Source organism: Alcanivorax sp. (assembly GCF_040118815.1).
Classification (GTDB): domain Bacteria; phylum Pseudomonadota; class Gammaproteobacteria; order Pseudomonadales; family Alcanivoracaceae; genus Alcanivorax.
This window is the reverse complement of the sequence record NZ_JBEDTC010000019.1, coordinates 1-57248: the sequence shown is the minus strand read 5'-3', so window position 1 is coordinate 57248 and position 57248 is coordinate 1. Positions and strand designations below refer to the sequence as shown.

52 protein-coding genes and 2 tRNA genes (1 of these 54 running past the window's edge) are annotated in these 57248 nt (G+C 58.9%); 32 read left to right on the top strand and 22 right to left on the bottom strand.

Annotated features, from left to right (window positions below; translation table 11 throughout):
• The 4 genes from dapB to greA form a co-directional block, all read left to right on the top strand.
• Window positions 1-52: the end of a 4-hydroxy-tetrahydrodipicolinate reductase gene (gene dapB / locus ABNH18_RS14180; protein WP_349383456.1), read on the top strand. The gene continues 776 nt to the left of window position 1, outside the view; 52 of the gene's 828 nt are visible here — the last part of the coding sequence; its start codon lies off the left edge, out of view; its stop codon occupies window positions 50-52.
• A gap of 196 nt (window positions 53-248) precedes the next feature.
• The gene (gene carA, locus ABNH18_RS14175) at window positions 249-1373 is read left to right on the top strand and encodes a glutamine-hydrolyzing carbamoyl-phosphate synthase small subunit (RefSeq protein WP_349383455.1); all 1125 of its coding nucleotides are present in this window, start codon (window positions 249-251) and stop codon (window positions 1371-1373) included.
• Between the two features lie 69 nt (window positions 1374-1442).
• Window positions 1443-4661, top strand: coding sequence for a carbamoyl-phosphate synthase large subunit (gene carB, locus ABNH18_RS14170; RefSeq protein WP_349383454.1), 3219 nt, complete (start codon window positions 1443-1445; stop codon window positions 4659-4661).
• An 88-nt stretch (window positions 4662-4749) separates the two neighbouring features.
• Window positions 4750-5226, top strand: coding sequence for a transcription elongation factor GreA (gene greA, locus ABNH18_RS14165; RefSeq protein ID WP_349383453.1), 477 nt, complete (start codon window positions 4750-4752; stop codon window positions 5224-5226).
• Between the two features lie 111 nt (window positions 5227-5337).
• Here greA and yhbY read toward each other — a convergent pair whose 3' ends face one another.
• The gene (gene yhbY / locus ABNH18_RS14160) at window positions 5338-5652 is read right to left on the bottom strand and encodes a ribosome assembly RNA-binding protein YhbY (protein ID WP_349383452.1); all 315 of its coding nucleotides are present in this window, start codon (window positions 5650-5652) and stop codon (window positions 5338-5340) included.
• 118 nt (window positions 5653-5770) lie between these two features.
• Between yhbY and rlmE the strand changes: the two genes are divergently transcribed.
• The 15 genes from rlmE (at window position 5771) to pnp (ending at window position 21262) form a co-directional block, all read left to right on the top strand.
• Window positions 5771-6397 (top strand): 23S rRNA (uridine(2552)-2'-O)-methyltransferase RlmE, encoded by a 627-nt coding sequence (gene rlmE, locus ABNH18_RS14155; protein ID WP_349383451.1) that lies wholly within the window; start codon window positions 5771-5773, stop codon window positions 6395-6397.
• Between the two features lie 134 nt (window positions 6398-6531).
• Window positions 6532-8439 carry an ATP-dependent zinc metalloprotease FtsH gene (ftsH, locus tag ABNH18_RS14150; RefSeq protein WP_349383450.1) on the top strand — a complete coding sequence of 636 codons (1908 nt, stop codon included), beginning with the start codon at window positions 6532-6534 and terminating at the stop codon, window positions 8437-8439.
• A 6-nt stretch (window positions 8440-8445) separates the two neighbouring features.
• Window positions 8446-9309, top strand: a complete 864-nt coding sequence (folP, locus tag ABNH18_RS14145) for a dihydropteroate synthase (RefSeq protein WP_349383655.1) — start codon at window positions 8446-8448, stop codon at window positions 9307-9309.
• Entirely contained in the window at window positions 9306-10640 is a 1335-nt protein-coding gene (glmM, locus tag ABNH18_RS14140) for a phosphoglucosamine mutase (RefSeq protein WP_349383449.1), read from the top strand. Before folP ends, glmM begins: the two co-directional genes overlap by 4 nt.
• Window positions 10641-10693: 53 nt before the next feature.
• On the top strand, window positions 10694-11437 hold the full coding sequence (gene tpiA / locus ABNH18_RS14135) for a triose-phosphate isomerase (protein ID WP_349383448.1): 744 nt from the start codon (window positions 10694-10696) through the stop codon (window positions 11435-11437).
• An 11-nt stretch (window positions 11438-11448) separates the two neighbouring features.
• A complete protein-coding gene (secG, locus tag ABNH18_RS14130) occupies window positions 11449-11892 on the top strand; it encodes a preprotein translocase subunit SecG (protein WP_349383447.1) in 444 nt (147 codons plus the stop codon).
• Between the two features lie 14 nt (window positions 11893-11906).
• A tRNA-Leu gene (locus ABNH18_RS14125) sits at window positions 11907-11992 on the top strand.
• A 212-nt stretch (window positions 11993-12204) separates the two neighbouring features.
• A tRNA-Met gene (locus tag ABNH18_RS14120) sits at window positions 12205-12281 on the top strand.
• Window positions 12282-12469: 188 nt separating this feature from the next.
• Window positions 12470-12925, top strand: a complete 456-nt coding sequence (gene rimP / locus ABNH18_RS14115) for a ribosome maturation factor RimP (protein WP_349383446.1) — start codon at window positions 12470-12472, stop codon at window positions 12923-12925.
• A gap of 40 nt (window positions 12926-12965) precedes the next feature.
• Window positions 12966-14474 carry a transcription termination factor NusA gene (gene nusA, locus ABNH18_RS14110; RefSeq protein ID WP_349383445.1) on the top strand — a complete coding sequence of 503 codons (1509 nt, stop codon included), beginning with the start codon at window positions 12966-12968 and terminating at the stop codon, window positions 14472-14474.
• Between the two features lie 62 nt (window positions 14475-14536).
• Window positions 14537-17239: a translation initiation factor IF-2 gene (gene infB, locus ABNH18_RS14105; protein WP_349383444.1), complete on the top strand. Its 2703-nt coding sequence runs from the start codon at window positions 14537-14539 to the stop codon at window positions 17237-17239.
• Between the two features lie 22 nt (window positions 17240-17261).
• Window positions 17262-17675, top strand: coding sequence for a 30S ribosome-binding factor RbfA (gene rbfA, locus ABNH18_RS14100; protein ID WP_349383443.1), 414 nt, complete (start codon window positions 17262-17264; stop codon window positions 17673-17675).
• 14 nt (window positions 17676-17689) lie between these two features.
• Window positions 17690-18616 (top strand): tRNA pseudouridine(55) synthase TruB, encoded by a 927-nt coding sequence (gene truB, locus ABNH18_RS14095; RefSeq protein WP_349383442.1) that lies wholly within the window; start codon window positions 17690-17692, stop codon window positions 18614-18616.
• A gap of 80 nt (window positions 18617-18696) precedes the next feature.
• Window positions 18697-18966, top strand: coding sequence for a 30S ribosomal protein S15 (gene rpsO, locus ABNH18_RS14090; RefSeq protein WP_007148581.1), 270 nt, complete (start codon window positions 18697-18699; stop codon window positions 18964-18966).
• A gap of 202 nt (window positions 18967-19168) precedes the next feature.
• On the top strand, window positions 19169-21262 hold the full coding sequence (gene pnp, locus ABNH18_RS14085; protein WP_349383441.1) for a polyribonucleotide nucleotidyltransferase: 2094 nt from the start codon (window positions 19169-19171) through the stop codon (window positions 21260-21262).
• Between the two features lie 124 nt (window positions 21263-21386).
• On the opposite strand, the gene acs is transcribed toward pnp, so the two are convergent.
• From acs to dksA, 12 genes are all read right to left on the bottom strand, one after another.
• Window positions 21387-23324, bottom strand: coding sequence for an acetate--CoA ligase (gene acs, locus ABNH18_RS14080; protein ID WP_349383440.1), 1938 nt, complete (start codon window positions 23322-23324; stop codon window positions 21387-21389).
• Between the two features lie 269 nt (window positions 23325-23593).
• On the bottom strand, window positions 23594-23974 hold the full coding sequence (gene panD / locus ABNH18_RS14075; protein ID WP_007151139.1) for an aspartate 1-decarboxylase: 381 nt from the start codon (window positions 23972-23974) through the stop codon (window positions 23594-23596).
• An 89-nt stretch (window positions 23975-24063) separates the two neighbouring features.
• Entirely contained in the window at window positions 24064-24921 is an 858-nt protein-coding gene (gene panC, locus ABNH18_RS14070) for a pantoate--beta-alanine ligase (RefSeq protein ID WP_349383439.1), read from the bottom strand.
• Window positions 24922-25099: 178 nt separating this feature from the next.
• A complete protein-coding gene (gene panB / locus ABNH18_RS14065; protein ID WP_349383438.1) occupies window positions 25100-25888 on the bottom strand; it encodes a 3-methyl-2-oxobutanoate hydroxymethyltransferase in 789 nt (262 codons plus the stop codon).
• A 178-nt stretch (window positions 25889-26066) separates the two neighbouring features.
• Window positions 26067-26768, bottom strand: coding sequence for a deoxynucleoside kinase (locus ABNH18_RS14060; protein ID WP_349383437.1), 702 nt, complete (start codon window positions 26766-26768; stop codon window positions 26067-26069).
• Window positions 26737-27255: a 2-amino-4-hydroxy-6-hydroxymethyldihydropteridine diphosphokinase gene (folK, locus tag ABNH18_RS14055; RefSeq protein ID WP_349383436.1), complete on the bottom strand. Its 519-nt coding sequence runs from the start codon at window positions 27253-27255 to the stop codon at window positions 26737-26739. Before folK ends, ABNH18_RS14060 begins: the two co-directional genes overlap by 32 nt.
• Window positions 27255-28667, bottom strand: a complete 1413-nt coding sequence (gene pcnB / locus ABNH18_RS14050) for a polynucleotide adenylyltransferase PcnB (protein ID WP_349383435.1) — start codon at window positions 28665-28667, stop codon at window positions 27255-27257. Before pcnB ends, folK begins: the two co-directional genes overlap by 1 nt.
• Window positions 28668-29278: 611 nt before the next feature.
• The gene (locus ABNH18_RS14045; RefSeq protein ID WP_349383434.1) at window positions 29279-30607 is read right to left on the bottom strand and encodes a sigma-54-dependent transcriptional regulator; all 1329 of its coding nucleotides are present in this window, start codon (window positions 30605-30607) and stop codon (window positions 29279-29281) included.
• A 36-nt stretch (window positions 30608-30643) separates the two neighbouring features.
• Window positions 30644-33586 (bottom strand): sensor histidine kinase, encoded by a 2943-nt coding sequence (locus tag ABNH18_RS14040; protein WP_349383654.1) that lies wholly within the window; start codon window positions 33584-33586, stop codon window positions 30644-30646.
• The gene (locus tag ABNH18_RS14035; RefSeq protein ID WP_007149317.1) at window positions 33576-33752 is read right to left on the bottom strand and encodes a hypothetical protein; all 177 of its coding nucleotides are present in this window, start codon (window positions 33750-33752) and stop codon (window positions 33576-33578) included. Before ABNH18_RS14035 ends, ABNH18_RS14040 begins: the two co-directional genes overlap by 11 nt.
• A gap of 127 nt (window positions 33753-33879) precedes the next feature.
• Entirely contained in the window at window positions 33880-34758 is an 879-nt protein-coding gene (gene gluQRS / locus ABNH18_RS14030; RefSeq protein ID WP_349383433.1) for a tRNA glutamyl-Q(34) synthetase GluQRS, read from the bottom strand.
• A 195-nt stretch (window positions 34759-34953) separates the two neighbouring features.
• Window positions 34954-35316 (bottom strand): RNA polymerase-binding protein DksA, encoded by a 363-nt coding sequence (gene dksA, locus ABNH18_RS14025; RefSeq protein ID WP_349383432.1) that lies wholly within the window; start codon window positions 35314-35316, stop codon window positions 34954-34956.
• A gap of 136 nt (window positions 35317-35452) precedes the next feature.
• On the opposite strand from dksA, the gene ABNH18_RS14020 reads away from it, so the two are divergent.
• From ABNH18_RS14020 to sfsA, 3 genes are all read left to right on the top strand, one after another.
• Window positions 35453-36196 (top strand): hypothetical protein, encoded by a 744-nt coding sequence (locus ABNH18_RS14020; protein WP_349383431.1) that lies wholly within the window; start codon window positions 35453-35455, stop codon window positions 36194-36196.
• 312 nt (window positions 36197-36508) lie between these two features.
• Window positions 36509-37678, top strand: a complete 1170-nt coding sequence (locus tag ABNH18_RS14015) for an aminotransferase class I/II-fold pyridoxal phosphate-dependent enzyme (RefSeq protein ID WP_349383430.1) — start codon at window positions 36509-36511, stop codon at window positions 37676-37678.
• The gene (gene sfsA / locus ABNH18_RS14010; RefSeq protein WP_349383429.1) at window positions 37675-38394 is read left to right on the top strand and encodes a DNA/RNA nuclease SfsA; all 720 of its coding nucleotides are present in this window, start codon (window positions 37675-37677) and stop codon (window positions 38392-38394) included. The genes ABNH18_RS14015 and sfsA overlap by 4 nt, the downstream gene beginning before the upstream one ends.
• Window positions 38395-38450: 56 nt before the next feature.
• Here sfsA and ABNH18_RS14005 read toward each other — a convergent pair whose 3' ends face one another.
• The 3 genes from ABNH18_RS14005 to ABNH18_RS13995 form a co-directional block, all read right to left on the bottom strand.
• Window positions 38451-39404, bottom strand: a complete 954-nt coding sequence (locus ABNH18_RS14005; RefSeq protein ID WP_349383428.1) for a serine/threonine protein kinase — start codon at window positions 39402-39404, stop codon at window positions 38451-38453.
• An 81-nt stretch (window positions 39405-39485) separates the two neighbouring features.
• Window positions 39486-39818: a Rieske (2Fe-2S) protein gene (locus ABNH18_RS14000; RefSeq protein ID WP_349383427.1), complete on the bottom strand. Its 333-nt coding sequence runs from the start codon at window positions 39816-39818 to the stop codon at window positions 39486-39488.
• 103 nt (window positions 39819-39921) lie between these two features.
• On the bottom strand, window positions 39922-40926 hold the full coding sequence (locus tag ABNH18_RS13995) for an adenosine kinase (RefSeq protein ID WP_349383426.1): 1005 nt from the start codon (window positions 40924-40926) through the stop codon (window positions 39922-39924).
• Between the two features lie 175 nt (window positions 40927-41101).
• Here ABNH18_RS13995 and mrcB point away from each other — a divergent pair, with 175 nt between their 5' ends.
• From mrcB to ybaK, 3 genes are all read left to right on the top strand, one after another.
• Window positions 41102-43441, top strand: a complete 2340-nt coding sequence (gene mrcB, locus ABNH18_RS13990) for a penicillin-binding protein 1B (protein WP_349383425.1) — start codon at window positions 41102-41104, stop codon at window positions 43439-43441.
• Between the two features lie 162 nt (window positions 43442-43603).
• Entirely contained in the window at window positions 43604-44065 is a 462-nt protein-coding gene (locus tag ABNH18_RS13985; protein ID WP_349383424.1) for a tetratricopeptide repeat protein, read from the top strand.
• Window positions 44062-44529, top strand: coding sequence for a Cys-tRNA(Pro) deacylase (gene ybaK / locus ABNH18_RS13980; RefSeq protein ID WP_349383423.1), 468 nt, complete (start codon window positions 44062-44064; stop codon window positions 44527-44529). The genes ABNH18_RS13985 and ybaK overlap by 4 nt, the downstream gene beginning before the upstream one ends.
• A gap of 121 nt (window positions 44530-44650) precedes the next feature.
• Here the strand turns inward: ybaK and hemL are convergent, their stop codons facing one another.
• The 4 genes from hemL to hemJ all read right to left on the bottom strand — a co-directional run bounded on the left by hemL (window position 44651) and on the right by hemJ (window position 47922).
• Entirely contained in the window at window positions 44651-45931 is a 1281-nt protein-coding gene (gene hemL, locus ABNH18_RS13975) for a glutamate-1-semialdehyde 2,1-aminomutase (protein ID WP_349383422.1), read from the bottom strand.
• A 30-nt stretch (window positions 45932-45961) separates the two neighbouring features.
• Window positions 45962-46639 carry a thiamine phosphate synthase gene (gene thiE / locus ABNH18_RS13970; protein ID WP_349383421.1) on the bottom strand — a complete coding sequence of 226 codons (678 nt, stop codon included), beginning with the start codon at window positions 46637-46639 and terminating at the stop codon, window positions 45962-45964.
• Window positions 46640-46646: 7 nt separating this feature from the next.
• Complete coding sequence (thiD, locus tag ABNH18_RS13965; protein ID WP_349383420.1) at window positions 46647-47408, bottom strand: bifunctional hydroxymethylpyrimidine kinase/phosphomethylpyrimidine kinase; 762 nt, start codon at window positions 47406-47408, stop codon at window positions 46647-46649.
• A gap of 70 nt (window positions 47409-47478) precedes the next feature.
• Complete coding sequence (gene hemJ / locus ABNH18_RS13960; protein ID WP_349383419.1) at window positions 47479-47922, bottom strand: protoporphyrinogen oxidase HemJ; 444 nt, start codon at window positions 47920-47922, stop codon at window positions 47479-47481.
• A gap of 114 nt (window positions 47923-48036) precedes the next feature.
• Between hemJ and ABNH18_RS13955 the strand changes: the two genes are divergently transcribed.
• The 6 genes from ABNH18_RS13955 to ABNH18_RS13930 all read left to right on the top strand — a co-directional run bounded on the left by ABNH18_RS13955 (window position 48037) and on the right by ABNH18_RS13930 (window position 53077).
• On the top strand, window positions 48037-49467 hold the full coding sequence (locus tag ABNH18_RS13955) for a chloride channel protein (RefSeq protein ID WP_349383418.1): 1431 nt from the start codon (window positions 48037-48039) through the stop codon (window positions 49465-49467).
• 120 nt (window positions 49468-49587) lie between these two features.
• Window positions 49588-50658: an N-acetyl-gamma-glutamyl-phosphate reductase gene (gene argC, locus ABNH18_RS13950; RefSeq protein ID WP_349383417.1), complete on the top strand. Its 1071-nt coding sequence runs from the start codon at window positions 49588-49590 to the stop codon at window positions 50656-50658.
• Window positions 50659-50660: 2 nt separating this feature from the next.
• Window positions 50661-51389, top strand: a complete 729-nt coding sequence (locus ABNH18_RS13945) for a DUF6776 family protein (protein ID WP_349383416.1) — start codon at window positions 50661-50663, stop codon at window positions 51387-51389.
• Between the two features lie 9 nt (window positions 51390-51398).
• Window positions 51399-51893: a bactofilin family protein gene (locus ABNH18_RS13940; RefSeq protein ID WP_349383415.1), complete on the top strand. Its 495-nt coding sequence runs from the start codon at window positions 51399-51401 to the stop codon at window positions 51891-51893.
• A 96-nt stretch (window positions 51894-51989) separates the two neighbouring features.
• The gene (gene erpA, locus ABNH18_RS13935) at window positions 51990-52328 is read left to right on the top strand and encodes an iron-sulfur cluster insertion protein ErpA (protein WP_502876788.1); all 339 of its coding nucleotides are present in this window, start codon (window positions 51990-51992) and stop codon (window positions 52326-52328) included.
• 245 nt (window positions 52329-52573) lie between these two features.
• On the top strand, window positions 52574-53077 hold the full coding sequence (locus ABNH18_RS13930) for a phosphatase PAP2 family protein (RefSeq protein ID WP_349383413.1): 504 nt from the start codon (window positions 52574-52576) through the stop codon (window positions 53075-53077).
• 101 nt (window positions 53078-53178) lie between these two features.
• Here the strand turns inward: ABNH18_RS13930 and ABNH18_RS13925 are convergent, their stop codons facing one another.
• Together ABNH18_RS13925 and ABNH18_RS13920 are read right to left on the bottom strand one after the other, a co-directional pair.
• Window positions 53179-54282 (bottom strand): anhydro-N-acetylmuramic acid kinase, encoded by a 1104-nt coding sequence (locus ABNH18_RS13925; RefSeq protein WP_349383412.1) that lies wholly within the window; start codon window positions 54280-54282, stop codon window positions 53179-53181.
• Window positions 54272-55597, bottom strand: coding sequence for a peptidoglycan DD-metalloendopeptidase family protein (locus tag ABNH18_RS13920; protein ID WP_349383411.1), 1326 nt, complete (start codon window positions 55595-55597; stop codon window positions 54272-54274). The genes ABNH18_RS13925 and ABNH18_RS13920 overlap by 11 nt, the downstream gene beginning before the upstream one ends.
• Window positions 55598-55751: 154 nt before the next feature.
• Between ABNH18_RS13920 and tyrS the strand changes: the two genes are divergently transcribed.
• Complete coding sequence (tyrS, locus tag ABNH18_RS13915) at window positions 55752-56951, top strand: tyrosine--tRNA ligase (RefSeq protein WP_349383653.1); 1200 nt, start codon at window positions 55752-55754, stop codon at window positions 56949-56951.
• Window positions 56952-57248: the final 297 nt, after the last annotated feature.

Sequence of the window (57248 nt, the reverse complement as noted above, 5' to 3'; positions counted from 1 at the left end):
GCAGGATGTGTTGGGTCTGGCCGGTGAAAGTGCCGGTTGGGGCAAGGCCTGAGCCTGCCACTGGTCTATCAACGGGATTGCTGCGTGACAGCGGGGCCACAAAGCCCTAAAATAGCGCGCAGCCCGTGATGGGCGTGCGGGGCGCCGAATGAAGAATTTAGAAAAAGCGAGGTGGAGGAATCCATCTCGCTTTTTTGCGAGCGCACCCGCCGCAGATCTCCCTATTCCCTATCAGCCTGGAGGTTGCGTTGACGGTTCCCGCCATTCTCGCTCTTGAAGACGGAAGCATCTTTCGGGGTGTTGCAATCGGTGCCACGGGTGAAACCGTGGGTGAGGTGGTGTTTAACACCGCCATGACTGGCTATCAGGAGATCCTGACGGATCCTTCCTATGCCCAGCAGATTGTAACCCTTACCTATCCGCATATCGGTAACACTGGCGTCACTGCCGAGGACGAAGAGTCCTCCCGAATCTGGGCCGCAGGCCTGGTGATTCGCGATCTGGCCATGACAGTGAGCAACTGGCGTAGTGAGCAGTCTCTTCCGGATTATCTGCGTGAAAACAATATTGTCGCCATTGCCGACATTGATACCCGTCGCCTGACGCGTATTCTTCGTGACAAGGGCGCCCAGAATGGCTGCATTCTGGCCGGCGAGAACATTGATGAAGCGCAAGCGCTGGCGGCAGCCAAAGGCTTTCCCGGCCTGAAAGGCATGGACCTGGCCAAGGAAGTCACCGTTGCCGAGAGCTACAGCTGGACGGAGTCCACCTGGGATCTGGTGAAGGGGCACACCGAGCAGACCGATACCCGTTTCCATGTGGTGGCCTACGACTACGGCGTGAAGCGCAACATTCTGCGCATGCTGGCCGAGCGTGGCTGCAAGCTCACCGTGGTGCCGGCGCAAACGCCCGCATCCGAGGTGCTGGCCATGAATCCGGATGGTGTATTTTTGTCCAACGGCCCGGGTGACCCGGAGCCTTGCGACTATGCCATTGCCGCGATTCAGGAAATTGTTGCCACCGGGTTGCCGGTGTTCGGTATCTGCCTGGGGCACCAGTTGCTGGCCCTGGCCAGTGGTGCCAAGTCCATGAAGATGGCGACCGGCCATCATGGTGCTAACCACCCGGTGAAAACCCTGGCGGATGACACGGTGATGATCACCAGCCAGAACCATGGTTTTGCGGTGGATATCGATACCTTGCCGGATAACCTGAAAGTGACTCATGTGTCGCTGTTTGATGGCACCTTGCAGGGCATCGAGCGCACTGACGTGCCGGCCTTCAGCTTTCAGGGTCACCCGGAAGCGAGCCCGGGGCCGCGCGATTGCGCGCCGCTGTTCGATCATTTTATCGAGCTCATGCAAGCAAAATAAGCGTCTGACGTCCGACGTTCGACGTCTGACGCGCTGGCAATTGAAATTAACGTCTGACGGTTAGTGACTATGCCGAAAAGAAGTGATTTAAAAAGCATCCTCATTATTGGCGCTGGCCCGATTGTGATCGGCCAGGCCTGTGAGTTTGATTACTCCGGTGCCCAGGCATGTAAGGCGCTGCGCGAAGAGGGTTACCGGGTCATCCTGGTGAACTCCAACCCGGCCACCATCATGACCGACCCGGCCATGGCGGACGCCACCTATATCGAGCCGATCACCTGGCAGACCGTGGCCAAGATCATCGAAAAGGAGCGCCCTGACGCGCTGCTGCCCACTATGGGTGGCCAGACCGCACTGAACTGTGCGCTGGATCTAGACCACAATGGCGTGCTGAAAGAGTTCGGCGTGGAGATGATCGGCGCCACCGAAGATGCCATCGACAAGGCGGAAGATCGCTCCCGCTTTGACAAGGCGATGAAAGCGATTGGCCTGGAGTGTCCGCGCTCTGCCATTGCCCACAACATGGAAGAGGCCAGTGCGGCCCTGGATGATCTAGGTTTCCCTTGCATCATTCGTCCCAGCTTTACCATGGGTGGCTCCGGCGGCGGTGTGGCGTATAACCGCGAAGAATTTGAAGAGATTTGCCAGCGTGGTCTGGACTTGTCGCCAACCAATGAACTGTTGATTGATGAGTCCTTACTGGGTTGGAAAGAGTACGAAATGGAAGTGGTCCGCGACAAAAAGGACAACTGCATTATCGTCTGTACCATTGAAAACTTTGATCCCATGGGTGTGCACACCGGGGATTCCATCACTGTGGCGCCGGCCCAGACGCTCACCGATAAAGAGCTGCAGATCATGCGCGACGCCTCACTGGCGGTGCTGCGTGAAATCGGCGTTGAAACCGGTGGTTCCAACGTGCAGTTCGGCATCAACCCGGACGACGGGCGCATGGTGGTGATCGAGATGAACCCGCGGGTGAGCCGTTCTTCCGCGTTGGCGTCCAAGGCCACCGGCTTTCCGATCGCCAAGGTGGCGGCCAAGCTGGCCGTGGGCTACACCCTGGACGAACTGCAGAACGAAATTACCGGCGGTAAGACCCCGGCGTCGTTCGAGCCGTCCATTGATTACGTGGTCACCAAAATCCCGCGCTTCAACTTCGAGAAGTTCGCCGAAGCGGATGCGGTGCTGACCACCCAGATGAAGTCCGTGGGCGAAGTGATGGCCATTGGCCGCAACTTCCAGGAATCGGTACAGAAAGCGCTGCGTGGCCTGGAAACCGAGTCTATTGGTTTCGATCCCCATGTTGATCCGGCGGCACCGGACGCCCGCGAGCAGGTAGCGCAGTTGCTGTCCACGCCGGGCCCGGAGCGTATCTGGATCGTTGGCGATGCGTTCCGTGTCGGCATGACCGTGGACGATGTGTTTGGCATCACCAAGATTGATCGCTGGTACCTGGTGCAGATCGAAGATCTGATCCGTGCCGAGCAGCAACTGGCTGATAGCACCTTCAGCAGCCTGACCCGCGACAGCCTCTATGCGCTCAAGCGCAAAGGTTTTTCCGATGCTCGCCTGGCGCAACTGCTGGGCGTGAAGGAAGCCGACGTGCGCGGCAAGCGTGAAGAGCTGGGTGTGCTGCCGATCTACAAGCGGGTAGATACCTGTGCGGCGGAATTCGCTACCGACACGGCCTACATGTACTCCAGCTACGACGAAGAGTGCGAATCCAACCCGACAGACCGTGACAAGATCATGGTCATCGGCGGTGGCCCCAACCGGATCGGTCAGGGCATCGAGTTCGATTACTGCTGTGTGCACGCGGCCTTTGCCATGAAGGAAGACGGTTACGAAGCCATCATGGTCAACTGTAACCCGGAGACCGTGTCCACCGATTACGATACCTCCGATCGCTTGTACTTCGAGCCGGTTACGCTGGAAGACGTGCTGGCCATCGTGGCGAAAGAAAAGCCCAAGGGTGTGATCGTTCAGTATGGCGGGCAGACCCCGCTGAAGCTGGCCCGTGCCCTGCAAGCCGCTGGCGTGCCGATTATCGGCACGCCGCCGGATGCCATCGATGAAGCGGAAGACCGTGAGCGTTTTCAGCAGATGGTTAACAAGCTTGGCCTGAAGCAGCCGCCTAACCGTACTGCTCGCTCCATGGAAGACGGTGTGCGTCTGGCGGAAGAAATTGGTTACCCGCTGGTGGTGCGTCCTTCCTATGTGTTGGGCGGCCGTGCCATGGAGATTGTTTACAGCGAAGCGGAACTGCGCAACTACATGATGAACGCGGTCTCCGTGTCCAACGATTCTCCAGTATTGCTGGATCGTTTCCTGGACGATGCCATCGAAGTGGACGTGGATGCGGTCTGTGACGGCACCGATGTGGTCATCGGCGGCATCATGCAGCATATCGAACAGGCCGGCGTGCACTCCGGTGATTCCGCCTGTTCCTTGCCGCCGTACTCGTTGGATGATGAGGTGCAGGATGTGATGCGCCAGCAAGCGGCCGACATGGCGCTGGAGCTGGGCGTGATTGGCTTGATGAATGTGCAGTTCGCCGTGAAGAGTGGTGAGGTGTATGTGCTGGAAGTGAATCCGCGTGCTGCCCGGACTGTGCCCTATGTGTCCAAGTGCATCGGGGTCTCCTTGGCCAAAGTGGCGGCTCGCTGCATGGCGGGTACGAGTCTCAAGGAACAAGGTTTCACCGAAGAGGTCAAACCGCAGCACTACTTTGTGAAAGAAGCGGTGTTCCCGTTTGCCAAGTTCCCGAAAGTCGATCCGATCCTGGGCCCGGAAATGAAGTCCACCGGGGAAGTCATGGGTGTCGGTGCGACCTTTGCGGAAGCCTTTGGCAAGGCGTCTTTGGGCGCGGGTGAAATGCTGCCGGAAACGGGTACAGCGTTTATCTCCGTGCGCGAAGTCGACAAGCCTGCGTCCGTGGAAGTGGCGCGTATGTTGAACGAGCGCGGCTTTAGTCTGGTTGCCACCAAAGGTACTGCCAAGGTACTGGAAGCGGCGGGCCTTGAGGTGAAGGTGGTGAACAAGGTGCTGGAGGGGCGTCCGCATATTGTGGACATGATCAAGAACGACCAGATCGCCCTGATCGTGAACACCACTGAGGGCAAGCAAGCGACCCGCGATTCCTTTGCGATTCGTCGTTCGGCGCTGCAGCACAAGGTGTTCTATACCACCACTATCGCCGCCGCCCACGCGGTGTGCCAGGCACTGGGTATCAGTGGTGAGCCCACTGTTCGTCGCTTGCAGGATCTGCATGCCGAAATGAAATAAATCGTCGTCGGGAGCGCTCGGAGCAGAGTGCTCCGGGCGGTTCCGTTAACAGGGTATTTTCCGCCTGTTAAAAGATGCGAGGATAACTATGCAACGTGTACCGATGACCGCCAAGGGTGCGAAAGCCCTGCGCGAGGAACTGGAAAAACTGAAAAAAGAAGATCGCCCGCGTATTTCTGCTGCGATTGCAGAAGCCCGTGAACACGGCGACCTGAAGGAAAATGCTGAATATCACGCTGCCCGTGAGCAACAGGGTTTTTGTGAAGGCCGTATTGGCGACATTGAGGGTAAGCTCTCCAATGCGCAGATTATCGATATTCAGGATATTGAAAACATCGGCAAGGTGATTTTCGGTGTGACCGTTACCATCATCGATGTGGATACGGACGAAACCAAGGTCTATCAGATTGTTGGCGACGACGAAGCGAACATCAAGCAGGGCAAGCTGAGTGTGAACTCACCGATTGCCCGCGGCCTGATCGGCCGTGAGGAAGGGGATGTGGTGCAGATCGACACCCCGGGCGGCACCCGCGAATATGAAGTCGACAAGGTAGAGCATATCTAGCCGCTTGCATGCGTCACGCTTGCACGCAGCACGCAAAAAAGGCGACGTTAAACGTCGCCTTTTTCATGTCTGTCGCGTGTTGCGTGTAGCCTGCCAGCGTGAGAGCGGCTCTTAAGCGTTCTGATACCGCAGGACATTGGACAGTTTTGCGCTGGGTTTCTGGGCCGGGCGGTAGAGCAGGGCGATGTTGCCGATGCGCTGGATTAGCTCGGCGCTGCCTTTCTCAGTGAGCGCTTGCACAATGGCGGCGCGGTCCTCGCGGGTTTCTGCGTTAACCTTCACCTTGATCAGCTCGTGATCTTCCAGGCGCAGGTTGAGTTCTTCCACGAAGTTGTCGCTGAGTCCCTTGTCGCCAAAGATCAGAACGGGTTTCAGGTGGTGACCAATACGGCGTAACCGTTTGATGTCCTGGGTAGATAGCGGCACGGTGTAGCTCCAGAAAGGGTTGCTGTGCGCGTATTCTACGGATTAGCCGGCGGAAAAGCAGCCATCGTGTGCGTGTGTTATTGCGAGAGAATACAGAGAATTCAGGAGAAAGTGGCTCATGGCGAAGTCCAGTCGTTCCAAGACCAGTAAGGCCTGGTTGAAAGAGCACTTCAATGATCCGTGGGTGGCCAAGGCCCAGGAGCAGGGTTACCGCTCCCGGGCCAGCTTCAAACTGTTGGAAATGCACGAAAAGGACCGTTTGTTCCGGCCGGGCATGAAGGTGTTGGATCTTGGTGCCGCGCCGGGGGGCTGGAGCCAGGTGGCAGGGCAGCTAATCGGCGGCAAGGGCACGGTCATTGCCAGTGATATTCTTGCCATGGATGCGCTGCCGGATGTGACCTTTATCGAAGGCGATTTTCGTGAAGAGGCGGTCTATGAGCAAATTCTTGCGGCGCTGGGGGATCAGCGGGCAGACCTTGTAATGTCTGACATGGCCCCCAATATGAGTGGTAACAGCGCGGTGGATCAGCCGCGAGCCATGTATCTGGCGGAGTTGGCGCTGGATATGGCTGAGCGAGTGTTGGAACCCGATGGCCTGTTTCTGGTCAAGGTATTCCAGGGGGAGGGGTTTGAAGACTACCGCAAAGCGTTGCAAAGTCGTTTCAAGCGCGTGGTCAGTCGCAAGCCGGCAGCCAGCCGGGCTCGCTCCACCGAGGTCTACCAGTTGGGCTTTGGCCTGAAATAGGCCGTGAAAAAGCCGTAAAATGGCTATATTCCTGTCCGAACCGGCATTACGTTGCTTCTGGCAAATGGTGTAAGGTGTAACGACGTTAGTGTGCGCGCGAGCGCCCGGATTAATCGAGGTCTCCCTTGAACGACATGACCAAGAATATTGTGCTGTGGCTGGTGATTGCCGGCGTTCTGTACGTGGTGGCATCCAGTCTCAGTACCCAGCCTGCAACCACCGATGTGCCTTACTCCACCTTTATTTCGCGGGTAGAGGACGGCAAGGTGCAGGAAGCGAAGATCGGCGAAAGCACGATTACCGGGACCTATTCGGATGGCGGCGAGTTCCGCACGGTGAAACCGCCGACGCTGGACACCAATCTGATGCCCACGTTGATCCAGAATGGTGTCAATGTGGTGGGCTTGGAGCCTCAGCGTCAGGGCTTCCTGACCCAGCTGTTCTTGTCGGTGCTGCCGATTTTGCTGATTTTGGCCATCTTTATCTTCTTTATGCGCCAGATGCAGGGCGGCGGTAAAGGCGGCGGCGGGCCGATGACATTCGGTAAGTCCAAGGCCAAGCTGCTGGGTGAGGATCAGATTAAAACCACCTTTGCCGATGTGGCGGGCGTGGAAGAAGCCAAGGAAGAAGTGCAGGAGTTGGTTGAATTTCTGCGTGACCCGGCCAAGTTTCAGCGTCTGGGTGGCAAGATTCCCCGCGGCGTGCTGATGGTCGGTTCTCCCGGTACCGGTAAAACCCTGTTGGCCAAGGCCATTGCGGGTGAGGCCAAGGTGCCATTCTTCAGTATTTCCGGTTCGGACTTTGTGGAAATGTTTGTGGGTGTTGGCGCCAGCCGGGTCCGCGACATGTTCGAGCAGGCTAAGAAGCATTCTCCGTGCATCATCTTTATTGATGAAATTGATGCGGTGGGCCGCTCCCGGGGGGCCGGTGTTGGCGGCGGTCACGATGAGCGTGAGCAGACACTCAACCAGTTGCTGGTGGAAATGGACGGTTTTGATGGCAACGAAGGCATCATCGTGATTGCCGCCACTAACCGCCCAGACGTGCTGGATCCAGCTTTGCTGCGCCCGGGTCGTTTCGACCGTCAGGTGACCGTGCCGTTGCCGGATATTCGTGGCCGCGAACATGTACTGAAAGTGCACATGCGTCAGGTGCCGATTTCTGATGATGTGGAGCCGGCATTGATTGCCCGTGGTACGCCTGGGTTCTCCGGTGCGGACTTGGCCAACCTGGTTAACGAAGCGGCCCTGTTTGCTGCCCGTGCCAACAAGCGCATGGTTTCCATGGAAGAGTTCGAGAAAGCCAAGGACAAGATCCTGATGGGCGCCGAACGCCGCTCCATGGTGATGAATGAGAAAGAAAAGCTGAACACGGCCTTCCATGAGTCGGGCCACGCCATTGTGGGGCGTTTGGTGCCGGAGCATGACCCGGTCTACAAGGTGAGCATTATTCCGCGAGGTCGTGCGCTGGGCGTGACCATGTACCTGCCGGAAGAAGATAAGTACTCCCTGTCCAAGCGCGGCCTGGAGTCGTCAATCTGCTCCCTCTTCGGCGGTCGTATTGCCGAAGAAATGACGCTGGGCTTTGATGGTGTCACCACGGGTGCCTCCAACGATATTGAGCGAGCCACCAAGTTGGCCCGTTCCATGGTGACCAAGTGGGGCCTGAGTGAAAAAATGGGCCCGCTGGCTTACGAGGAAGAAGAAGGCGAAGTGTTCCTCGGTAAGCAGATGGGTCAACGTAAGCATATGTCTGAGCAAACGGCGGAAGAAATCGACCGCGAAGTGCGGGCCATCATCGATAGCTGCTACGGGCGCGCCAAGCAGATTTTGGAAGACAATCGCGACAAGCTGAACCTGATGGCGGATGCGTTGATGCAGTACGAAACCATCGATGCGGCGCAGATCGAAGACATCATGGGTGGCCACAAGCCGCGGCCGCCGAAAGACTGGCGAGACCAAGGGCCGGGCAATGGCGCTGCTGCCTCCGGTGATTCAGAGTCGGGTGACGATGCCATTGGTGGACCTGCCAACACGCACTGATTCATGATGCATCCAATAACGCTTAGCTGTGGGGCGCGGACACTAGACCTGTCCGCGCCTGTCGTTATGGGGGTCCTGAATGTGACCCCCGATTCCTTTTCTGACGGTGGCCGTTACACCGAGCGTGACGCGGCGCTGCGTCAGGCGGAGCAAATGCTGCGTGACGGTGCCGCGATCCTGGATGTGGGCGGTGAGTCCACGCGCCCGGGGGCAGCGCCTGTGTGCGAACAGGAAGAGCTGGATCGGGTTATACCCATCGTCGAGGCGTTGGGTCGCGAGTTGGATGCGCTGGTGTCCGTGGATACCAGTACGGCGGCGGTGATTCGTGATAGCGCCGCTGCCGGCGCCGGTATCATCAATGACGTGCGCTCCTTGCGTCGCCCCGGTGCCATGCAGGCAGCCGCGGCAAGTCAGCTTCCGGTCTGTTTGATGCATATGCAGGGAGAGCCCGGCAGTATGCAGGATAACCCCCATTACGATGATGTGACCGCCGAAGTGGTGGCGTTTCTACGTGAGCAGATTGCTGCCTGCGAGCGGGCGGGTATTGCCCGGGAGCGTTTGCTGGTGGATCCGGGGTTTGGTTTCGCGAAAAACGTGCAGCATAATTTGCTGCTTATGCAGGAAATGGCTGATTTGCAGTCCCTGGCGCTGCCGATTTTAATCGGTGTGTCGCGCAAGTCCCTGTTCGGTAAAGTATTGAATCGTGATGTCAGTGAACGATTGCCCGGCAGCCTGGCGGCCGCCGTTATGTGTGTGGAGCGCGGCGCGATGATCGTGCGTGCCCACGACGTCAAAGAAACCGTGGATGTGGTGCGTTTTGCCCATGCGGTCAGGGAATCTCAGAGAGAATCGCAGAAGGAGTTGTCATGACGCGCAAATATTTCGGCACCGATGGGGTGCGGGGTACGGTAGGTGAGTTTCCCATTACACCAGATTTCGTGCTCAAACTGGGCTGGGCGGCAGGTAAGGTGCTGGCCGCGCGAGGCGGCAGCAAGATATTGATCGGCAAGGACACCCGCATTTCCGGCTATATGTTCGAGTCAGCCCTGGAGGCCGGTATTTCCGCAGCCGGGGTAGATGTGCGCCTGTTGGGTCCGTTGCCCACCCCGGGGATTGCCTATTTGACCCGCACCTTGTCGGCGCAAGCCGGCATCGTGATTTCTGCGTCCCACAATCCCTACACGGATAACGGCATCAAATTCTTTGGTGCGGATGGGCGCAAGCTCAACGACGAGATCGAGCTGGAAATTGAACGCTTGCTCGATGAGGAAATTTCAGTGGTGTCCACGGACCAAATCGGCAAGGTGCGCCGTATTGATGACGCGCGTGGTCGCTACATCGAATTTTGCAAAAGCACGGCGCCGGGGCTGGACCTCAGTGGCATGAAAATTGTGGTGGATACGGCTAACGGTGCGGCTTATCACATTGCCCCGGACGTGTTTGAAGAGTTGGGCGCTACCGTCGTGCCCCTGGCCAACCAGCCTGACGGTTTCAATATTAACCGTGATTGCGGTTCTACCCACCCTGAAACCTTGCAGCGCAAGGTGCTGGAAGAGAAGGCTGATCTGGGTGTGGCGTTGGACGGTGACGCAGATCGGCTGCTGATGGTGGATCACACCGGCAAACTGGTCGACGGTGATCAGTTGCTGTTTGTGGTTGCTCGTGACCGCAAGGACAATGGTGCGGAAATGGCCGGTGTGGTCGGCACGCTCATGTCCAATTTTGGTCTTGAGTTGGCGCTGGAAGCTGAAGGTATCGAGTTTGTGCGCGCCAACGTAGGCGACCGCTACGTGATGGAGCAGCTGGACAAGCGTGGCTGGAGCATTGGCGGTGAGTCCTCCGGCCATCTGGTGTGCCTGGATTGCACTTCAACTGGCGATGGCACCGTGTCCGCCCTGCAGGTGTTGGCGGCATTGTCCCGTCGCAAGCAGGGCCTGGCTGAGGCGGTGGCCGATGTGGCCATGCTGCCCCAACAAATGATCAATGTGCGTGGCCCTAATCGTAATGGATTTATGGAAAAGGCGGAGGTGCAGGCGGCGATGGCCAGTGTCGAGGAGCGGTTGGCTGGTAATGGCCGCGTGCTTTTACGTCCTTCTGGCACCGAGCCGTTGGTGCGGGTAATGATTGAAGGTAAAGATGGCGATCAGGTGGCGGCGCTCTGTCGCGAGCTGGCCGATGTGGTTGAAAAAGCCATTAGCTGACCGCAACGCGGTTGCGATGATTGGCGCAAGAAAAGACTCCAAGGAATCCAACAATGAAAAGAACCCCTCTGGTTGCCGGTAACTGGAAAATGCATGGCGGGCAATCTCTGGTGGCGTCCATGGCGGCAGCCCTGGCGGATTATCAGGGTGTGGCAGACGTGGTCGTTTGCCCGCCGTTTCCCTATCTGGCCTCTGCCCGGGAGCAGTTACCCGAGGCTATTGGGCTGGGTGCGCAGAATGTCAGCGACCAGGCGGATGGCGCCTTCACCGGGGAGGTGTCAGCTTCCATGCTGGCGGAAGCCGGGTGTGGCTATGTGATTATTGGCCACTCTGAGCGCCGGGCGCTGTACGCGGAAAGCGATGCGCAAATTGCCGATAAGTTCGCTCAGGTGCAGGCCGCGGACCTGGTGCCGGTACTGTGCGTGGGGGAAACCCTGGCAGAGCGCGAGGCGGGCAACACGGATGCGGTGGTCTGCGGGCAATTGCAGGCGGTGGTCGATGCGGTGGGTATTGCAGCGTTTGCTCGGGCGGTGGTCGCTTATGAGCCGGTCTGGGCCATTGGTACAGGTAAGACGGCAAGCCCGGAACAGGCCCAGGCGGTGCATGCCTGTTTGCGCCACTCCTTGGCAGAAAACGACCCGGATATCGCTCAATCGTTGCGGTTGCTTTACGGCGGCAGTGTAAAGGCGGATAATGCCGCCCTTCTATTTGCCCAGTCAGACATCGATGGGGGTCTGATCGGTGGGGCATCGTTAACAGCCGACAGCTTTATTGCGATCTGTCAGGCGGCGGAATAATTAGAGACGTTATGGATATTGTTGTTCATGTAGTGCACGTGCTGGCGGCCCTCGGGCTGGTTGGTCTGGTGTTGATTCAGCACGGCAAAGGCGCGGATGCCGGTGCCTCCTTTGGTGGCGGTGGCTCGCAGACGGTTTTCGGGAGTGCCGGTTCGGCAAACTTCCTGACCCGTGCCACGGCTGTACTGGCGGCGGTTTTCTTTGTGACCAGCTTGGTGTTGGCCTGGATGGCGCGTCAAGAAGCGGACAGCACCCGTAGCTTCCTGCCGGAGCTGGAAACCGTTGAGCATCAGGATGTGCCTGTTGTCGATGAGTCTCAGTCCGACGTGCCGGCTGGCATGACGGAAGTGCCTGTGGCGCCAGAAGCCAATGAAGGGCAAAAAGAAGTTTCGGATGTGCCTCAAGCTGAGGTAGAATCCCCGGCCCCGGCTGAGGTGCCTCAGTCGGAGCAGTAAGTTAAGCGTTCTTTGCCGAAGTGGTGGAATTGGTAGACACGCTATCTTGAGGGGGTAGTGAGCTTCGCTCGTGCCGGTTCAAGTCCGGCCTTCGGCACCAATTAGGGAACGTTTTGCTGACCATTGTTGTCAGTGAGGCGTAGGAAAAAGATCGGTGTATATTGATCGATGTTTTCCAAGGCCAGCCTTTGCGCTGGTTAGCATCAGGTTCTGTGGCTTTTCCTGATGCTAAGGCTTCGAAAAATAAATACTTTTTTCGATAATGCCTTGACAGAGTAAGCGCCTCTGAGTACTATTTGCGCTCGATTTTGATGCGGGGTGGAGCAGTCTGGTAGCTCGTCGGGCTCATAACCCGAAGGTCGTAGGTTCAAATCCTGCCCCCGCTACCAATTAGCAGAACCGGAAAAACACCTTCGGTTCGAAGCGAACAAAAAGCCCCTCTAGCAGGGGCTTTTTGTTATCCGTAAACCGACCCGGTTAGTGGAAGTGGGCGGTGGATACGCGGTCTTTGCGGGGAATGCTGCAAGTGCTGTGACATCCTCGGGCCCATTTTTTGTTTGTACCGTCGGAAAGTTTTATGTCGAAACGCACGGAACAGTTAACGGAGCTGCTGGCTCCGGTAGTGGAAGATCTGGGCTTTGTGCTTTGGGGTGTTGAATACATCCAGGGGCGCGGGGCCGTTTTGCGTGTGTTTATTGACCATGCAGACGGTATCTCGGTAGATAATTGCGCGGCCGTGAGTCACGAAGTCAGCGGCGTGCTGGATGTGGAAGATCCGATTTCCGGTGAGTTCAATCTTGAGGTGTCCTCGCCGGGCATGGATCGGCCCATGTTCGAAATTGCGCAGTATGTCGATTACATCGGTGAAGATGTGCAGCTCAAGCTGCTGGCACCGGTAAGCGGCAAGCGTAAAATGACGGCGGCCATTGTGGCCGTGGACGGCGATACGCTGGTGGTGGAGCTGGATGGCGAAACCTTGCGTGTTCCTTACAGTCAGGTAGATCGTGCCCGGTTGCAGCCCCGCTTCGACTGAGCACGCCCTGAAGAACTTTAGTCTTTGTAAAGGCCTGGCCATGAACAAAGAGATCCTGCTGGTAGCGGAAACAGTTTCAAACGAGAAAGGTGTAAGCCGAGACGTAATTTTCGAGGCCATTGAACTGGCGCTCGCGGCGGCCACCAAGAAACGTTTTAAGCAAGAAGACGTAGAAATTCGTGTGGATATTGACCGGGTGTCCGGCAATGCCAAGAGCTTTCGTGTTTGGCACGTGGTGCCTGACGAGGAGCTTTACGAGTTTGGCAAACAGCTGACACTGGATGAAGCGCACGAGCAGGATACGTCGCTGCAGATCGGTGATACCTGGGAAGAGGAAGTCGAATCCGAAGCCTTTGGTCGCATCGCTGCACAGACTGCCAAGCAGGTCATCGTACAGAAAGTACGTGAAGCCGAGCGCCGTCAGATTGTTGAAGAATACCGCGATCGTATCGGCGATCTGGTTAGCGGTACGGTGAAAAAAGCCAGCCGGGATTCCATTATTCTGGATCTCGGTGGCAACGCCGAGGCGCTGATTACCCGCGAGCACATGATTCCGCGTGAAGCCGTTCGCCAGAACGACCGCATCCGTGCCTATTTGCTGGGTGTGAATGAAGAAAATCGCGGTCCGCAGCTGTTCGCCAGTCGTGCCTGCCCGGACATGCTGATCGAGTTGTTCAAGATTGAAGTGCCGGAGATCGGTGAAGAGCTGATCGAGATCAAGGGTGCTGCCCGTGATCCTGGGTCGCGCGCCAAGATCGCCGTGAAGAGCAATGATCAGCGTATCGACCCGGTGGGTGCTTGTGTGGGTATGCGCGGCGCGCGTGTTCAAGCGGTGTCCAATGAGTTGGCCGGCGAGCGTATTGATATCGTCCTGTGGGACGACAACCCGGCGCAGTTGGTGATTAATGCCATGCAGCCGGCAGAAGTGGCTTCCATCGTGATGGATGAAGAAAGCCATTCCATGGATATCGCCGTGGAAGACGAATCTGCACTGGCTCAGGCTATTGGCCGCAGTGGGCAGAACATTCGTCTGGCGTCCGAGCTGACCGGCTGGGAACTCAACGTCATGACCATTGATGACGCTGAGACCAAACAGGAAGAAGAAGCAGAGCAGGCCCTGCAGACGTTCATGAATGAGCTGGACGTGGACGAAGATGTGGCCGGCGTGCTGGTGGATGAAGGTTTCTCTACCCTCGAAGAAGTGGCCTATGTGCCTGAGGAAGAGATGCTGGCCATCGACGGATTTGATGAAGATATCGTGGAGCTGTTGCGCCAGCGGGCTAAAGACGCGCTGTTGACCAAGGCCCTGGTGTCTGAAGAGAAGTTTGACCAGGCCGAGCCTGCGGAAGACCTTCTGAACATGGAAGGTATGGACCGTGAGCTGGCTGTTGAATTGGCTTCCCGTGGCATTGTCACGATGGAAGACCTCGCCGAACAGGCGGTGGATGACCTGCTGGAAATTGAAGGCCTGAGCGAAGAGCGTGCAGCTGAGTTGATCATGACTGCGCGTGCGCCCTGGTTTGAAGGCGAAGACGAAGCCGGGGCATAACTGCCCCTTTTCAGGCTGATCAAGCAGGCACCATCAGAGACGGACAGGAGAGTGTTGCTGACATGGCAGAAACGACCGTAAAGAAACTGGCCGACATCGTAGGGACGCCCGTCGAAAAGCTGCTTACGCAGATGAAAGACGCAGGGTTGCCCCATGGCGATGCCAGCGAAGTGGTCTCCGATGAACAGAAGCAGCAGCTACTGGCGCATCTGCGCAAGTCTCATGGTGCCCAAGACGAAAGCAGTGGAAAGAAAATTACGCTGAAGCGTAAATCCACCAGCACCATCAAGACCACCGGCGCTGCCGGTAAGTCCAAGACCGTGAACGTGGAGGTGCGCAAGAAACGCACCTACATGAAGCGTGACGTGCTGGAAGCGGAAGAGCGCGAAGATGCAGAACGCCTGGCGGCGGAAGAAGCAGCGCGCATCGCGGAAGAAGAGAAACAAGCGGCAGAAGATGCCGCCAAACGTGCTGCGGACGATGAAGCTGCACGGTTGAAGGAAGACGAAGCCCGCGCCAAGGCTGAGAAGGAACGCAAAGCGGCTGGCGAGAAAGCGGCGGAAGAAAAGAGCAAGCGTGTTTCCGTGCCTAAAACGAGTGCAGCGAAGAAGCCGGCTAAAGAAGAGACGCCAGCGGAAAAAGCCAAGCGCGAAGAGGCGGAACGCAAGCAGCGTGAAGCCGATGATGCCAAGCGCAAGCAGGAAGCGGAAACTCGCAAGAAAGCGGAAGAAGAAGCTGCCCGTCGCACGGCTGAAGAAGCAGCTCGTATTGCGGCTGAACTGGAACAGCGTGGCGAGCAGGAAGAGAAGAAGCCTGCAGCGGAAGACGACAAGGACAAAGGCTCGTCCATTGTTAATGCCGCCCAGGAAGCCAGCTATCAGCGTGAAGAGCGTCAGTCTCGCCGTCGTCGTCGCAAGCCCAAGGTTGCGGGCGTTGTACACGGCAAGATGAAAAGCTCCATGAACAAGCAGCATGGCTTTAAAACGCCGACGGAGAAGAAAATCTACGAAGTCGAAGTTCCAGAAACTATTACCGTGACAGATCTGGCCCAGCGCATGAACGTTAAGGCCAAATCGTTGATTAAGTCCCTGATGAAAATGGGCGAAATGGTCACGGTCAATCAGCCTGTCGATCAGGAAACCGCTTTCTTGCTGGTAGAAGAAATGGGGCACACTCCTATTGCCAGCAAAGGTCAGGAAGAGTTGCTTGAAGATCACCTGGCGGCTGACCTGGTTACCCGTGATAGCGTGGATTCTGAGCACCGTGCGCCAGTCGTGACCATTATGGGTCACGTCGACCATGGTAAAACGTCTCTGCTTGATTACATCCGTAAGGCCAAGGTGGCCAGCGGTGAAGCCGGTGGTATTACTCAGCATATTGGTGCGTACCACGTCGAGCACGAGAAAGGCATGATCACCTTCCTCGACACTCCCGGTCACGCTGCCTTTACTGCCATGCGTGCGCGTGGTGCCAAGGCTACGGATATCGTGGTGATTGTGGTGGCCGCCGATGACGGCTTGATGCCGCAGACCGAAGAAGCGATCAACCATGCCAAGGCCTCCGGTGCGCCGATCATTATTGCGGTCAACAAGATCGATAAAGAGCAGGCGGATCCGGATCGTGTGCGTAACGAGATGGCTACCAAGGACGTGATCCCGGAAGAATGGGGCGGCGAATACCAGTTCATCAATGTGTCGGCCCATTCCGGTCAAGGTGTTGATGACCTGCTGGACGCTATCTTGCTGCAATCTGAATTGCTCGAGCTGCAGGCTCAGGCGTCAGGCTCGGCTACCGGTGTCGTCATTGAATCTCGCATTGAGAAAGGTCGCGGGACTGTTGCCTCCATTCTGGTTCAGGGTGGTGAGCTACAGATCGGTGACATGCTGCTGGCCGGTGCTCACTTCGGCCGTGTGCGGGCGATGATTGATGAGAATGGCCAGCCGATCAAAAAAGCCGGCCCGTCTATTCCGTTGGAAGTGCTGGGTCTCAATGGCGCGCCGGAAGCCGGTGAACAGGTTCAGGTTGTGACAGACGAGCGTAAGGCGCGGGAAGTCGCCGAGTTCCGTCAAGAACGAGACCGTGACCTCAAGCTTAAGCGTCAACAGGCGTCCAAGCTGGAAAACCTGTTTGAGAACATGGGCAGCGCAGAAGTTAAGACCGTTAACATCGTATTGAAGACTGATGTGCGCGGTTCACTGGAAGCGTTGACCAGTGCCCTGAATGATCTGGGTACTGATGAAGTGAAAGTGAATCTGGTATCCAGCGGCGTCGGCGCGATCAACGAATCCGACGTTAACCTGGCGATGACCAGTGAAGGTGTATTGCTGGGCTTTAACGTTCGTGCCGATTCCAAAGCCAAGAAAATGTGCGAGCAGGAAGGCATTGATCTGCGCTACTACAGCGTGATCTACGAACTGATCGACGACGTGAAGCAGGCCATGAGTGGTTTGCTGGCACCGGAAAAACGCGAAGAAATTCTTGGCGTGGCTCAGGTGCGCGACGTGTTCCGTTCTTCCAAGTTCGGTGCTGTTGCCGGTTGTATGGTGGTGGAAGGTACGCTGTACCGGAACCGTCCGATCCGCGTTCTGCGCGACGATGTGGTGGTCTTCGAAGGCGAGCTGGAATCCCTGCGTCGCTTCAAGGACGATGTGCCGGAAGTGCGTAACGGCATGGAGTGTGGCATCGCGGTGAAGAGCTACAATGACGTGAAAGAAGGCGACAAGATTGAAGTCTTCGAAGTGAAGGAGGTGGCACGCTTCCTGTAAAGGAGTGTGCCTGAATCCTGTTATGAGTCGTCATCGCCGCCCTCAGGGCTTTAACCGCACAGACCGTATTGCTGACCAGATTCAGCGTGAATTGTCCCGGTTGCTGCAGTTTGAAATGAAAGACCCTCGGGTCAATCTGGCGACGATTCAGGATGTCACGGTTTCCCGCGATCTGTCCTATGCCGAGGTGTATTTCACCTTGCTGGGGCAGGGCGAGGAAGCCGGCGCAGAAGCCGAAGAAGTGCTGGTCAAGGCCAGCGGCTTCCTGCGCAGCAGTCTGGCCAAAAGTCTCAATACCCGCACCACCCCCAAATTGCGTTTCCATTACGACATGACCCCGGAGCGGGCCGCGCATCTGTCGCAGTTGATTGATGATGCCCGCGCCGAAGACCGGGAGTTGCGTCCGGAAGATGACGAAACCGGAAACAACGAGTAACTCGGAGCTGTCAGGTGGCAAAGCGTCGTCCCAGAGGCCGTGATCTCAACGGCATCCTGTTATTGGATAAATCCTCCGGCGTGAGCAGTAATGGCGCGCTGCAGATGGCCAAAAAAATGTTTGCCGCTGCTAAAGCGGGCCATACCGGTAGCCTGGACCCTCTGGCAACCGGCATGTTGCCGATCTGTTTCGGTGAAGCCACCAAGTTCAGTCAGTTTCTGCTGGAATCGGACAAGAGTTACCGGGTCACCGCCAAGTTGGGTGTGACTACGGAAACCGGCGACGCAGACGGTAATGTGGTGGAAACCACCGTGGTAAACGCCTCACCCGCTCAGATTGAAACTGCATTGCTGTCGTTCAAGGGTGATATCGAGCAAATTCCGAGCATGTACTCGGCCATCAAGCACGAAGGTGTACCGCTGTACAAGCTGGCCCGTGAGGGCATCACCGTGGAGCGAAAGCCGCGCCCGGTGACCATTTACGACCTGCGGGTTCTGCGCATTGATGGCGATGAAGTGGAATTTGAGGTGGATTGTTCCAAGGGCACTTATGTCCGTTCTCTGGTGGAAGATACCGGCGCGATACTGGGTTGCGGTGGCCATGTGACGGCTCTGCATCGTCTGTCTGCCGGGCCTTATCCGGCGGAGCGCATGTTGACCCTGGAGCAGCTGGGCAAGATCAAGGAAACCGGTGGATTTGAGGCAATCGACGAGCTGCTATTGCCTTTATCCACCAGCGTGGCAGACTGGCCGCGCGTTGAACTGGGTGACAATGCGGCTTATTACTTGCAGCAGGGCCAACCAGTGATGGCATCAGACCGTCCATTGGATGGCTGGGTTAGCGTATATCAGGCATCCAGCGGTGAATTTCTGGGTGTCGGTGAAGTATTGGAAGACGGGCGGATTGCCCCTCGTCGTCTGATTGCCGGCGCAGCCTCTTAAGGCGACGCGGTTAACAATGACGGCAGCTATAAATATGCATGGCTGGCCGTGACCCTAACTGAGCATATTGGAGAAGCACCATGGCGTTAACTGTAGAACAGAAAGCTGAGATCCTGAAAGAGCATGGCCGCAAAGAGAACGATACCGGTTCACCGGAAGTTCAAGTGGCTCTGTTGAGTGCCAACATCAATGGCTTGCAGGATCACTTCAAGGGCCACAAGAAGGATCACCACAGCCGTCGTGGCCTGATCCGCATGGTAAACCAGCGTCGTAAGCTGCTGGACTACCTGGCCAAGAAAGACCGCACCCGTTACCTGCAGCTGATCGAAAAGCTGGGTCTGCGTCGCTAAGACATGGATTAAAGGTACAGCAACAGAAGCTCGGCATAGCCGGGCTTTTGTTGTTTTAGGGCACGGGAAAGGGCCGGTGCCCTGGGCGTGATACTGGGTGATGCATGGTGCGTTTCTCGTTATCATGCGTGAGCGAAAGAAGATTGTATGTCAGAGGCATGGGCCTCGAAGATTGTCGTGAAGAAGAGAGAAGAGACGAGATATGTTCAATAAAATTACCAAGCAAATTCAGTTTGGCCGTGACACGGTAACCCTGGAAACCGGGCAGATTGCTCGCCAGGCAACCGCTGCTGTCATGGTCCGTATCGGTGACACCGAAGTGTTGGTCACCGTGGTGGGCAGAAAAGAAGCTGATCCCAGCAAGAATTTCTTTCCCCTGACCGTTAACTATCAGGAAAAGACTTACGCAACCGGCCGTATCCCCGGTGGTTTTCTGAAGCGCGAAGGCCGCCCCAGCGAAAAAGAAACGCTGACCTGTCGTTTAATCGATCGCCCGATTCGTCCGCTGTTCCCCAAGGGCTTCATGAACGAAGTGCAGGTTGTGGCCACGGTGATGTCTTCCGACAAGAACCGTGACCCGGATATCGCCGCTCTGATCGGTACCTCTGCGGCGCTGTCCATTTCCGGTATCCCGTTCAGTGGTCCTATTGGTGCTGCCCGGGTGGGTTACAAGGATGGCATGTACATTCTTAACCCGAGCTACTCCGAGCTGGCCGAATCCGCGCTGGATCTGGTTGTTGCCGGTACCGAGCCTGCCGTACTGATGGTGGAATCCGAAGCGCAGGAGCTGTCTGAAGACCAGATGCTGGGTGCGGTATTGTTTGGTCACATGGAAATGCAGCCGCTGATCCAGGGCATCAAGGAATTCGCTGCCGAAGTGGGCACCGAGACCTGGGACTGGAAACCGGCTGAGCAGAACGAAACCCTGAAGGCCGCCATCAAAGACAAGTTTGCTGCGGCACTGGGTGAGGCTTACACCATCACCGAGAAAATGGCCCGTTACGCCAAAGTTGGCGAGCTGCGTGATGCTTGTGTGGCTGAGTTTGCCACCGGTGAAGAAGGCGCTCCGGAAGCCGGTGAAGTAAAAGACCTGTTCGGCAAGATCGAGAAGAACGTGGTGCGTGAAGCTGTCGTATCCGGCAAGCCGCGTATCGATGGTCGCGCCCTGGATGCGGTTCGTGCGATTGAGTGTCAGGTTGGCACGCTGTCCAAGACCCACGGTTCCGCCCTGTTCACCCGTGGTGAAACCCAGGCCATCGTGACGGCTACTCTGGGCGGCATGCGCGATGCTCAGTTCATCGACGCACTGGAAGGGTCCCGTCAGGATCACTTCATGCTGCAGTACAACTTCCCTCCGTACTGTGTGGGCGAGACCGGCTTTATCGGCTCTCCGAAACGTCGTGAAATCGGCCACGGCCGTTTGGCTCGCCGTGGTGTGGAAGCGGTTGTGCCGAGCGTGCAGGACTTCCCGTACACGGTACGTGTGGTATCCGAGATCACTGAGTCCAACGGTTCGTCTTCTATGGCGTCCGTGTGTGGCACCTCCATGGCGCTGATGGATGCGGGTGTACCGCTGACCGCGCCAGTGGCAGGTATTGCCATGGGCCTGGTGAAGGAAGAAGACGGCCGCTTCGCGGTATTGTCCGATATCCTCGGCGATGAAGATCACCTCGGCGACATGGACTTCAAAGTAGCTGGTACCGCTCGTGGTGTGACTGCTCTGCAGATGGACATCAAGATTGAGGGTATCACCGAAGAGATCATGGAGAAGGCGCTGAACCAGGCGAATGCAGGTCGTTTGCATATCCTGGGTGAAATGAACAAGGCGATCTCCGAGTCTCGCTCTGAGGTATCCGACAATGCACCGACTCTGCTGACCCTGAAGATCAACCCGGACAAGATCCGTGATGTGATCGGTAAAGGTGGCGCAACGATCCGTGCACTCACCGACGAAACCGGCTGTACTATCGATATCGAAGACGATGGCAGCGTGAAGATCTACGGCGAAACCCGTGAGAAAGCGGATGAAGCTGTACGTCGTGTGGAAGAGATCACCGCTGAAGCTGAAGTGGGTGTGATCTACGAAGGCAAGGTGACTCGTGTCGTTGATTTCGGTGCGTTCGTGGCGATCATGCCCGGGACCGAAGGCCTGCTGCACATCTCCCAAATCGCTGAAGAGCGCGTAGAGAAAGTAACTGATTACGTGAACGAAGGCGAAATCATCAAGGTGAAAGTCCTCGATGTGGATCAGCGCGGTCGTATCAAGCTGTCCATGAAGGAAGCCAAGGAAGATTAATCTCTTCCGTTATGCTTCTAAAAAAAGGGCCGGCATTTGCCGGCCCTTTTTTTATGTGCAGTTAAGGGGAAAACGGTTCAGGGGGCGATTAGCCCGCTGCGCCGTTTTTGTTGCTGTTGTTGGCTTATTTGTTCTGGCGGGTCTCAATAAGCTGATCCACCACGCCGGGGTCGGCCAAGGTGGAGGTATCACCCAGGCTATCCAGTTCGTCGGCGGCGATCTTGCGTAAAATGCGGCGCATGATTTTGCCAGAGCGGGTTTTCGGCAGGCCCGGAGCAAAGTGAATCAGGTCGGGCTTGGCAATGGGGCCGATCTCCTGAGTGACCAGATCCCGCAGGGCTTTGACCAGTTCCTCGCTGCCTTCCTTGCCGGCCATCAGCGAGACATAGGCGTAGATGCCTTGGCCTTTGACGTCATGCTGGTAACCGACCACAGCGGCTTCAGAGATGCTGGGGTGAAGCACCAGGGCCGATTCGATTTCGGCGGTGCCCAGGCGATGCCCGGACACGTTGAGCACGTCGTCCACCCGGCCGGTAATCCAGTAGTAGCCGTCTTCATCACGGCGGGCGCCGTCACCGGTGAAATAGCAGTCCTTGTAGGCACTGAAGTAGGTGTCGATCAGTCGCTGGTGATCGCCATACACCGTGCGGATCTGGCTGGGCCAGCTGGCCTTGATGACCAGGTTGCCCGAGGCGGCGCCGTCGAGTTCCTTGCCGTCGGGATCCATCAGCCCCGGCTGCACGCCGAACATGGGCAAAGTCGCGGAACCGGCTTTCAGGTCCACGGCGCCGGGCAGGGGCGCAATCATGATGGCGCCGGTTTCCGTTTGCCACCAGGTGTCCACAATCGGGCAGCGGGAATCGCCTACCACTTTGTAGTACCACTCCCAGGCTTCCGGGTTAATCGGTTCGCCCACCGTGCCCAGCAGTTTCAGGCTGGCGCGAGAGGTCTGTTCCACGGGTGCATCGCCCAGGCCCATCAGGGCGCGAATGGCGGTGGGGGCGGTATAGAAGATGTTGACCTTGTGCTTGTCCACTACCTGCCAGCAGCGTGAGGCATCCGGGTAGGTGGGTACGCCTTCAAACATCAGGGTGGTGGCGCCGTTGGCCAGAGGGCCGTAGACGATGTAGCTATGCCCGGTGATCCAGCCCACATCGGCGGTGCACCAATAGATGTCGCCATCCTGATAATCGAACACGTATTTGTGGGTCAGGGCGCTGTTAAGCAGATAGCCGGCGGTGGTATGGACGACACCTTTGGGTTTACCGGTGGAGCCGGAGGTGTACAGGGTGAACAGCGGGTCCTCGGCTTCAACCCATTCCGGTTCGCAATCGCTGGAGGCATCAGCCATGGCTTCGTGGTACCAGACATCACGGGGGGGCTGCCAGTCGACGTTACCGCCGGTGCGCTTCACCGTTAGGCAGGTGTGGACGCAGTCGACCCCGTCCAGCGCCTTGTCTGCATTCTCTTTCAGCGGAATTGCCTTGCCGCCACGCACCCCTTCGTCGGCGGTGATGACTGCGCAGGCCTCGGCATTGAGAATGCGATCTTTTAGAGCTTCCGGTGAGAAGCCGCCAAACACCACGGAATGAATGGCGCCGATACGGGCGCAGGCCAGCATGGCGTAGGCCGCTTCGGGAATCATGGGCATGTAGATGACGACGCGGTCGCCTTTTTTCACGCCCCGGTCCTTGAGCACGTTACCGAATTTACTCACTTCCTCGAACAGCTGTTGGTAGCTGATGTGCTTGTCCTGATCGGGCTCGTCGCCTTCCCAGATAATCGCGGTTTGATTGGCTCGCTCGGGCAGGTGGCGGTCGACGCAGTTATAGCAGGCGTTCAGGGTGGCACCCTTGAACCAGGCTGCCCGGCCTTCACTAAAGTCCCATTCGCTGACGGTGTCCCAGGGGGTCTTCCAGTCAAGAAACTGTTCCGCACGCTCGGCCCAAAAGGTGTCTGGGTCATTGATGGACTGGGCGTACCAACGGTCGTAGGTGTCGCGGTCCATCAGGGTCTGTTTTTTATACTCGGCGGGAACAGGATGAATGTGTACTTGGGACATTTGGGCCTCCTTGGGATACTGCCTGCCAGTTTCCATCATTATTATGGCTGCGCCTGCCGGGGGGTATTCCACCATGGTCTTATAGGGGCGCGAGCGGGTGTAAACGTTGTGTTCCAAGAGTAAACAAAGCGTTGCTTGATGACCAATGCCCAAGCGGACAAAAGAGGTGACGTATAAAGGGAGAGTATAGGGAGAGCGGTAAAAGCGGCAGGCAAAAAAAACGCCGGCAGGGCCGGCGTTTTATCAAACAATTCAGAGCAAATTCGGGGTCAGGCGACCTGAACCGGAATCGCATCGCTGGTGCCTTTTACTTCATTGCCTTCGGCCATGTAAATCAGGCTGGGCTTGAAGTTGATCAGCTCCGCGCTGGAGTAGCTAGCGTAGGCACAAATGATCACGCGGTCACCGGGCTGGGCTTTGTGAGCAGCCGCACCGTTGACAGAGATGATCTTGGAGCCCGCTTCGCCACGGATTGCGTAGGTTTCGAAACGCTCACCGTTATCGATGTTATAGATCTGGATCTGTTCGTATTCCAGGATACCCGCCATGTCCATCAAATCGCCATCAATGGCGCAGGAGCCTTCGTACTCGAGCTCCGCGTGGGTGACACGAGCCTGATGGAGTTTTGCTTTCAGCATGGTGCACTGCATGTTGGTTACCTCTCAAGCGACCCGAAACCTGCTGTAAACGCCGTATGGTGGGCATGCAGGCACTTCAAGGGGCCGGAAGTATGCATGAATCACCGGTCACGCACAACGGCCAGAGATATATTGTCGATCAATCGGGTTGACCCTAATTTCGCGGCCACGGCGGCAACCAGGTCAGTGTCTTGCGGGCCGGCAGGGGCAAGGGTTTTGGCGTTGACGATGGTCAAATAGTCCACGTTAAACCCGGCGGCATTGAGCGATTGGCTGATGCGGGTTTCCAGCGCCCGGTAGTCGTGTTCGCCGGCGTCGATATCCGCTTTCAGTTGTTGCAGGTGAGCATAGAGCGTGGGGGCAAGTGTGCGCTCACTGTCGCTCAGAAAGCCGTTACGTGAGCTGCGAGCCAGGCCATCCGTTTCGCGGTTGGTGGCGGCGCCGACAATTTTTACCGGGAACAGCAATTCTTCACACATGCGCCGTAGAATCGCCAGTTGCTGGTAGTCCTTCTCGCCGAACACGGCCACGTCCGGCTGCACGATATTCAGCAGCTTGGAAACCACCGTGGTGACGCCGCGAAAGTGCCCTTCTCGGCTGGCGCCGCACAGGTGGTCGCCCAGCAGGTCCACGTCGACCCAGGTTTGGTTCTGACCCAGCGGGTACATTTCTTCGACGGAGGGCGCAAACAACAGGTCGGTGTCTGCCTCCACCAGGGCGGCGGCATCCGCGTCCAGAGTACGCGGGTAACGATCGAAATCTTCGTTGGGGCCGAATTGGGTGGGGTTCACAAAAATGGAAACCACCACCACGTCGCAGCGCGCGCGCGCCTCACGAATCAGGCTGATATGGCCGTCGTGCAGATTGCCCATGGTGGGGACAAAGCCCACGGTCTGGCCTTTGTTGTGCCAGCCGCGGACATATTCACGCACCTGGGCGACGGAATGAACGGTTTGCATCGGAAATCCTCGCAAGAGACGCCACACGCCACACGCAACAGGCTTGCAGCGCGTCGCTTGGCTTGTTGCGTTATAAAGTGCCGGGGCCGCGTTGAGCTATGGGCGCGGCCTCGACCTTGCAGAACTAAAAGTCCGCTACGCCGTGTTGGGGCGTGAAGCGTGTCGCGTGCTGCGGTCTTTAAAAACAGTGTTCGTCGGCCGGGAAGCTGCCGTCTTTGACGGCGGCGTCATAGGCCTTGAAGGCGGCGCGCATATCACCAGTGTCGGCCATGAAGTCGCGGACGAAACGGGCCGGCTTGCCGGGGCTGATGCCGAGCATGTCGTGCATCACCAGCACTTGGCCGTCACATTCCGGGGCGGCGCCGATGCCGATCACGGGGGCGGCGATGTCCCGGGTGATCTGCGCGCTGAGCGCACGCGGCACACACTCCAGTACAAACAGGGCAGCGCCGGCCTGATCCAGTATTTTGGCGGCGTCGAGCAGTTCGGCGGCGCCGTCATCGTCCTTGCCTTGCACCCGGTAGCCTCCCAGTGAGTTCACCGCCTGGGGGGTCAGGCCCAAGTGGGCGCAAACTGGGATGCCATTACGGTTAAGGATCTCGATGGCGTCGGCCAGCCAGGCGCTCCCTTCCAGTTTGACCATGTTGGCGCCGGCCTGCATCAGCGCGGTGGCCGCTTCCAAGGTGCGCTCCAGGGTGGCGGCGCCCATGAAGGGGACATCGGCAATGATCAGGCTGCCCTGATTGCCTCGGGCCACGCATTCGGTGTGGTAAACCATCTGTTGCAGGGTTACCGGGACGGTGCTGGTCTGGCCCTGAATAACATTGCCCAGGGAGTCGCCGACCAGAATGGCTTCCACGCCGGCCTCGGAAATGAGGCGCGAAAAACAGGCGTCGTAGGCGGTGAGCACAGAAAACTTGCCACCGTCCTGTTTGCGTTTTTGCAGGGTGCGAATGGTTACGGACATGGGAAACCTCCCGGGGAAATTCAGTTGAAAGTTGAAAGTGTAAAGTTGAAACGCGGTCCAGTCTGTCTCTGCGGACAGGCTGTGCCCGCGGTCATGCCAACAGTTTCGCGGGCAGCGCGTCACTCGTGTGGCGATGCGTTTGTCCGCGCTCTTGAACTTTCAACTTTAAACTTTTAACTCAGCGCACTAGTGGCCGGGGGTTAAAATAGTGGCGCCCGGAGCGGATGTCCAGCAACTCGCTGATCAGTTGCTGGTAGTCGCGGTCGTGGTTGACCAGGTCAATTTCCGCTGCGTTGACGATGAGTAGCGGGGCGCGGTCGTAGAAATGGAAGAATTCGGTGTAAGCGTTGCTGAGTTTATCCAGATAATCGCTGGCGATGCCTTGTTCGAAATCGTTGCCACGGTGGCCGATACGCTGGCGCAGTACCTGCGGCGGTGCTTGCAGGTAAATCACCAGATCCGGTCGGGGAGCGTCCACGGTCAGGTGGTCGTCCACGTTGCGGTACAGCTCGAATTCGTCTTCGTCCAGGGTGACCTGGGCAAACAGCCGGTTCTTGTCGATCAGGAAGTCCGCGATTCGTGGGCCGGCAAACAGGTCCTGTTGCTGAACTTGACGCAGCTGATCGGCGCGCTGAAACAGGAAGAACAGCTCGGTTTGCAGGGCGTAGCGCGCTGGGTCCTGATAGAAACGGGTCAGGAACGGGTTGTCGTCGGCCTGTTCCAGCAGCAGGTCATACCCAAAGGTCATGGCCAGGCGCTTGGCAAGGCTGGTTTTGCCGGCGCCGATCGGGCCTTCCACGGCGATGAAACGGGGCAGGGTGCCGGCGGTACGGCGCTGTTCAATCCGTTCAGTGAGGGTCTTTTCGTTCAATGAGTGCATCGCGATCCAGTTCTGCCAGCGGTGAAAGCGTTTGTTCGGCTACCTGACTGAGAAAACTACCCAGTGCGGTGCCGTCGGGCAAGTGGCTGTGCGGCGCGATTTCCAGCAGCGGGTGCAGAACAAAGGCGCGGCAGCGCATCTGGGGGTGGGGTACCTGGAGATCGGAGGTGTCGATGTGTTGATTGTCGATCAGCAGTATATCCAGGTCCAGGGTGCGTTCACCCCAGTGGCGCAGCCGTTGCCGGCCGGCGGCCAGTTCCAGTGCTTGCAGTGTGTGTAGCAGGGCGTGGGGTGTCAGTGTGCCGTGCAGCTCGGCGACAGCGTTGACGTAATCGGGCTGGTCCTGGGGGCCGATGGGCGCGCTGGTGTAAAGGCGGGAATGGTGAACCAGGGTTAGGCCCGGTAGCCGGGCCATGGCCAGCAATGCACTGGTCAGCCGTTGTGCCGGCTGATCCAGATTGCTGCCCAGGCCAATAAACGCCTGCATTAACTGTCAGCGGATGGCTTTGGGCGGCGCCGACGGCGGCGGCGTTTGTTGCCGCCACCGCCCTGGTTGCCCAGGTCGCTAATCATGTCCCGGCGACCGCTTTCCTCTTCTTCCTGATAGCGTGTCCACCAGTCACCCAGCCCGGCTTTAATTTCTCCACACTGCTCACGCAGCAGCAGGAAGTCGTAGGCAGCACGGAAGCGGGGGTGTTCCATCATGGCGTCGGCGCGGCGCCCGGCCCGTTTGTCCAGGCGCAACTGCAATTCCCACATCTCGCGCATCACGGTAGAGAAACGGCGGGGAATGGCGGTGTGTTTGATTTGCTGATTGAGGGCCCGGGTGGCGGACTTGTGCAGTGCCTGGGCCGGCGGTAGGCCGCTGGACAGGTAGCCAGCGAAGCGTTGTTGGATCACCGGCCACAGCAGGACCGCATAGATAAAGGCCGGCGTGACGGGCTTGTCCATTAACAAGCGGCGATCGGTGTTGTCCATGGCGGCAAGCAGCATGGCTTCCCAGGTTTCGCCCTGATCGCCTTCCAGTGCCTGCTGCGTTTCCGGGAACAAAAAGCGGAACAGCCCCAGTTCCTGCAACTGTTCATAGGAGGCGCGGGCGTGGCCGCTCAGGAACAGCTTAAGCACTTCATCAAACAGCCGGGCGGCGGGAACTTGCAGAAGCAGTTCAGCCATGTCCGGAATGCGATGGGCGGTGCTTTCTTCAATGTGAAAGCCCAGCTTGGCGGCAAAGCGGGCCGCACGCAGCATGCGGACAGGGTCTTCGCGGAAGCGCTTTTCTGGCTTGCCAATCAGGCGGATTACTTCGTCGTCGATGTCGTCCATGCTGCCGGCAAAGTCGTGCACGGAGAAGTCGGCGATATTGTAGTACAGCGCATTAATGGTGAAGTCCCGGCGCAGGGCATCTTCTTCGATGCTGCCCCAGGTGTTGTCGCGTAGTACCAGCCCGGTTTCTTCGTGGGCGTGATGTTTATTCTGGTCCTGGTTGTCGTCGCTGGCCTTGGCCCGGAAAGTAGAGACTTCGATGACTTCGCGGCCAAAGCGCACGTGCACGATCTGGAAGCGGCGGCCAATAATGCGGCTGCGCTTGAACAGGCGGTTGACCTGTTCCGGCGTCGCGTTGGTGCTAACGTCAAAATCCTTGGGCTCCCGGCCGCAGAGGATGTCGCGCAGGCAGCCGCCCACCAGATAGGCCTCGAATCCGCCTTTATGCAGGCCATACAGGACATCCAGCGCGGCGCGGGACATCTGTTTGCGGGAAATGGGATGCTGGTCGCGGGGAATGATGCGCGGTTCGGGCGGTTCCTCTTCTTTCGGGGAACTCTTGGAGATCCAGCCGGTCAGATCTTGGCAGAAGGATCGCAACCAGTGGACAATGTGTTCCAGAAACTTGAAGGGCATGCGCAATAGGGAGCCTTTGAACGATAAAGCGGCGATGGTAGCACTTTACCGGAGCGTGGAATATACAGAGGTTCACTGGTGTGTTTTTTTGGGATGTCGCGTGAAGCGTAAAGCGTGTTGCATCCCTTAAAGCAAAAAGGAGCCACAACCGAAGTTGTGACTCCCACATTTTGCGCTGATTCTGTTGTTATTATTGTTTGTGTTGTTTTCTGCCTTGTCGCTGCAATCATCAGTTGCAGCAGCACTGCATTGGCTCGTGAAATTATTGTTCTTCTTTCTTGTTGTTATTGTTTGAGCCTTTAACGCCGCTGTTTTTGTTGTTTGCTGGCGTGGGATTCATAGTGCCCGTCCACCCCTGCCAATGCAACATGCCTGAATTTCCTATTAAATCAGCATGTTGCGATGGATTTGCAAAAATACCCTTAGAATTGGCCTGATCCGGGTAACGCTTGTGTTACTTTCCTGTGTAGAGCGGTAACACTTGGCTCCCTTTTGGGTTATTTCGGGTCCTGTTCCTGATTCTGGTGTCCCGAATTAACGTTTTTCCGTTTGGCCCTAATGACGCGCGGATTGGATTTCCGGGTCAATGGCAAACGGAGTGTCGTACTTATTCAACGGCGTGCACTGGCCTTTTTACGGGGGATGCCCAGCCGCTGGCGCCGCTCCCACAGGCTTTTGCGGCTGATTCCCAGTTTCTGGGCCAGCTCGGTCTCGGTCATGCTGTCCTGGTTTTCCATCACGAAGCGGGTGAAATAATCTTCCAGTGATAGATCTTCGCTGGGGTCCAGGCTTGCCCGGCTGACGCGCTGGGGCGTGCGGTTGGGGTTCAGGCCCAGCTGGGCGGGGCCGATGCCGTCTTCTTCGGTGAGAATAATCGCCCGTTCAATCACGTTATCCAGCTCGCGCACGTTGCCGGGCCAGCTATAGCTGTGCATGGCCTGCAGGGCTTCCGGTGTGAAGTGCAGGTCTGGCCGGTTGAGTTTTTCGCAGCCCCGGGCCAGCAGGGCATTAGCCAGCGGCTCCAGGTCTGCCTGCCGGTCGTTGAGTGGCGGCAGGGTCAGCTCCATGACGTTTAGCCGATAATAGAGGTCCTGGCGGAAACTGCCGTCGGCGACCCGGCCGGGTAAGTCCAGCTGGCTGCTGGCGAGAATGCGCACGTCCACCCGGCGCGGGGAGAGGGAGCCCTGGCGGTGGATTTCGTGATGGGTAAGCAGGGTCAGCAAGCGGCTTTGTACTTCGCTGGCCAACTCACCGACTTCATCCAGAAACAGGGTGCCACCATCGGCTTCTTCAATGCGGCCGGGCTGGTCTTCATCGCCAAACAGTTCGGTGAGCTGCAAGGCTTTGGGTAGCGCTGCGCATTGCACTGAGACCAGCGGGCCGTGAGTACGCTCGCTGTGCTCATGCAAGGCACGGGCGGTGAGTTCCTTGCCGGTGCCGGCTTCGCCCATGATCAGCACCGGGGTGTTGGTCGGCCCCACCCGGCTGATACGGTGTTTCAGATCTTCCATGGCCTCGCTGTTACCGATCATGTTGCGAACCGGGAAGCTGCGTTCAAGGTCTCGGCGCAGGGCCCGGTTGCCCCGATTCAGGCGGCCTTCTTTTAATACCCGATCCACGGCGAGCAACATTTCGTCGTGGTCGAAGGGTTTGGGGATATAGTCCACGGCGCCCAGGCGCATGGCGTCCACCGCGGAGCGCAGGCTGGCATAGCTGGTCATGATCAGCACCGGCGTATTGCCGGCGGTTGCGATGAGGCTGGTGCCGGGGTCGCCGGGCAGGCGCAGGTCGCTGATGATCAGGTCGAACTGATTGAGGCTGTACTCGCGGGCCTGTTCTACGGACTCCGCTTCTTCAACCGAGTGCTCGTGGCGCACCAGCAACTTGCGCAGGGCGCCGCGAATAACCGGCTCATCTTCAACAATCAGAATGTGACTCATGAATGACTTGATCCTGTCCTGTCTTTCAGTGGCGCCTTACACACCGGAGGTGGGGGCGTGCATGGGAAGCCGAATAATAAACCGGGTGCCGCCCTGGTCGGTGATCGGGCTTTCTGCCCGAATCGCGCCCAAGTGTTCTTCGATAATACTGTAAACCAGCGCTAACCCAAGGCCTGTTCCTCGTCCCGGCGGTTTACTGGTGACAAAGGGTTCGAACAGGGCGTCACGCAGTTCATCCGGAATGCCGTGGCCCTGATCCTCAACAATCACATTCAGCACCTCGTCGGCGGATTCGCAGCGAACCGTGACCGGCTGTTTATCGGTACTGGCGTCGGCGGCATTGCCCAACAGGTTGATGAAGACCTGCAGCAGGCGCTGGGGGTCGCCTTGCACCCAGTGTTCGGGTTCGCACTGGTTGGTGAAAGGTTGCTGGCGGTGGTCCGGGTCGAGCAACAGCAGGGAAATGGCCTCGTCTACGGTGTCGCGAATATTCACTGGTACATGCTGGCTATGCTTGATGCCGCCGGAATGGCTGAAGGTGACCAGTGATTCCACGATACGGGTGATGCGGCGAGTTTGTTCGAGGATTTGCTGGCTGGATTCCAGTTGCTCCTCGGCATCGGTTTCGCTGTCCAGATTTTGCGCCAGGCAGGCGATGGCGGTCACCGGGTTGCCAATTTCGTGGGCCACCCCGGCGGCCAGCCGGCCGATGGAGGCAAGGCGCTCATTGTGCGCCAAGTGAGCTTCCATGTGACGCAGCTCGGTAATGTCTTCGATGACTACTACCTGGCCGCCAGCCTGTTCCGATGTGCCGGTGCCCAGCACTTCGGATTTATGCAGGCTCAGCCAGCGGGTCTGCCGCTCCACTTCCAGCGACTGTTGCGGCTGATGCGGGTTGTCGTCGTGACTGAACTGGGTCAGGAACTCCCCCCAGGGGGGATCCAGATCTGCCAGCCGGGAACCGATGGTGTCGGCGGCGCTGATGCCAGTGAGCTTTTCCATGGCCCGATTCCAGCCAATGATCTCCCTGTCAGCCCCCAGGGAAATCACGCCCATGGGCAGTTCCAGCAGGGTTTGGCGGTGGAAGCGTCGCAGGCCATCCAGTTCGGCGGCCAGCCCGGAGAGTCGGTCACGGTATTGCTCCAGCCGTGACTCGATGAACTGGATATCTTCGCTGGAGGTTTGTTCTTCCTCCGGCAGGTAAGGCAGGTGATCGTCCATTAACTGGTGAGAGACCGACGGCCCGAGCAGGCCGGACAGGTTGGTTTCCAGTTGGTCGCGCAGCCGTCGCAGGGCGTAAGGCCGGGTTTCGGTGCGCGGCAAGCGTAAATCACGCAGCGCCATTTCCACTTCCCGGGTGGCGGTGATGGGCCCCAGCGGCTGGGTCAGTGCATCAATGAAATCGTCGACGCTTTTGGCTTCCAGTTCCCAGCGGTAAGGGCGGCGCAAGCTGTCCACCGCGCAGGCCTCCGCCGCGTTCTGCTCGGCCCGGGACATGGGCGTGACGATGGAGACGATGGCGTAGATCAAGGTGTTGGCCGTGACTGAGGCGATGGCCACGTGGTGCCATTGGCTGGCGCCGGTCTGGAAACGCATGCCCAGCAGTTCCATCAAACTTTGGAATTGCCATTGTGGGTAGGTGATGGGCAGTAGCAGCAATAGTAGCCACAACAGGAAACCCACGACGAGACCGGCGAACAGGCCGTTGCGGTTGCCGGAGGGCCAGAACAGGGCGCCGATCAACCCGGGCACAAATTGCAGGGTGGCCACGAATGAAAGCACGCCCAGCTCGACCAAGGTGTGTTCGGTGCCAGTGAAGCGGTAGAACAGGTAGGCCAGCGCGAGGATCGCGGCGATCAGAATGCGCCGGGTCCAGAGCAGATTGCGGTACAGGTTCCGGCCTTGATGCAGTGGGCTGGCGGGTAGCACCAGGTGATTCAGGCACATGCCGGACAGGGCCAGGGTGGCCACAATCAGCATGCCGCTGGCGCCGGCCAGGCCAGCGATATAGCCGAGAATGGCGCCGTGCCCACCGGTGACCATGCCAATGCCCAGGGCATAGTAATCCGGGGAGGTGGGGGCATTGCTGGCGGCGGCGGCCCACAGAATCACCGGCACGCAAAGCGCCATGACCAGGAACATCAGGGGCAGTGCCCAGCTGGCGGTGATCAAGGCGCGGGGGTTCAGATTTTCGGTGAATGCCATGTAGAACATGTGTGGCAGTACCACGGCGGACACGAAGAACGCCATGATCATGGAATGCCAGGTGCCATCCTGCAGCGGATAGTAGAGCCGCGAGAGCATTTCGGGGTGCTCGTCCAGCCAATTTCCCAGGCTTTCCGGGCCGTCGAATACGCCGTACAGGCCCAGCAGGGCCACAGCGCCGAAGGCCACCAGCTTGATCAGTGACTCCATGGCGATGGCCACCACCAGCCCTTCGTGTTTTTCCCGGGCGGTGGCGTGGCGGGCGCCGAACAGGATGGCGAAGATCACCATCATCAGGCAGAAGCCAGCGGCCAGGTCGCGGGGGTCGGAGGTGCCGCTGAGAATCTGGATGGATTCCGCCACCGCTTTCAATTGCAGTGCCAGCAGCGGTAGCACCCCGATGAGCATGATGATGGTGGTCATGGCTCCGGCCAGACGGCTGCGATAACGAAACGCAAACAGATCGGCCAAGGAACTTAGCTGGTAGGTGGTAGTGAGTCGCAGTATCGGGGCAAGCAGAATCGGCGCCAGCAGGAACACGCCGGAGATGCCGAGAAAATAGGACAGGAAGTTATAGCCGTACTGGTAGGCATACCCGACCGAGCCGTATACCGCCCAGGCACTGGCATAGACCCCGAGTGAGAACACATATACTGCCGGGTGTCGCACCAGTCTCGCCGGTAACCATCCGCGCTCAGTGATCCAGGCCACCATGAAAAGAAAAAACAGGTAGCCACAGGCAATCAGGATGAGGTCGCTGACACTATAAACCATCGACATCCTTGCTCTTGGCAATCCAGTAGCTCAGCGCGATCAGGCCCAACCAGATCAGGTAGGGGCGATACCAGGCGCGGCCACCTTCGCTCCACCAGTCAATAATGGCCGGGGACAGCAAGTAGGTGCCGAGAATAAAAATAATAAGCAGGCGGTCGGTATACATAGGTGGTTAAGGCCCTCTGGTCGAAGAGCATACGTCAGCCCCGATTCACTGTAAAAGCTCGGGCTGGAATGGGAGCCTGGCGCTTCGGTCATAAACGTGTCCGCAGGGTGTAAACACCCTCTCGGTTCTACACAAGGACTGCCGGTAGCGATTGGGTCCGACCGGATGGCCAGCGGTGTTCGCTGTAATGAGCGACGCCCCATCTCAGCAGCTCTTCAACTGGGGCGCCTGACAGGGTGTCAGGCACGGTTAGTCCCATGCCGGTGAACGCGGCAACAAGAAGGTGGCTTGCCCGATTGGGGTCGAGCGCATCGCTACCTGTGGATTTCGATAGTTTGGTGGCTCGACCATCCATGATGACCGGAAGGTGAGCATAGTGGGGCGCTGGGCGTGTCAGGCATTCCAATAGCCAGCGCTGACGCAGGGTGGAATCGAGTAGGTCGGCACCACGCAACACATGGGTGATGTTGTCATCGGCATCGTCCAGCGCACAGGCCAGCTGGTAACCAAACAAGCCGTCGCGGCGGCGGATCACGAAGGCGCCCACGTCACGGTGGAGGTTATTGCAGATTTTCCCTTGAATGCCGTCCGGGTAACAAAGCTGACGATCAGGTACATGGAGGCGAATGGCGGTGTCGGTGCTGGCGGCCACGGCGGCGGTGATGCCTGGATGGCAGTGATCCAGGGTGGCCAGTTCCTTGCGGGTCATGCGGCAGTGGAAGGCGTGACCAGTATCGAGTAACTGTGTCACCGCTGTCTGGTAGGCCTCGCTGCGCTGGCTCTGGTAGCGCACGGTTTCGTCCCAGTGCAGCCCGAACGCATCCAATTGCGCGAGGATGCAATCGGCGGCACCGGGTGCTTCCCGGGGCGGATCCAGATCATCAATGCGAACCAGCCAGACTCCGCCCCGCGAGCGGGCGTCCAGCCAGCTGGCCAGGGCCGCCACCAGCGAGCCGAAGTGCAACGGCCCGGAGGGAGTTGGAGCGAAACGTCCTCGATAAACCATAGTTGAAAGTTTCAAGTTGAAAGTGAAAAGGCGCGGCCAAAGCCGTGTTGGTTTGCTATGCCGTGCCCGCCGCGCTCTAGCTCCTGGAGATAAAAGCAAAAAGGCCGCTCTCCCGGTTTGGGCGCGGCCTCTTCGGCTGAAAGCTGCAGCGCGCTAGTCCGCGTTGCAACTTTCAACTTTTCACTTTGAACTGCTCTATCCGGCCAGCTGCTTTTCCTTGATTTCAGCCAGCTCTTTGCAGTCGATGCACATTTCCGCAGTAGGGCGGGCTTCCAGGCGGCGGATGCCGATTTCTACGCCGCAGGCTTCGCAGAAGCCATAGTCGTCCTTGCCTACCAGGTCGAGGGTCTTCTCGATTTTCTTGAGCAGCTTGCGCTCACGATCGCGGGTGCGCAGTTCCAGCGCGAACTCTTCTTCCTGGGTGGCGCGGTCGGCCGGATCGGGCAGATTGGCTTGCTCGTCCTGCAGGTGGTGCATGGTGCGGTCCGCTTCTTCCATCAGTTCCTGGCGCCAGGCCAGCAGGATATTGCGGAAGTGGTCGCGTTGCGTTTCGTTCATGTATTCCTCGTCAGGGCCGGGCTGGTAAGGCTTAAAGCCGTGAACCTGGGCCTGTGATGCGGAGGAACTGGTGCTTTTCTTTTTCACTTTCGGATTTACCTGAGCAGAAGAGGGGGAACGGCTCGGCGAAGTCCTTTTGCCGGCAGTTGCAGTCCTTGCAGAACCTGCGTGTGCGGTTGCTTTTGCTGCGGCCGCGCGGGCCGCCGCGGTGGCCTTGCCTGATGTCGGTAATTTGGTTCTTGGTGCTGCGGGGGCGGCCTTTCTGGTGGAGGCTTTTTTCGCAGCAGTCTTGGGCGCTGGCTTGGCCTGGGGCTTGTTTGCCGCGGCTTTTGCTGGCGCCTTTGGCGCAGCGGCTTTCTTGGCGGTCGCTTTCTTTGGTGTTGTTGCTTTGGGCGTAGCGGTTGCCTTGCTGGCCGTTTTGCTGGCTGCGGGCTTCTTCGCTACGGCCTTTTTAGCCGCTGCTTTTTTAGGCGCGACTTTCGTCGCAGCTTTGGCAGCGGCCTTTTTGACTGGCGCTTTTTTCGCGGTGGGCTTGGTGGCAGCCGCTTTCTTTGCCGGCGCCTTCTTGATTGCGGCTTTCTTGGCTACCGCCTTTTTCGCCGGGGCCTTTGGGGTGGCGGCTTTCGCCGCCGGTTTGGCCGGGGTTTTCTTGGCAGCGGGCTTCTTCGCTACGGCTTTCTTGGCTGTCGGGGCGGCCTTTTTAGCGGCAGCTTTTTTGGCCGGTGCTTTTTTGGGCGCAGCCTTTACGGATGCTGAGCTTTTCTTGCTGCTGGAAGCAGAACCGGAGGTTTGTTTTTTAGCCGCCTTCTTGGGGGCTTTTTTCTTGCCGGTGGCCATGTTGATTAACTCCCTTAGCATCTTCGCGACTCTCTATCGGTAACCCGCAATCCTTGGGTGCCGGCCTGATATCGTCAGGCCCGGGCATAATGTAATCTTCGACCTTACCCCGTCTGGGCAAGGGTTGTCACCAATCAGCGGGCCGCTGAACATTTTCTGGCCACTGCTGGTGAAAATCTGGCCGATTATAGCCATGCGGGCGCAACAGAAAAGCGGAATCTTGTCACTGATCGCCTTTTCTTGTGTTTTTGCCCTGTTGTACGGGCTGCGTGCGGGGTAGCTGGGTGGCGTGGGCCTGCCCGTTCACCGGCCGGTTGTTGTACCGTTAGTGACGCATTTTCGAGGGAGCATGATCATGACACCCACTCTGTCCGATTTCGCCCGACGCATTCCGCCGTTTCATGTGATGGCGCTACTGGAGCGTGCACAGGCATTGTCTGCCCAGGGTCACGATGTGATTCACCTGGAGGTGGGCGAGCCGGATTTCGACACTCCCGAGCCGGTGCTCTCGGCCATTCAGGACGCCGTGACCCACGGCCATACCGGCTATACCCCAGCGGCGGGATTGCCGGCTCTGCGCGAGGCCATTGCCGATGATTACCGGGAGCGTTTCGGTGCTCAGGTCAGTCCTGCTCAGGTGGTGGTGACGCCGGGGGCTTCCGGAGCCTTGCAGTTGGCGCTGGCGGCGCTGCTCAATCCGGGCGACGGCGTGCTGCTGACCGACCCCGGTTACCCCTGTAATCGCCAGTTTGTCCGTTTGGTTGGTGGCGAGCCGCAGCCGGTGGTGCTTCAGGCGGATACCCATTTCAACGTGGATCCAGCGGCGTTTCTGGATGCCTGGCAAGCCAATACTCGGGTGGCCATGGTGGCCAGCCCGGATAACCCCACCGGCAATATGCTGCCGGCAGAGACTTTGCAGCAACTGGCCCGGGGTGCGCAGGACAAGGGTGGCATTCTGCTGGTGGACGAAATCTATCAAGGGCTGTGCTACACCCAACCAGCATCATCGGTGTTGGCGGGCCCGGCCCCGGCATTGGTGATCAACAGCTTCAGCAAGTATTTCTGCATGACCGGTTGGCGCCTGGGCTGGCTGGTGGCGCCAGAGCCGCTGGTGCCCGCCATTGAGCGGCTGGCCCAGAACCTGTTTCTGGCACCGTCCACGCCTGCTCAATATGGCGCGTTGGCGGCGTTACAGGAGCCGACCCTGACGATTCTTGAGCAGCGCCATCAGTTGTTGGCGCGGCGGCGCCAATGTCTGCTCAATGGTTTGGCGCACCTGAAGCTGCCAGTGGTGTCTCGGGCGGATGGTGCCTTTTATGTCTACGCGGATGTGAGTGATTACACCGACGACAGTTTTGCCTTTTGTGCCGATCTGCTGGAAAAAGCCAAGGTGGCCATGACCCCGGGGCTGGATTTCGGGGAAGGGCATGATCACCGCCGTTTTGTGCGCATAGCCTATACCTGCAGCGAAGCGCGACTGACCGATGCTCTGCATCGCCTGGAACAGTATTTGGAGTCACTGTGAAGTTTGATCCTCCACTGGAAGCGGTGACGCTATTGCGGCGCTACAAGCGGTTCATGGCGGACGTGGTCCGCGCCGATGGCAGCGAGATTACCGTGCATTGCCCTAACACTGGCTCCATGAAAAATTGCGTGCTGGGCGAACCGCAGCAGGCGCTGATCTCTGACAGCGGCAACCCCAAACGTAAGTACCGCCATACCCTGGAAGCCCTACAGGTGACTCACGGCCACTGGGCCGGGGTCAATACTGCCCGCCCCAATGCGTTGGTAGAAGAGGCGGTGCGGGCCGGACAGATTCCCGCGCTGGATCCGGGCAGTGGTGTGGAACGGGAAGTGAAGTACGGCGATAGCCGCTTTGACCTGGCGCTGGGCGAGCGGGCTGACCCGCATACCTTTATTGAAGTGAAAAACGTCACCCTGGGCCCGGGGCCAGAGGATGCGGACGACGGCATCATCGCTTTTCCTGATTCGGTGACTGAGCGGGGGCAAAAGCATTTGCAGACGCTGATGGAGGTGGTCGCCTCAGGAAAACGCGCGGTGCTGGTTTTTTGTGTGCAACACAGCGGCGCCACTGCCGCGCGCCCCGCAGACGAAATCGATGTGCGCTATGGGCAGTTGCTGCGCGAGGCGATTGAGAAGGGCGTGGAGGTGCTGGCCTGGAAGGTGGGGTTATCCGCCCATGGCTTTCAGTTGGAACACCCCTTGCCGATACGGCTGTAGGCGTCCCTCAAGAGGAGCGCCTACAGCGGCTTTGAAGAGGCACTGTACTGGCTTTTCTAGTCGTTCAGATTGCGCAATTGCTGTTGCAGCAGCGTCACCTGATTTCCCCAGTAATGCATGGATTCAAACCACGGAAAGGCCGGGGGGAAAGCCGGGTCATCCCAGCGTTTGGCCAGCCAGGCGTCGTAATTGATGATACGCCGCAGGCGTAGCGGTTCGATCAGGCTGGTCTGGTTCCAGGGGAACGGCAGGAAGGTGTCGTAGCCACGGGCGAGAACCCGTAGCTGGTGTTGCTGTTCGTCGTGTTCACCGGAGAGCAGCATCCAGATGTCCTGCATGGCGGGCGCGCGCAGGCTGTCATCCAGGTCCACGAAGTGGGGGCGTTCGTCGCGCCACAGGATGTTGCCGGTATGGCAGTCGCCGTGCACGTTCAATAAGGGGAAGCTGTGCTCGCCCAGTTGCTGCTCTACTTTTTCCAGTATCTGGCCGGTCACATCCCGGTATTGGCCTCGAAAGTTCAGGTCCACCACATCGTTGCAGAGAAAGGTGCTGGCGGCGCGAATGTCCTCGACGATCTGTAGCGTGGGTCGGGTTTGATAGGGGCGGTCGCTGCCGCAGGTGTGCCAGCGAGCCAGGGTGCGTCCCAGCTGTTCCAGGTGATCGTCGTTGGCCAGCTCCGGGGCGTGGCCGCCGGCGCGCCGAAACACGGCGAAAGCAAAATCGTCGCAATGAAACAGGCTGGTGCCGTTCTGTTCGATGGGCGCAACCACGGGCAGATCCCGCTCTGCCAGAAATAGACTGAAAGCATGCTCTTCGAGGATTTGTTCATCGCTCCAGCGGTGCGGGCGGTAGAACTTCACAATCACCGGCGGGCCGTCTTCCTGGCCCACCTGATACACCCGGTTTTCAAAACTGTTCAGTTGCAGCAGTCGGCCATCGCTGAGAAAGCCGGCGGCATCGACGGCATCCAGCATGTAGTCCGGGGTCAGGTTGTCGAAGGGATGAGACATGGAATTAACTCGGCCGGACGCCAGACGCAGGACGCCTGATGTTAAAAAAGAAACGCAAACACTGCGTAGCGTCTGATCTTATCACGCGGTTTCTGGAACCTCGCCGAGCCAGATTTCTTCGCCGCGTACTTCCAGTGGCACGGGGATCAGTTTGTCGCCGCTGCAGGGGCCGGAGAGGCAGTTGCCGGTGTCCACTTCGAACAAGGCGCCGTGGTTGGCGCAGGTGATGAACTGCTTGTCGCTGTCCATGAACTCGTCCGGCATAAAATTCAGCTCAATGCCCAGATGCGGGCACCAGTTAATGTAGGCGTGAATCTGGCCATCGAATTTGGCGACGACAATCGGCTGGCCGTCTTTCTGAAATTCCCGAGCGCTTTCGTGTTCGATGTCGTTGATGTTGCAGATGTGTTCCATTGTCTTTCCGTGATGTTGTGTCGTCAGGTGGAAATGCCGGCAGGACATCTCCACCGCAGGAGAAACCGGCGGAGGTTGGCTGGAGCCCATGTCCGCCCTACGGCTATTCGCCCAGAGTGGCGTTGCGAAGCGTTTGGTGGACCTCTGCCGGTAGGCGCGGGCCAAATTCGCTGACCAGGCGGGCGGCGGCGGCGGACGCCAGTTTGCCGGCGGCGGCAAAGTCATGGCCGTGAGTAATGGCATACAGGAAGGCACCGGCAAACATGTCGCCGGCGCCGTTGCTGTCGATGGCTTTTACCGGTACCGGATCAATCCGGTGAGTCTGCTCGCCATCCCAGACTAGCGCGCCGTCCGCGCCCAGGGTGATGACGGCGGAACCGCAACGGGGCTTGAGGGCGTCCAGGGCGGCGTCCACGGTATCGGTATCGGTGAAGCTGGTGGCTTCTGCTTCGTTGCAGAACAGTAGATCCACGCGCTCGCCGAGCATTTCATTCAGGCCGTCTTTGAAAAACTGCACCATGGCCGGGTCAGAGAACGTCAGTGAGGTTTTTACGCCGTGCTTTTCGGCCAGCTGGCGGAGTTTGACGGCGGCGGCGCGGGAGCTGTCGCCGCTGACCAAGTAGCCTTCCAGGTACACGTACTGGCTGGCGGCGATGGCGGCCTCGTCCAGTTCGGCATCAGAGACCTGGCTGGAGATGCCCAGATAGGTGTTCATGGTGCGTTCGGCATCCGGGGTCAACATCACCAGGCATTTGCCGGAAACACCGGAATCCCGGGGGCCGTTCATGTTGGTGTCCACGCCGGCGGCGGTCAGGTCGTCGACGAAGATGTTGCCGGTGGCGTCGTCGGCCACTTTGCAGGCGTAGTAGCTGCTGCCGCCAAAATAGCGGGTGGCGACTACCGTGTTGCAGGCGGAGCCGCCGCTGGTCTGCTTGCGGGGCTCGGCTTCGTTGGCCAGCGCTTCGATCAATTCGGCCTGGCGCGTTTCGTCCACCAGTGTCATCAGGCCCTTGCCCACTTCCATGCGCTGTAAAAAGGCGTCGCTGACCTCGATTTCCGTGTCTACCAGGGCATTACCGAGGGCGTAAACGTCGTATTGCTTTGTCATGGAAGCTCCGAACCGGATTGCAGGGGCGGCTATTATGGGCTGCCCGGCGCTGCATGCAAAATTTGTACGCCGGATGGGCCGGAAGATTCGTCTCGTGCAGGCTATTTCGCCGAAGGGAACATATTTCTCCCCCTACACTCATAAAGTACCCACACTTTTCTCTATACTCCGGCCCATGGCGAAAAAAGCGAAAAAGTCCCCCGCAAAGTCGCGGCGGCAACCCAGTAGAAAAAAGAAGCCCTCCGCCCAGCGCCGGCGCTGGTTCAGTTGGTCATTCATTGCCAAGGTTGGGCTGGTGTGCCTGGTGCTCGGGGCCGCCGGCATGGCGTACCTGGATGCGCTGGTGCGTGAGCGGTTTGATTCCCATGCCTGGCAGCTGCCGGCGCGGGTCTATGCGCGCCCGGTGGAGCTGTATGAGGGCCGGGTGCTGTCCCGGGATGACATGCTCAAGCTGCTGGACCTGATGCGTTACCGGCGCGATGCCCGTGCCAGTACCCCGGGCAGCTTTGCGGTGCAGGGTAATTCCTTGCTGATTCATACCCGCGGGTTCAACGACAGTGATGGTGGCGAGCAGTCCGAGCGTATCCGGCTGTCCCTGTCCGGTGGTCAGATTCGCAACTTGGAAGCCGGCGGCGATCGCCTGGCTCGCCTGGAGCCATTGCAGATCGGCAGTATCCACCCCCAGCATGCCGAGGACAGGGTGCTGGTGCCGCTGGATAAAGTCCCTCCGTTGCTGGTGGATATGCTGATTGCCACCGAAGACCGCAGCTTCTATGACCATCACGGCATTTCCCTGCGCGGCCTGAGCCGCGCCATGCTGGCCAATATCAAGGCCGGTGGCCTAGTGCAGGGCGGCAGCACCCTGACCCAGCAGCTGGTGAAAAACTTCTGGCTCAGCTCCGACCGGACCCTGTCGCGCAAGCTCATGGAAATGCCCATGGCCTTGCTGCTGGAGCTGCATTACAGCAAGGAGCAGATTCTCGAGGCCTACCTGAATGAGGTCTATCTCGGCCAGGACGGCGCGCGTGCCATTCATGGTATGGGCCTGGGAGCCCAGTTCCTGTTTGGCCGGCCGCTGGAAGAGTTGGAGCCCCATCAGTTGGCGACCTTGGTGGCGTTGCTGAAAGGGCCTAGCTGGTACGACCCGCGCCGTCGCCCGGAGCGGGCCATGGAACGTCGCAATACCGTATTGAAAGTCGCGCGGGACGAAGGCGCGCTGTCCAATGCGGACTATGACAAATTCAGTGCCCGGCCGCTGGAAGTCGTGCCGCGGGGAGCCTCTGCGCTGTACGCGTTCCCGGCTTTCATTGATCTGGTGCGGCGTCAGTTGGCACGGGATTACCCGCCAGAAGTGCTCAGCGACGAAGGGCTGCACATTCATTCAACGCTGGATGTGCTGGCGCAACTGGCCTCGGAAGGGGCGCTGAAAGAGCATCTGGATCATCGCGATCCGAAACAGGCGAAAAAACTCAATGGTGCCGTGGTGGTCGTGGCGCCGGCCCAGGGCGATGTATTGGCGCTGGTGAGTAACCGGGACTCGCGCCAAGCAGGTTTTAATCGGGCGCTGGATGCCCAGCGACCCATGGGCTCCCTGGCTAAGCCGGCGGTGATCTTGTCGGCGGTTCAGCAGCCGAAAACCTACTCGTTGGCCTCGTTAGTGGAAGACGGTCCGATTCAGGTGAAGCTGCCTAATGGCAGTGTGTGGGCGCCGCAGAACTTCGACAAGACCGCCAAGGGTGCGATGCCCATGGTGGATGTGCTGGCCCTGTCCCGTAACCAGGCCACTGCCCGGCTGGGGCTGGATGTGGGACTGGATACAGTGGCCGACACCATGAAGACCCTGGGCGTCACCCGCAATATTCCGCTGTACCCGAGTATCCTGCTGGGCAGCCTGGAGCTGACGCCGTTTGAAGTGGCGATGATGTATCAGCCGCTTTCCACTGGCGGGTTCAGTACCCGGCTGCGTTCCATTACCGATGTACTCGACAAGGACGGCCAGCCATTGGCGCGCTACCCGGTGAGCACTGATGAAGTGGTCGAGGCAGGCCCGGCCTTCTTGACCCAGTGGGCCATGCAGCAGGTGGTGGAAGAGGGAACCGCCCGCGCCGCTCGCGCCTCGTTGCCGGCGGATCTGAAAGTCGCTGGCAAGACCGGTACCAGTGACGATTTCCGTGATGCCTGGTTCGCCGGCTTCTCCGCCAATCATCTGGCGGTAGTCTGGGTGGGCCGTGACGACAACAAAAACGCAGGGATTACTGGCTCCAGTGGTGCCTTGCCGGTGTGGGCAAATTTGATGGGCAAACTGCCCCAGCGCAGCCTGTCACAAAACCCGCCGCCCAGCGTGGAATGGGTCTGGATGAATGAAGATGGCCGCCGTGTCAGTGCAGAAGGTTGCGGCAATGCCCGGCGCTACCCCATGCTGATAGCGTCGATTCCGGAAGATAGCGATGGCTGTGGCACCGTGAAACAAACCGGGAAAGGCATTAAGGGGTGGTTCAAGGGACTGTTTGATTAATCGTAAGGGTTCCCGTTTTTTGTGGGGGTATTTGCCTGCGGCGTGGAGTAAATCGCTTGCAGGCAAGCTCCCGCGTTAACGGTCGTGCGTAGAGTACGCGCCAAATACGGTCTCTCGCAGCCTCTCACAACACAACCGGCGTTCAAGGGAATAGGATTCAGGATGGTGTTTTTGCAAAGGCTTGTTCGATTAATTCTTGTCTGTGCCGTTATGGCCGGGTGTGCGGTGAAGCCGGTAATGGACGAACCGCAGCAACCGATGACGGCCAGCCAGGAGCTGGGCGGCTCCCCCGCATTGAGCTTGCTGGCCAGTGCCGAGCAGGCGCGGCAGCAGGGTGACAGTTCTCGGGCGGAGCGTTATCTGGAACGGGCATTGAATATCGCCCCGGACTCGTCTTGGCTCTATAAGGAGCTGGCGGACCTGCGCCTCACCGAGGGTGACGCTCGTGGTGCGGAAGGCTTTGCCCTGAAAGCGTTGCGGCTGGCGCCAGATCACCCCGCGTATCAGGCCGGTTTATGGGAGCTGGTGGCGACGGCCCGCGAGCGGCAAGGCGACGCTGCTGGGGCGAAGACGGCTCGCGAGCGGGCGGCGACACTGCGTGACCCGGAGTCGCGTAAGGCATGACGCCGGCGGTGCAGGCGGCCAAGCGCGGCAAGGTAGCGTTTACGCTGCATAGCTACGAACACGACCCGAAAGCGCAAAGCTACGGGTTGGAAGCGGCGGAGGCCTTGGGCCTGCCAGTGGAGAAGGTGTTCAAGACGCTGATGGCGCTGGTGGATGAGGTGCCGGTGGTGGCCATGGTGCCGGTGGCCCATCAGCTGGACCTGAAGTGCCTGGCCCGTGCCCACGGTGGCAAGAAGGCGCAGATGTGCCCGGCGGACAAGGCGCAACGATTAACCGGTTATGTGCTGGGCGGCATTAGCCCGCTAGGGCAGAAGAAACGGTTGCCGTTATATCTGGATGGCAGCGCGCAAACCCACGAAATTATCTACATGAGTGCCGGCCGGCGCGGGCTGGAAATCGCCATGGCGCCAGGGGATTTGCTCACACTCACCGGCGGCAGACTGGCCGCGCTGGTGCGCGACTGATCTTCACGTTGATGCTGCCGTAGGAGCGGCGCTTGAGCCGCGAACCGTGCGTCGGCACGGTGTTTGTTTTCCTCGCCAAGGCTCGGATTCGCGGCTCAAGCGCCGCTCCTACGGTAGGGGCTTAGAGCTTCCCGAAGGCCTTTCGTGCGGCTTCAATGGTCGCGTCGATATCGTCATTGCTGTGCGCTGCTGACACAAAGCCCGCTTCGAATGCGCTGGGGGCTAGGTAGATGCCCTGGTCCAGCATGGCGTGGAAGAAGCGATTGAAACGTTCGCTGTCGCAGGCCATCACTTCCGCAAAGCTACTGATACGATTTTGATCGGTGAAGAACAGCCCGAACATGGCGCCTGCTTGCGCGGTGGTGAATGACACCCCTTGCGCATGGGCGGCGGCCGTCAGGCCTTCCAGCAGGCGGGTGGTTTTTTCAGCCAGCGCGGCGTGGAAACCGGGTTCGCTGATCAGGTTCAGCGTCGCCAGGCCGGCAGCCATGGCCACCGGATTACCGGACAGGGTGCCGGCCTGATACACAGGCCCGAGCGGCGCCAGATGTTCCATGATGGCTTGCTTGCCGCCAAACGCACCCACCGGCATACCGCCGCCGACAATCTTGCCCAGGGTAGTCATGTCCGGAGTGATGCAGTAATGGCCCTGGGCGCCGCCCAGTGCTACCCGGAAACCGCTCATGACTTCATCGAAAATCAGTACCGTGCCGTTGTTGTCACATTGCTGGCGCAGGGTCTGCAGGAAATTCTCGGTGGCGGGGACACAATTCATGTTGCCGGCGACCGGTTCCACGATCACCGCGGCAATGTCGTCGCCGTGTTCCTCGAACGCTTGGGTGACGCTGGCGGCATCGTTGTAGTTCAGCACCAAGGTGTCGGCGGTCACGGCTTCCGGTACGCCCGGTGAGCCGGGAATGCCCATGGCGCCGGAGCCGGCTTTCACCAGCAGGCTGTCCACGTGGCCGTGGTAGCAGCCCTCGAACTTGATGATTTTGTTGCGGCCGGTGTAGCCACGAGCCAGGCGGATGGCGCTCATGGTGGCTTCGGTGCCAGAGTTGACCATGCGTACCATATCCATGGACGGCACCAGTTCGCAGACCTTGTCGGCCATGGCGACTTCCGTGGCGGTGGGCGCGCCGAAGCTTAGGCCTTCCTGCACGGCGGCTTGTACAGCGGCGACCACGTGGGGGTGGTTGTGGCCCAGGATCATGGGGCCCCAGGAGCCCACGTAATCGATGTACTGATTATCGTCTTCGTCGAACAGGTACGCGCCACGGGCGGAATGGAAGAACACCGGTGTGCCGCCGACGCTTTTGAACGCCCGCACCGGGGAGTTCACGCCGCCGGGAATATGTTTCTGGGCCTGACGGAAAAGCTGTTCAGAGTGCTTGCGACTCATGGTGTGTCCTCTGTTGTGGTGCTGTTGAATCTATTCTGAGATGGCCTGGCCGACGGAGGCCGGGAAACAGGCGCTGAAGCGGCGTGCGGCGGCTTCGATGGAGGCCGTGTCGGTGTGCCCGAACAGGGCATGAATGACCGCCACAGACACGGCGCCGGCGTCGATCAGTTGCGGCGCATTATCCGGATTCACTCCGCCGATGGCTACCACGGGTTGCTGAAACTGCTGGCAGGCCTGGCGTAGCACCGCCAGTGAGGCCGGCGGCGCCTGGGGCTTGGTCTGCGAGGTGAAGAAACGGCCCATGGCCAGATAGTCGGCTCCGGCCTCGGCGGCGCGGGCGGCCAGTGCCAGATCGCCGTGGCAGGTGACGCCGATAATGCGCGTGTCGCCAAGCTGGTCGCGAGCGGCGCTGATGGCGCCATCGCTCTGGCCGATGTGCACGCCATCGGCGTCCACGCGGGCAGCGAGGGCCGGGTCATCATTGACGATAAACAGGGCGCCGTACCGGTGGCACAGGGCGCGTAGTTGGGCGGCTCGGTATTCGCGTTGGGCCGGGCGGGCGGTTTTATCCCGGTATTGCAGTAGCCGGGCGCCGCCGCGCAGGGCTGCCTCGGCGGCGGGCAGCAGACGTTCGTCCGGGGTCAATGCGGGATCGGTGATGGCGTAGAGGCCGTGGATATTGTGGCTGTGGGGACGGTGGACGGACATGGCCGGCTCAGGGCTGACGACTGGGCACATATTGCCCTTTGCCGGGCTGGAAGGCATCGCGCAGAAAGCGGTCCACATGGGCCTGGCCATTGGCCACGGCACTGTCCAGCGACTGGCCGCGGCCGCGCAAGCAGGCAATGGACGAGGCTAGCGTGCAGCCGGAGCCATGATAGCTGTGTGGTAACCGGTTCCAGCGCCATTGTTCTTCGCCAACGGCGGTGAACAGGTGGTTGATGACCTGATCGGTATCGTCGTGGGTGCCGGTGACCAGGGTGGCGCAGCCGCTGCGCTGGACCAGGGTTCGGCCGCAGTCGCTGACGTCTGTTTGCCCGCTCAGGGCTTGGGCTTCTGGCAGGTTGGGGGTCATCACGTCGCACAGCGGCGCCAGTTTTTCGAGCATGGCTTCGGCGAGGGATTCTTGTGCCAGGCTGCCGCCAGCTTCGGCGGCCAGCACCGGGTCCAGAATCACGGGTACCCCGGGCAGGCGTTCGAGCAGGCGGGCAATGAAATCGATGACGGCGACGGAGCCGGTCATGCCGATTTTGACGGCCTGGTAATCCATGTCGTCCAGCAGGGCGTCGGCCTGCTGTTGTAATAGATCGATGTCGGTGAGCCGGAAACCGCGCACGTTCTGGCTGTTCTGTACGGTGAGCCCGGTGATCAGGGTGGAGGCGAAGCCGCCCTGGGCCTGAATGGCTTCAATGTCGGCGTGAATGCCGGCTCCGCCGGAGGGGTCGTGGCCGGCAATAACGAGAATATTGGGTTTCATTGGAGAGCCTGATGCTAAATGCCTGGTGCTGGACGTCGCTTGCTGTGTGACGCCCAGCTTATGGCGTGTCTCAGAAAGGTTTCACCACAACCAATATCACAATGGCGATCAGTAGAAAAACCGGAATCTCGTTAAAGATGCGGTAGAACTTGTCGCTTTTGGTGTTGGCGTCGGCGGCGAACTTCTTCATGTAGGACAGGCAGACGTGGTGGTAGCCAATCAGCAGGAATACCAGCGCCAGCTTGGCGTGCATCCAGCCGTTGCCTTTGTAGGCTTGCATGTTTGCCATGAACATCCACATTCCAAGGACTAGGGTAACAATCATGCTGGGGTTCATGATGCCCCGGTAGAGTTTGCGTTCCATGATCTTGAAGCGTTCGCGACTGGGTTGATCCTCTGCCATGGCGTGATACACGAACAGGCGTGGCAGGTAGAACATGGCGGCAAACCAGCAAATCACAGCAATCAAGTGGAATGCCTTGATCCAGAGAAAATAATCGAGCGCAAACTGCATGGGGCTACCCTTATTGGTGGCGACATTGGAGAGATGTTTCCAGTGGGCGTACACTATACAGACTTGCCCGTACTCTTTCCGGTTCACTTGCTACAGCCTTAAGAAAGGAGCGCTGTGAATAAGCGGCCACGCCATCGTCGTCTGTTGCGTTACTACCTGTTTCGCACCCGGCGTTTGAGTCGTCGCCAGCTGGGCTCCTGGCAGGACTGGAAGCTGCGTGCGGTGTTCTGGATCGGCGCAGTGATGGTGGGGCTGCTGGTGGTGGCATTTGCCTGGGTGGCAGAGCTGGCATCCCATACCTTTACCGTTATTCATGCCCGTTCACCGTACCTGCCGGTACTGATTACTCCATTGGGTATGGTGATTATTGTCTGGCTGATGCGCCAGCTGGGCACCGAGTCCCAGGGCAGTGGTATCCCTCAGGTGCTGGTGGTGCTGAAACAGCGTTACCACTGGCTGCGGCCCACCTTTCTTTCCTTGCGCGTTATTCTCAGCAAGTTTGTGCTTACTTGTATGGGCTTGCTGTGCGGGGCCAGTATCGGCCGCGAGGGCCCCAGTGTGCATATGGGGGCGGCGATGATGTATTCCGTGGGCCAAGTGGGGCGTCTACACCAAAAATATGTGGATAACGCCTTGATTGTGGCAGGTGGCGCCGCCGGTGTGTCGGCGGCGTTCAATGCGCCACTGGCGGGGATCGTGTTTGCCATCGAAGAGCTGTCCGGCTCTTTCGAGCAGCGCACCAGCGGTACCCTGATTCTGGCGATCATTCTCTCAGGTGTGGTGGTGCTGATGATCATGGGCCACTACAGTTTTTTTGGTCACCCGGATGGGACGCTGGATATCACCCAGGACTGGGCCGCTATTGGCGTCACGGCCTTGGTGTGTGGTCTGTTGGGTGGATTATTTAGCCGCTTGCTGATCAAGGGTAGCCAGTTTCTTTCCCCGTATGCCAAGGAGCACCCTTATCGCGTGGTGGTGATGTGCGCGCTGGTGTTGGTGTTTCTGGGGTTGATCACCGGGGGGGCGACCTATGGTAGTGGCTATGAGCAAGCCTCGACCCTGCTAGATGGTGAGCAGCCGGGGAATTGGACCTTCGCGCTGGCCAAGATGTCAGCCACGTTAGTGTCGTATTTCACCGGGATTCCCGGTGGTCTGTTCTCGCCCAGCCTGGCGGCGGGCGCGGGGATCGGTAATGTGGTGGGCGGCTTTTTCCCCGGGTCGTCGCTGGTGGGGCTGACGTTGGTGGCCATGGCGGCTTTTCTGGCCGGGGTGATCCAGCGCCCGATTACCTCCTTTGTGATTGTCATGGAGCTGACCGGTAACCGTCACGATATCCTGCTGCCGCTCATGTCCGGCGCCTTCCTGTCGGCGGCGGTGGCTAAACTTGTTTGGGCTCGCCCCTTGTACGACTCCTTGGCGGATCGGCTCTCTGATGGGGAGGGCATGGCCCTGGAAAAGCCCCAGGACAAGCCGACGGAACGCAGTGACGACAAAGGCGATTCGGCGGAGGCGGCGAAAGAGCCGGAGCGGCAATTGCCCGGCTGATCACAAAGCCGGTAAAAAGCGCTGGTTTTGCTCCGCCGATGCGGGCGCGTTCTTGCCGCTGGTGGGCGGCGACCCTATCATGCAGAGCTTCCTTTTATTAATGCAGTTCAGGAGTGGGATATGTCTTCTCAGCCAGCACAAGCCAGTGCACCGCTGAAAGTAGGTGTGGTCGGCGGTACCGGGTATACCGGGGTCGAATTATTGCGCCTGCTGGTGAATCATCCCCATGCCGAACTGGATGTGATTACCTCCCGTGGCGAAGCGGGTGTGGCGGTGGCGGATTTGTTTCCGTCCCTGCGTGGTCGCACCGATCTGGTGTTCAGCGAGCCGGACGTGAAGCGGCTGGCGGCCTGTGACGTGGTGTTCTTTGCGACGCCCCATAACGTGGCCATGCGGATGATGCCTGAGCTGATGGACGCCGGCGTGCGTGTGGTGGACTTGTCAGCGGATTTCCGGCTGCGTGACCATGAACTCTGGAGCGAATGGTATGGCGAGCCCCATGCCTGCCCGGAGTTGCTGGCGGATGCGGTATATGGCCTGCCGGAAGTGAATCGGGCGGCGATTCGTGACGCTCGGCTGGTGGCGTGCGCCGGTTGTTATCCCACCTCGATCCAGCTGGGCTACTTGCCGTTGCTGGAAAAGGGCTGGATCAAGCCCGATCAGCTGATCGCCAACGCGGCCAGTGGCGCCAGCGGTGGCGGCAAAGGCGCCAAAGTACCCATGTTGCTGGCGGAGGCAGGAGAGAGCTACAAGGCCTATGGCGCCAGTGGTCACCGGCATTTGCCGGAGATCGAGCAGGGACTGGGGGATATCGCTGGTGGCCCGGTAAGCGCTACATTTGTTCCACATCTTATCCCGATGATCCGTGGTATTCATGCCACTCTCTACGGTCAGCTCACCGAATCGGCGCCGCCACTGGAAGACATTCAGGCGGCGTTCGAGGCCCGCTATGCCGATGAGCCCTTTGTGGATGTGATGCCGCTGGGCAGCCACCCGGAAACCCGGTTTGTGAAGGGCGCCAACATGTGCCGGTTGGCCTTGCATCAGCCCCGTGGCGAGAACGTCATCGTGGTGCTGTCGGTGATTGATAATCTGGTAAAAGGGGCGTCCGGCCAAGCCGTGCAGGCCATGAATATCATGTTTGGTCTGGATGAGGGGGCGGGGCTGTCAGTGGTTCCGCTGGCGCCGTAACGATGGCCAAGAAGCCGAAAAGTCGGGCCGGTATCGGCGATGTCATGTTGATGCCGGTAAGCCCGTCTCAGCAGAAGAAGCAGCGGCGGCTGTGGGTGTCGGGTGCGCTTGTCGTCGCGGTGTTGCTGTTTTTGCTGGGTGGCTGGCTGGGTGCCGGTGGTGCTCTGGATGCCTCGGAATCCAATCGCCGACTGCGCGGGGAGGTCAAGACCCTGGATGTAGAGCTGGAGACTGCGCGTAATGAACTGGCGGTGTTCAGAGCGGATTCCGAACTGACCCTGGAGGCACGTGAAGAAGTGCGCCAGGAGATTAAGGCGTTGCAGGACCAGGTGGCCGAGCTGGAAGAAGCGGTACTGTTCTACAAGAATGTGATGGCGCCGGCAGGCACCGAGGGCGGTCTGCAGATCGAAAAAATGACGGTGCAGCAGGACAACGAAACTGACGAATACCGTTACCGGGTGGTGCTGGTGCAGTCCGGTGACAACCGCGGTTACCTGTCCGGCGATATCAGCTTGCACCTGCATGGCGAGAAAGACGGGGAAGCGTTCGAGCTCAATGGCAGTAGCTGGCTTGAAGACGGGAGTGAGACACGCTTCCGGTTTCGCTACTTTCAGGAGCTGAATGGCCGCTTTAAGGTGCCCGAAGGGGTGGTGATACAAGCGGTAGATGTGGATGCTGAGAGCGGCGGCAGAAACCGTTACCAGACACAGAAAACCATAAAATGGCAGTAGGAGAGACGTGTGCTAGGCCGAGATAAAAAAACCGCAGTGACTTCAGGGGCATCGTCCCAGGATTATCGTAACCATACTTTGATCGCGCCTAGCGCAACCGTTCGTGGTGATATCGAGTTTTCCGGTGGCCTGCATATTCAGGGCACGGTGGAAGGCAATGTCAGCGTGGGCAAGGATGGCGGTCGCCTGGTGATTGGCGAAAGCGGTGTGGTGAAAGGGGAAATTCAGGTCGCCCAGGTGGTGATCAATGGCCGCGTGGAAGGGGATGTGCACGCCACCGAGAACCTGGAGCTGGCGGAAAAGGCATCGGTGGAAGGTAACGTGTATTACCGGATGATCGAAATGGTCATGGGCGCACGGGTGAATGGCAAGTTGGTCCGCCTGGATGATGAACGCCGCAATCTGCCGGCGCCGGATGCCAGCAAAACGGCCAAGCCGGAACCTGCGGGCAAAGACGCAGCAGGCAAAGGTGTGGCTGGTAAGGCGGCTGCGGATAATTCTTGACTGTTTTAGTCGGGTACTGGAACATGATCAACCCGCTTGGGCGTTTGTCGCCGGGGCGGGTTTTCTACTGCCCAGATGTTAGCCAATAGCGAGAGTATGACCGAGTCAGCACCTATTTCATTCACCGATGCCGCCGCCACCAAAGTCAAAGAGCTGCGTGACGACGAAGGAAACCCGAACCTGAAACTGCGTGTGTATATCACTGGCGGCGGGTGTGCGGGGTTTTCCTATGGCTTCACGTTCGATGAAGCGGTGAATGAAGACGATACCTCGGTGGAGAAAGAGGGTGTCACCTTGCTGGTGGACGCCATGAGTATTCAGTACCTGGATGGCTCCCAGGTGGATTACGAAAAGGGCCTGATGGGCTCGCGCTTCGTGGTCAGCAACCCCAATGCGGCTACTACCTGCGGCTGCGGCTCTTCTTTTTCCGTTTAGACCTTCCCTATTCCCTCTTGTGGGAGCGGTGGTTCCATCGCGATTCTCTTGGTTTTTTAAGATTGCCGGCTTGTCAGCCTCTTTCACGGCCTAATGGCCGCTCCCACGGGGTTTTGCGTGTAGCCTGAGGCGTGCTGCGTGCAGCGCTCTTAGTTGTCACAAAACCTTCACCATTTGATCAACATTTCGTCGCTTTTCGGGTAGACACTGAACCCATGATGACGACAAAACCGACATTTCAACGAATGACCGCCGCGGATACCCGGGCCATGTGCTGGTTGCTGCAGCAGCCGCAAGCAGCTCGCCGTGCCCGTATGGCGCGGATGATCTCCCGCCTCGGTGATGGCCCTTTCTACGTGGCTCTGACGCTATGTATCTGGTGGATGGACCGGCAGGGCGGCAGTGAATTTGCCCTGACCGCCATGGCTGCCTACGCTCTGGAAGTGCCCTTGTTTGTGCTGCTCAAGCATCTGATCAAGCGCCCCCGGCCGGCGGATGCGTTGGAAAGTCTGTCGGCGTTTATCCAGCCGGCGGACCGATTCAGCTTTCCGTCAGGACATACCGCTGCGGCCTTTGTGATGGCCTCGTTGTTGTGCGTGTTCTATCCGCCGGTGATGGCGTTGGCACTGGGGTTGGCGGTGATGGTGGGTTTGTCCCGGGTGCTGTTGGGGGTTCATTACCCGTCCGATATTCTGGCTGGCGCCACTCTGGGTTTCAGTTGCGCGATGATTGGTCTGTGGCTGGTTTGAGAGGCTAGCGACTAGCTGTAAGCTGCGAGGCGCGGCTCAAGAGTTTGTTGGTTGGCGCGAACCTTGGTTGGCGGCTTGCAGCTTGTAGCCCGTGGCTGCTCTTACGGTAGGGTGATCTGCCCCAATACCGCCTCCCTGGATGCCCCGGTGACCACCGGCGCATTGCCCGTTTTTTCTTCCATGCGTGCCCAAGCCAGCCAGGCAAACGCGGCAGCTTCCACCCAGTCCGGGTCCAGCCCGTGCTCAGCGGTGCTGGAGACCGAGGCGCCGAGTAATGCCTGAAGGCGTTCCAGCAGGTGTTGGTTATGGGCGCCTCCGCCGCAAATTAGCACGTGATCGGGCTGGAAGTTGTTAAGTGCATCGCTGATTGAGTGGGCGGTGAGCTCTGCCAGCGTTGCCTGGACGACGTCTTCGGGGAGTGAGTGGTTCGCCAGTTGTGCGTTGAGCCAGTCATGGCTGAAACGTTCCCGCCCGGTGCTTTTCGGGGGCGGTTGATGGAAATACGGGTCATCCAGCAGGGTGGCCAGCAGGACGCTGTCGGGACGGGCGCTGGCGGCCCAGTCACCATTGCGGTCGTAGGCTTTCTGGCGGTGCTGTTGGATCCAACTGTCCATCAACACGTTGCCTGGGCCGGTATCAAAGCCGCCGGTGAGCAGGCCGTTATCCAGCAGGGTCACATTGGCCATGCCGCCGATGTTCACGACGGCAATGCGCTGATCTACCCGGGCGAAAAGCTGCCGGTGAAAGGGTGGCACCAGCGGGGCGCCTTGCCCGCCCAGTGCCATGTCCTTGTTGCGGAAATTACTGACCACGGGAATCTTACTCTGCACCGCCAGGGTGTCCGGGCAGCCCAGTTGAACGCTAAAGCCGGGTGCTTGAGGGCGGTGGCGAACGGTCTGGCCGTGGCAGCCAATGGCGCGGACCTGGGCCGGTGTCAGGCCGGCCTGTGCCAGCAGGGCCTCACAGGTAATGGCGTACTCAACGGCCAGTTGCTGGCTGACACTTCCGGCCCGGTCGATTTCATTACTGCCGGGCTGGCACAGGGCCAGAATATCATCGCGAAGCGGGGTCGGGATCGGCTGGCTCAAGGTGCTGAGCAGGGTGAAATGGTCGTCACCAATGCGGGCGAGGACGGCATCAATGCCGTCCACGCTGGTGCCGGTCATCAGGCCGATAAACAGAGATGGATCGGTCTTAGAAGACATCGCTGCTGGCCAGTGTTGACGCTTCAGAGAACAGGGTCATCTGTGCTTTCAGCCGATTAGCGGCGATCAGGAATTCCGCTCGCTCGTTGTCGTTGATGCCGCGCGCTTTGGGTAGCGGCACGGTCTGCGGGTTGCGGTGTACGCCGTTAATACGGAATTCGTAATGTAGATGCGGGCCGGTGGCCAGCCCGGACGAACCCACATAGCCGATGGTTTGCCCCTGGGTGACCCGTTTGCCCACGCGGATGCCTTTGGCAAAGCTGCGCATATGGGCATACAGGGTGGTGTAGATCTGGCCATGCTTAAGAATGATGACGTTGCCGTAGCCCCCTTTCACGCCGGCGAATATGACCTTGCCATCGCCCGCAGCCTTGATGGGGGTGCCGGAAGGTGCCGCATAGTCAGTGCCCTTGTGGGCGCGAATACGGTTGAGTACCGGGTGTTTGCGGCCAGGATTAAAGCGGGAGCTGACCCGCGAAAAGGCCACGGGGGTACGGATAAATTCCTTACGCATGGAGTCGCCCTTGATGTTCAGGTACTCCACGTCGCCAGACAGGGTTTCGTAGCGGAAAGCGGTGAGGTGGCGGCCTTGGTTCCAGAATTCTGCCATCAAGATATCGCCTTCGCCGACTTTTTCCCCGTCCAGATAGAGCTCTTCATAGAGAATGCGAAAGCGGTCTCCTTTGCGAATATCGAGGGCAAAATCCACATCCCAGGCAAACAGATTGGCCAGCTGCATGGTGAGCCGGTCGGTGACGCCTGCTGCAGCCCCGGCCAAGAACAGGGAGCCAGTAATATCGGCTTGGGCGAAGCGGGTCTGTTTCTGGTATTCCCGTTGGCTCAGGCGCACATTCCAGCCGCCGCCTGTCAGTCTTGCGGTGAGGGTTTCAACTTTCGAGGGGTGGTATCGCACGTTGGTGAGGGAGCCGCTGTCGCTAACGATGACTTCCAGCGCTTCGCCGGGACGCAGGCGGGTGAGCCGCTTCAGCTTGTCGTCACCTTTGAGCAGGGCATCGATCTGTCCGGCGCCAATGCCCAGGGGGTGCAGTAACGAAGACAGGCTGTCCCCGGATTCCACGGTGAGCGTTTGCCACTGCGGAGTGACTAGTGCTGGCTTGCTGGTGGTTTGCGGCTTTGGTGCGGGTGCTGTTCGTTCCGGCAGGCTAATGGGCTGGACGCGTTCCGGGGTCGTTTCGGTGCTGTCTGGGCGAAAGGCGATCAGGATAACGCCGCCCAGCAATACCATGCTCAGCAGTAAATGGGTGCGTGGGAACTGGCGCACCAGCCTGCCGGCAGCAGAGATAAGTTGTTTCATGAAGAGTCTGTGAGGGCCTGGTTGGGTAAATAGAGACTGGCGCGCCCGCGGGGCACAGCGAAAAACTGACCTGCAAAGATACCCGCCTTCTCTGGCCGCGTTCAAGTGCTACAATGGCGCGCTTTCATTAATGGGTCTGGAAATAGAGGTAGGCATGGCCACGGTGGATCAGCAACTGGCACTTATTACCCGCGGAGCGGATGAGATCATCCAGGAAGAGGAGCTGCGGGAAAAACTGGCATCGGGCCGGCCGTTACGGGTGAAGGCGGGCTTTGATCCCACTGCCCCGGATCTGCACCTGGGGCATACGGTATTGATCAACAAATTGCGCCAGTTTCAGGAGCTGGGGCATGAAGTGATCTTCCTGATTGGCGATTTTACCGGGATGATCGGTGACCCCACGGGCAAGAGCGCGACTCGCCCGCCATTGAGTCGCGAGGATGTGCTGCGCAATGCGGAGACCTATAAAGAGCAGGTCTTCAAGATTCTCGACGAGAGCAAGACCCGGGTTGCATTCAATTCCAGCTGGATGAACGAGGTGGGCGCGGCCGGCATGATCAAGCTGGCGGGCCAGTACACGGTGGCACGGATGCTGGAGCGTGATGATTTCGACAAGCGCTATAAGGGTAATCAACCCATTGCCATCCATGAATTCCTCTATCCGCTGGTCCAGGGTTACGACTCCGTCGCCCTGGAGGCGGATGTGGAGCTGGGCGGGACTGATCAGAAGTTTAACCTGTTGATGGGGCGTACGCTGCAAAAGTCCTATGGCCAAGCGCCACAGATCTGCCTAACCATGCCTATCCTGGAAGGGCTGGACGGGGTGCAGAAGATGTCCAAGTCGCTAGGAAACTATGTAGGGGTCAGCGATGCGCCGGGTGAAATGTACCGAAAGCTGCTCTCGCTTCCTGACAGTCTCACTTGGCGCTATTATGAATTGCTGAGTGCCTGTTCCAATGAGCGTATTGCGCAGTTGAGGTCACAGGCGGATACTCTGGGGTCGCCCCAGGAGGCCAAAAAGGCCTTTGCGTTGGAGATGGTAGAGCGGTTCCATGGGCTGGAGGCGGCGCAGTCGGCACCTAAATCTGCAGGCAACCAGATTGCGCTAGGCGATATTCCGGACAATGTGCCGGAAGTCGAGGTGGATTTGGGGGATCAGGACAGCATTCATATCCTGCCGTTGCTTCGTGAGGCGGGTCTTGTGCAGAACGGCAAGGCAGCCAAGGATGTGTTTGGGCGGGGTGCGGTGTACCTGGATGGAGTGCAGCTACGCGAGGAGCGCACCTTCTCCCGTGGTGACAGCCACGTGATTCAGGCTGGGAAAAAGAAGATTGCCCGGATAACGGTTAAATAACAGGCGCTGGCGCTTGTTTTATGGGCAATCTGGGTGGAATTTAAGCGCTCAGCAGGTTTTTTTAAAAAAGTGCGAAAAAGGGTTTGACTCCCAGAGCGAACTCTCTAGAATGCGCACTCCTCGACGGGGCAACAACGCAACGCAGCAAAGCGAAGCGCCACGGACGAGACGCTCTTTAACAATCAGGCAAGCAAACGTGTGAGACCTGTTCGGAACGGAATCTTTAATAGATTTTCAGTTCTGAACTGGTTGATAGAAGTTTTGTTAATTCAGAGAACGAACTGAGCATGTATTAAG

Coding starts and splice junctions, on each gene's coding strand:
- ABNH18_RS14015 (WP_349383430.1), top strand. CDS start 36,509: ATGACACCCACTCTGTCCGATTTCGCCCGACGCATTCCGCCGTTTCAT.
- rpsO (WP_007148581.1), top strand. CDS start 18,697: ATGGCGTTAACTGTAGAACAGAAAGCTGAGATCCTGAAAGAGCATGGC.
- hemL (WP_349383422.1), bottom strand. CDS start 45,931: ATGAGTCGCAAGCACTCTGAACAGCTTTTCCGTCAGGCCCAGAAACAT.
- acs (WP_349383440.1), bottom strand. CDS start 23,324: ATGTCCCAAGTACACATTCATCCTGTTCCCGCCGAGTATAAAAAACAG.
- infB (WP_349383444.1), top strand. CDS start 14,537: ATGGCAGAAACGACCGTAAAGAAACTGGCCGACATCGTAGGGACGCCC.
- rimP (WP_349383446.1), top strand. CDS start 12,470: ATGTCGAAACGCACGGAACAGTTAACGGAGCTGCTGGCTCCGGTAGTG.
- dksA (WP_349383432.1), bottom strand. CDS start 35,316: ATGAACGAAACGCAACGCGACCACTTCCGCAATATCCTGCTGGCCTGG.
- mrcB (WP_349383425.1), top strand. CDS start 41,102: ATGGCGAAAAAAGCGAAAAAGTCCCCCGCAAAGTCGCGGCGGCAACCC.
- nusA (WP_349383445.1), top strand. CDS start 12,966: ATGAACAAAGAGATCCTGCTGGTAGCGGAAACAGTTTCAAACGAGAAA.
- ftsH (WP_349383450.1), top strand. CDS start 6,532: ATGACCAAGAATATTGTGCTGTGGCTGGTGATTGCCGGCGTTCTGTAC.
- ABNH18_RS13945 (WP_349383416.1), top strand. CDS start 50,661: ATGGCCAAGAAGCCGAAAAGTCGGGCCGGTATCGGCGATGTCATGTTG.
- ABNH18_RS13985 (WP_349383424.1), top strand. CDS start 43,604: ATGGTGTTTTTGCAAAGGCTTGTTCGATTAATTCTTGTCTGTGCCGTT.
- ABNH18_RS14045 (WP_349383434.1), bottom strand. CDS start 30,607: ATGAGTCACATTCTGATTGTTGAAGATGAGCCGGTTATTCGCGGCGCC.
- ABNH18_RS14060 (WP_349383437.1), bottom strand. CDS start 26,768: ATGCACTCATTGAACGAAAAGACCCTCACTGAACGGATTGAACAGCGC.
- ABNH18_RS13995 (WP_349383426.1), bottom strand. CDS start 40,926: ATGACAAAGCAATACGACGTTTACGCCCTCGGTAATGCCCTGGTAGAC.
- greA (WP_349383453.1), top strand. CDS start 4,750: ATGCAACGTGTACCGATGACCGCCAAGGGTGCGAAAGCCCTGCGCGAG.
- secG (WP_349383447.1), top strand. CDS start 11,449: ATGGATATTGTTGTTCATGTAGTGCACGTGCTGGCGGCCCTCGGGCTG.
- ABNH18_RS14005 (WP_349383428.1), bottom strand. CDS start 39,404: ATGTCTCATCCCTTCGACAACCTGACCCCGGACTACATGCTGGATGCC.
- panC (WP_349383439.1), bottom strand. CDS start 24,921: ATGCAAACCGTTCATTCCGTCGCCCAGGTGCGTGAATATGTCCGCGGC.
- pcnB (WP_349383435.1), bottom strand. CDS start 28,667: ATGCCCTTCAAGTTTCTGGAACACATTGTCCACTGGTTGCGATCCTTC.
- ybaK (WP_349383423.1), top strand. CDS start 44,062: ATGACGCCGGCGGTGCAGGCGGCCAAGCGCGGCAAGGTAGCGTTTACG.
- ABNH18_RS14040 (WP_349383654.1), bottom strand. CDS start 33,586: ATGGTTTATAGTGTCAGCGACCTCATCCTGATTGCCTGTGGCTACCTG.
- panD (WP_007151139.1), bottom strand. CDS start 23,974: ATGCAGTGCACCATGCTGAAAGCAAAACTCCATCAGGCTCGTGTCACC.
- ABNH18_RS13930 (WP_349383413.1), top strand. CDS start 52,574: ATGACCGCCGCGGATACCCGGGCCATGTGCTGGTTGCTGCAGCAGCCG.
- panB (WP_349383438.1), bottom strand. CDS start 25,888: ATGTCCGTAACCATTCGCACCCTGCAAAAACGCAAACAGGACGGTGGC.
- ABNH18_RS14000 (WP_349383427.1), bottom strand. CDS start 39,818: ATGGAACACATCTGCAACATCAACGACATCGAACACGAAAGCGCTCGG.
- gluQRS (WP_349383433.1), bottom strand. CDS start 34,758: ATGGTTTATCGAGGACGTTTCGCTCCAACTCCCTCCGGGCCGTTGCAC.
- rbfA (WP_349383443.1), top strand. CDS start 17,262: ATGAGTCGTCATCGCCGCCCTCAGGGCTTTAACCGCACAGACCGTATT.
- carB (WP_349383454.1), top strand. CDS start 1,443: ATGCCGAAAAGAAGTGATTTAAAAAGCATCCTCATTATTGGCGCTGGC.
- ABNH18_RS14035 (WP_007149317.1), bottom strand. CDS start 33,752: ATGTATACCGACCGCCTGCTTATTATTTTTATTCTCGGCACCTACTTG.
- ABNH18_RS13920 (WP_349383411.1), bottom strand. CDS start 55,597: ATGAAACAACTTATCTCTGCTGCCGGCAGGCTGGTGCGCCAGTTCCCA.
- pnp (WP_349383441.1), top strand. CDS start 19,169: ATGTTCAATAAAATTACCAAGCAAATTCAGTTTGGCCGTGACACGGTA.
- rlmE (WP_349383451.1), top strand. CDS start 5,771: ATGGCGAAGTCCAGTCGTTCCAAGACCAGTAAGGCCTGGTTGAAAGAG.
- tpiA (WP_349383448.1), top strand. CDS start 10,694: ATGAAAAGAACCCCTCTGGTTGCCGGTAACTGGAAAATGCATGGCGGG.
- hemJ (WP_349383419.1), bottom strand. CDS start 47,922: ATGCAGTTTGCGCTCGATTATTTTCTCTGGATCAAGGCATTCCACTTG.
- glmM (WP_349383449.1), top strand. CDS start 9,306: ATGACGCGCAAATATTTCGGCACCGATGGGGTGCGGGGTACGGTAGGT.
- thiD (WP_349383420.1), bottom strand. CDS start 47,408: ATGAAACCCAATATTCTCGTTATTGCCGGCCACGACCCCTCCGGCGGA.
- folK (WP_349383436.1), bottom strand. CDS start 27,255: ATGCAGGCGTTTATTGGCCTGGGCAGCAATCTGGATCAGCCGGCACAA.
- thiE (WP_349383421.1), bottom strand. CDS start 46,639: ATGTCCGTCCACCGTCCCCACAGCCACAATATCCACGGCCTCTACGCC.
- tyrS (WP_349383653.1), top strand. CDS start 55,752: ATGGCCACGGTGGATCAGCAACTGGCACTTATTACCCGCGGAGCGGAT.
- erpA (WP_502876788.1), top strand. CDS start 51,990: ATGACCGAGTCAGCACCTATTTCATTCACCGATGCCGCCGCCACCAAA.
- argC (WP_349383417.1), top strand. CDS start 49,588: ATGTCTTCTCAGCCAGCACAAGCCAGTGCACCGCTGAAAGTAGGTGTG.
- ABNH18_RS13925 (WP_349383412.1), bottom strand. CDS start 54,282: ATGTCTTCTAAGACCGATCCATCTCTGTTTATCGGCCTGATGACCGGC.
- folP (WP_349383655.1), top strand. CDS start 8,446: ATGCATCCAATAACGCTTAGCTGTGGGGCGCGGACACTAGACCTGTCC.